At 69.0% G+C, this 46065-nt stretch carries 48 protein-coding genes (2 of these 48 only partly in view); 28 read left to right on the top strand and 20 right to left on the bottom strand.

Annotated elements, in window-relative coordinates; genetic code table 11:
- Both C1932_RS01720 and C1932_RS01715 read left to right on the top strand, forming a co-directional pair.
- Positions 1-980: the 3' portion of a peptidoglycan DD-metalloendopeptidase family protein gene (locus C1932_RS01720; protein ID WP_108761014.1), read on the top strand. It extends 493 nt beyond the left edge of the window; the window shows 980 of its 1473 coding nt (coding positions 494-1473); its start codon lies off the left edge, out of view; the stop codon is at positions 978-980.
- Between the two features lie 65 nt (positions 981-1045).
- Positions 1046-2173: an anhydro-N-acetylmuramic acid kinase gene (locus tag C1932_RS01715; protein ID WP_108763318.1), complete on the top strand. Its 1128-nt coding sequence runs from the start codon at positions 1046-1048 to the stop codon at positions 2171-2173.
- Between the two features lie 53 nt (positions 2174-2226).
- Here C1932_RS01715 and C1932_RS01710 read toward each other — a convergent pair whose 3' ends face one another.
- From C1932_RS01710 to C1932_RS01700, 3 genes are all read right to left on the bottom strand, one after another.
- Positions 2227-2457, bottom strand: coding sequence for a hypothetical protein (locus C1932_RS01710; RefSeq protein ID WP_108761013.1), 231 nt, complete (start codon positions 2455-2457; stop codon positions 2227-2229).
- A 75-nt stretch (positions 2458-2532) separates the two neighbouring features.
- Positions 2533-3837: an MFS transporter gene (locus C1932_RS01705; RefSeq protein ID WP_108748221.1), complete on the bottom strand. Its 1305-nt coding sequence runs from the start codon at positions 3835-3837 to the stop codon at positions 2533-2535.
- Entirely contained in the window at positions 3834-4634 is an 801-nt protein-coding gene (locus C1932_RS01700) for an exodeoxyribonuclease III (RefSeq protein WP_108761012.1), read from the bottom strand. The genes C1932_RS01705 and C1932_RS01700 overlap by 4 nt, the downstream gene beginning before the upstream one ends.
- Positions 4635-4797: 163 nt before the next feature.
- Here C1932_RS01700 and pyrE point away from each other — a divergent pair, with 163 nt between their 5' ends.
- From pyrE to C1932_RS01680, 4 genes are read left to right on the top strand one after another with little or no spacing between them, the layout of a single operon-like run.
- Positions 4798-5457 (top strand): orotate phosphoribosyltransferase, encoded by a 660-nt coding sequence (gene pyrE / locus C1932_RS01695; RefSeq protein WP_108755187.1) that lies wholly within the window; start codon positions 4798-4800, stop codon positions 5455-5457.
- A 16-nt stretch (positions 5458-5473) separates the two neighbouring features.
- Positions 5474-6121: a hypothetical protein gene (locus tag C1932_RS01690; RefSeq protein ID WP_108748218.1), complete on the top strand. Its 648-nt coding sequence runs from the start codon at positions 5474-5476 to the stop codon at positions 6119-6121.
- Positions 6122-6162: 41 nt separating this feature from the next.
- Positions 6163-8832 carry a sensor histidine kinase KdpD gene (locus tag C1932_RS01685; protein WP_108761011.1) on the top strand — a complete coding sequence of 890 codons (2670 nt, stop codon included), beginning with the start codon at positions 6163-6165 and terminating at the stop codon, positions 8830-8832.
- The gene (locus C1932_RS01680) at positions 8822-9526 is read left to right on the top strand and encodes a response regulator transcription factor (protein WP_199911996.1); all 705 of its coding nucleotides are present in this window, start codon (positions 8822-8824) and stop codon (positions 9524-9526) included. The genes C1932_RS01685 and C1932_RS01680 overlap by 11 nt, the downstream gene beginning before the upstream one ends.
- 73 nt (positions 9527-9599) lie before the next feature.
- Here the strand turns inward: C1932_RS01680 and C1932_RS01675 are convergent, their stop codons facing one another.
- The 3 genes from C1932_RS01675 to coaBC are packed head-to-tail and all read right to left on the bottom strand — an operon-like array spanning position 9600 to position 13687.
- Positions 9600-11942, bottom strand: coding sequence for a phosphomannomutase/phosphoglucomutase (locus tag C1932_RS01675; protein WP_108761010.1), 2343 nt, complete (start codon positions 11940-11942; stop codon positions 9600-9602).
- 12 nt (positions 11943-11954) lie between these two features.
- Positions 11955-12428, bottom strand: coding sequence for a dUTP diphosphatase (gene dut / locus C1932_RS01670; RefSeq protein ID WP_108748215.1), 474 nt, complete (start codon positions 12426-12428; stop codon positions 11955-11957).
- Positions 12425-13687: a bifunctional phosphopantothenoylcysteine decarboxylase/phosphopantothenate--cysteine ligase CoaBC gene (gene coaBC, locus C1932_RS01665; protein ID WP_108761009.1), complete on the bottom strand. Its 1263-nt coding sequence runs from the start codon at positions 13685-13687 to the stop codon at positions 12425-12427. Before coaBC ends, dut begins: the two co-directional genes overlap by 4 nt.
- 226 nt (positions 13688-13913) lie before the next feature.
- Between coaBC and C1932_RS01660 the strand changes: the two genes are divergently transcribed.
- The 4 genes from C1932_RS01660 to C1932_RS01645 all read left to right on the top strand — a co-directional run bounded on the left by C1932_RS01660 (position 13914) and on the right by C1932_RS01645 (position 18003).
- Positions 13914-14540, top strand: coding sequence for a response regulator transcription factor (locus C1932_RS01660; protein ID WP_108763317.1), 627 nt, complete (start codon positions 13914-13916; stop codon positions 14538-14540).
- A 69-nt stretch (positions 14541-14609) separates the two neighbouring features.
- Positions 14610-15314 carry a DNA repair protein RadC gene (radC, locus tag C1932_RS01655; RefSeq protein WP_108761008.1) on the top strand — a complete coding sequence of 235 codons (705 nt, stop codon included), beginning with the start codon at positions 14610-14612 and terminating at the stop codon, positions 15312-15314.
- Positions 15315-15417: 103 nt separating this feature from the next.
- Positions 15418-17106: an arginine--tRNA ligase gene (gene argS / locus C1932_RS01650; protein WP_108761007.1), complete on the top strand. Its 1689-nt coding sequence runs from the start codon at positions 15418-15420 to the stop codon at positions 17104-17106.
- Positions 17107-17127: 21 nt separating this feature from the next.
- On the top strand, positions 17128-18003 hold the full coding sequence (locus C1932_RS01645) for an SPOR domain-containing protein (RefSeq protein ID WP_108761006.1): 876 nt from the start codon (positions 17128-17130) through the stop codon (positions 18001-18003).
- 258 nt (positions 18004-18261) lie between these two features.
- Here the strand turns inward: C1932_RS01645 and C1932_RS01640 are convergent, their stop codons facing one another.
- Positions 18262-19011, bottom strand: a complete 750-nt coding sequence (locus C1932_RS01640; RefSeq protein ID WP_108761005.1) for an SDR family NAD(P)-dependent oxidoreductase — start codon at positions 19009-19011, stop codon at positions 18262-18264.
- A 150-nt stretch (positions 19012-19161) separates the two neighbouring features.
- Complete coding sequence (locus C1932_RS01635; protein ID WP_108761004.1) at positions 19162-19638, bottom strand: hypothetical protein; 477 nt, start codon at positions 19636-19638, stop codon at positions 19162-19164.
- Between the two features lie 84 nt (positions 19639-19722).
- Between C1932_RS01635 and C1932_RS01630 the strand changes: the two genes are divergently transcribed.
- The gene (locus C1932_RS01630; RefSeq protein ID WP_108761003.1) at positions 19723-20190 is read left to right on the top strand and encodes a DUF1456 family protein; all 468 of its coding nucleotides are present in this window, start codon (positions 19723-19725) and stop codon (positions 20188-20190) included.
- On the opposite strand, the gene C1932_RS01625 is transcribed toward C1932_RS01630, so the two are convergent.
- Positions 20159-21046: a LysR family transcriptional regulator gene (locus C1932_RS01625; RefSeq protein ID WP_108751915.1), complete on the bottom strand. Its 888-nt coding sequence runs from the start codon at positions 21044-21046 to the stop codon at positions 20159-20161. The two genes, C1932_RS01630 and C1932_RS01625, sit on opposite strands and share 32 nt — an antisense overlap.
- 144 nt (positions 21047-21190) lie before the next feature.
- Between C1932_RS01625 and C1932_RS01620 the strand changes: the two genes are divergently transcribed.
- Both C1932_RS01620 and C1932_RS01615 read left to right on the top strand, forming a co-directional pair.
- Positions 21191-22327: an MFS transporter gene (locus tag C1932_RS01620; RefSeq protein WP_343125665.1), complete on the top strand. Its 1137-nt coding sequence runs from the start codon at positions 21191-21193 to the stop codon at positions 22325-22327.
- 69 nt (positions 22328-22396) lie between these two features.
- Positions 22397-22786: a DUF6165 family protein gene (locus C1932_RS01615; protein ID WP_108761001.1), complete on the top strand. Its 390-nt coding sequence runs from the start codon at positions 22397-22399 to the stop codon at positions 22784-22786.
- A 7-nt stretch (positions 22787-22793) separates the two neighbouring features.
- On the opposite strand, the gene C1932_RS01610 is transcribed toward C1932_RS01615, so the two are convergent.
- Together C1932_RS01610 and C1932_RS01605 are read right to left on the bottom strand one after the other, a co-directional pair.
- Complete coding sequence (locus C1932_RS01610) at positions 22794-23468, bottom strand: response regulator transcription factor (RefSeq protein ID WP_108761000.1); 675 nt, start codon at positions 23466-23468, stop codon at positions 22794-22796.
- 188 nt (positions 23469-23656) lie between these two features.
- Positions 23657-24229: an Ax21 family protein gene (locus C1932_RS01605; protein ID WP_108748202.1), complete on the bottom strand. Its 573-nt coding sequence runs from the start codon at positions 24227-24229 to the stop codon at positions 23657-23659.
- A 276-nt stretch (positions 24230-24505) separates the two neighbouring features.
- Between C1932_RS01605 and C1932_RS01600 the strand changes: the two genes are divergently transcribed.
- Positions 24506-24865, top strand: coding sequence for a DUF1428 domain-containing protein (locus C1932_RS01600; RefSeq protein ID WP_108751912.1), 360 nt, complete (start codon positions 24506-24508; stop codon positions 24863-24865).
- A gap of 20 nt (positions 24866-24885) precedes the next feature.
- On the opposite strand, the gene C1932_RS01595 is transcribed toward C1932_RS01600, so the two are convergent.
- Genes C1932_RS01595 through C1932_RS01580 form a run of 4 tightly spaced genes read right to left on the bottom strand, consistent with a single transcriptional unit; the run spans position 24886 to position 27936 of the window.
- Positions 24886-25575 (bottom strand): hypothetical protein, encoded by a 690-nt coding sequence (locus C1932_RS01595; RefSeq protein ID WP_108763316.1) that lies wholly within the window; start codon positions 25573-25575, stop codon positions 24886-24888.
- A 39-nt stretch (positions 25576-25614) separates the two neighbouring features.
- Complete coding sequence (locus tag C1932_RS01590; protein WP_108760999.1) at positions 25615-26664, bottom strand: cupin domain-containing protein; 1050 nt, start codon at positions 26662-26664, stop codon at positions 25615-25617.
- Positions 26665-26681: 17 nt separating this feature from the next.
- Positions 26682-27398: an ATP-binding protein gene (locus C1932_RS01585; protein ID WP_159094477.1), complete on the bottom strand. Its 717-nt coding sequence runs from the start codon at positions 27396-27398 to the stop codon at positions 26682-26684.
- Between the two features lie 34 nt (positions 27399-27432).
- Positions 27433-27936 (bottom strand): DNA starvation/stationary phase protection protein, encoded by a 504-nt coding sequence (locus tag C1932_RS01580; RefSeq protein ID WP_108760997.1) that lies wholly within the window; start codon positions 27934-27936, stop codon positions 27433-27435.
- 225 nt (positions 27937-28161) lie between these two features.
- Here C1932_RS01580 and C1932_RS01575 point away from each other — a divergent pair, with 225 nt between their 5' ends.
- The 5 genes from C1932_RS01575 to C1932_RS01555 all read left to right on the top strand — a co-directional run bounded on the left by C1932_RS01575 (position 28162) and on the right by C1932_RS01555 (position 33432).
- Complete coding sequence (locus C1932_RS01575) at positions 28162-30108, top strand: ATP-binding protein (RefSeq protein ID WP_199911995.1); 1947 nt, start codon at positions 28162-28164, stop codon at positions 30106-30108.
- Position 30109: 1 nt separating this feature from the next.
- Positions 30110-30745 carry a response regulator transcription factor gene (locus C1932_RS01570; RefSeq protein WP_108748196.1) on the top strand — a complete coding sequence of 212 codons (636 nt, stop codon included), beginning with the start codon at positions 30110-30112 and terminating at the stop codon, positions 30743-30745.
- 125 nt (positions 30746-30870) lie between these two features.
- Positions 30871-31278, top strand: coding sequence for a response regulator (locus tag C1932_RS01565; protein WP_108760995.1), 408 nt, complete (start codon positions 30871-30873; stop codon positions 31276-31278).
- A 66-nt stretch (positions 31279-31344) separates the two neighbouring features.
- Entirely contained in the window at positions 31345-32181 is an 837-nt protein-coding gene (locus tag C1932_RS01560) for an alpha/beta hydrolase (protein ID WP_108755169.1), read from the top strand.
- Positions 32182-32241: 60 nt separating this feature from the next.
- Positions 32242-33432 carry an MFS transporter gene (locus tag C1932_RS01555; protein WP_108760994.1) on the top strand — a complete coding sequence of 397 codons (1191 nt, stop codon included), beginning with the start codon at positions 32242-32244 and terminating at the stop codon, positions 33430-33432.
- Between the two features lie 59 nt (positions 33433-33491).
- On the opposite strand, the gene C1932_RS01550 is transcribed toward C1932_RS01555, so the two are convergent.
- The gene (locus C1932_RS01550; RefSeq protein WP_108760993.1) at positions 33492-34382 is read right to left on the bottom strand and encodes a histone; all 891 of its coding nucleotides are present in this window, start codon (positions 34380-34382) and stop codon (positions 33492-33494) included.
- Between the two features lie 456 nt (positions 34383-34838).
- Between C1932_RS01550 and C1932_RS01545 the strand changes: the two genes are divergently transcribed.
- The 9 genes from C1932_RS01545 (at position 34839) to C1932_RS01505 (ending at position 42915) form a co-directional block, all read left to right on the top strand.
- Positions 34839-36272: a Do family serine endopeptidase gene (locus C1932_RS01545; RefSeq protein WP_108748191.1), complete on the top strand. Its 1434-nt coding sequence runs from the start codon at positions 34839-34841 to the stop codon at positions 36270-36272.
- Positions 36273-36372: 100 nt separating this feature from the next.
- Positions 36373-36735 (top strand): hypothetical protein, encoded by a 363-nt coding sequence (locus C1932_RS01540; RefSeq protein WP_108760992.1) that lies wholly within the window; start codon positions 36373-36375, stop codon positions 36733-36735.
- An 8-nt stretch (positions 36736-36743) separates the two neighbouring features.
- On the top strand, positions 36744-37214 hold the full coding sequence (locus C1932_RS01535; protein WP_108751902.1) for a phage holin family protein: 471 nt from the start codon (positions 36744-36746) through the stop codon (positions 37212-37214).
- Complete coding sequence (locus tag C1932_RS01530; RefSeq protein ID WP_108760991.1) at positions 37211-37672, top strand: protein sip-5; 462 nt, start codon at positions 37211-37213, stop codon at positions 37670-37672. Before C1932_RS01535 ends, C1932_RS01530 begins: the two co-directional genes overlap by 4 nt.
- Positions 37673-37739: 67 nt before the next feature.
- A complete protein-coding gene (locus C1932_RS01525) occupies positions 37740-38840 on the top strand; it encodes an AI-2E family transporter (protein WP_108760990.1) in 1101 nt (366 codons plus the stop codon).
- A gap of 31 nt (positions 38841-38871) precedes the next feature.
- Positions 38872-39591 carry an HAD family hydrolase gene (locus tag C1932_RS01520; protein WP_108751899.1) on the top strand — a complete coding sequence of 240 codons (720 nt, stop codon included), beginning with the start codon at positions 38872-38874 and terminating at the stop codon, positions 39589-39591.
- A gap of 3 nt (positions 39592-39594) precedes the next feature.
- Positions 39595-40962 (top strand): M17 family metallopeptidase, encoded by a 1368-nt coding sequence (locus C1932_RS01515; protein WP_108760989.1) that lies wholly within the window; start codon positions 39595-39597, stop codon positions 40960-40962.
- A gap of 316 nt (positions 40963-41278) precedes the next feature.
- Positions 41279-42382 (top strand): catalase family peroxidase, encoded by a 1104-nt coding sequence (locus C1932_RS01510; RefSeq protein WP_108760988.1) that lies wholly within the window; start codon positions 41279-41281, stop codon positions 42380-42382.
- Positions 42379-42915 carry a cytochrome b gene (locus tag C1932_RS01505; protein ID WP_108760987.1) on the top strand — a complete coding sequence of 179 codons (537 nt, stop codon included), beginning with the start codon at positions 42379-42381 and terminating at the stop codon, positions 42913-42915. Before C1932_RS01510 ends, C1932_RS01505 begins: the two co-directional genes overlap by 4 nt.
- A 290-nt stretch (positions 42916-43205) precedes the next feature.
- Here C1932_RS01505 and C1932_RS01500 read toward each other — a convergent pair whose 3' ends face one another.
- The 4 genes in view from C1932_RS01500 to C1932_RS01485 are tightly spaced (at most 6 nt apart) and all read right to left on the bottom strand, a layout consistent with a single transcriptional unit that may run on beyond the window.
- The gene (locus C1932_RS01500; protein WP_108748182.1) at positions 43206-43808 is read right to left on the bottom strand and encodes a response regulator transcription factor; all 603 of its coding nucleotides are present in this window, start codon (positions 43806-43808) and stop codon (positions 43206-43208) included.
- Positions 43805-45019 (bottom strand): sensor histidine kinase, encoded by a 1215-nt coding sequence (locus C1932_RS01495; protein ID WP_108760986.1) that lies wholly within the window; start codon positions 45017-45019, stop codon positions 43805-43807. The genes C1932_RS01500 and C1932_RS01495 overlap by 4 nt, the downstream gene beginning before the upstream one ends.
- Positions 45020-45025: 6 nt before the next feature.
- Positions 45026-45802, bottom strand: coding sequence for an ABC transporter permease (locus C1932_RS01490; protein ID WP_108760985.1), 777 nt, complete (start codon positions 45800-45802; stop codon positions 45026-45028).
- A protein-coding gene (locus C1932_RS01485) for an ABC transporter ATP-binding protein (RefSeq protein ID WP_108760984.1) crosses the window boundary here: on the bottom strand, positions 45799-46065 show its final stretch. Its footprint extends 630 nt past the window's final position; the window shows 267 of its 897 coding nt (coding positions 631-897); its start codon lies beyond the right edge, outside the window; its stop codon occupies positions 45799-45801. The genes C1932_RS01490 and C1932_RS01485 overlap by 4 nt, the downstream gene beginning before the upstream one ends.

Below are 46065 nucleotides of genomic sequence, written 5' to 3'. Positions count from 1 at the left end.
ACCGCGATGGCGAGCACCGGGTGGAGCTGAGCCTGGCCGGCAATGACATCAAGGAAAAGGTGACCCAGCGCGAGACGTCCACGCGCACGGTGGTCACCAGTGGCGAGATCACCAGTTCGCTGTATGCCGCGGCACGCCGTGCCGGGCTGTCGCCGTCGGCGATCGCGACGATGACCGACGACATCTTCAAGTACGACATCGATTTCTCGAAGGACCTGCAGCCGGGCGACCGCTTCAGCGTGGTGATGGACGAGACCTGGCGCGAAGGCGAGAAGGTCGACACCAGCAAGATCCTGGCGGCCACCTTCACCACCGGCGGCAAGACCTATTCGGGCTTCCGCTTCGAGCGCAACGGCAAGTCGGAGTACTACGACCTCAACGGCCGTTCGCTGAAGAAGAGCTTCATCCGCATGCCGATTCCCTTCGCGCGCCTGAGCTCGACCTTCGGGGCGCGCAAGCACCCGGTGCTGGGCAAGATGCGCATGCACAAGGGCGTGGACTACGCCGCCCGTACCGGTACGCCGATCATGGCCGCCGGTGATGCACGCGTGCAGTTCGTGGGCGTGCAGCGTGGCTACGGCAACGTGGTGATCCTGGACCATGGCCGCGGCCACACCACCCTGTACGGACACATGTCGCGCTTTGCCGGCATCAAGAACGGCCAGCGCGTGGCCCAGGGCACGGTGATCGGCTACGTGGGCTCCACCGGCCTGGCCACCGGCCCGCACCTGCACTACGAATTCCGCGTGAATGGCCAGCACCGCAACCCGCTGACGGTGACCATGCCGCCGCCGGAACCGCTGAAGGGTGCCGAACTGGTCGCTTTCCGCGCGCAGACCGCACCGGCCATGGCGCGTATCCAGGGCATGGAGAAGCTGATCTATGCCGAGGCCAGCCCGGCCCCCGCCAGCCGCGAGGCCGATGCCACCGAGGTGGCCAGCGCCAAGGACGCCAAGGCGCCGGCCCGCAAGCGCGGCTGAGCCCCTGCGTTGACGAACAAGGACGTGGCAGCACAAGCTTGCCACGTCCTTTTTTTATGCCCGCCATGAACGCCGCCGCCGACCCGAACGCCCCCCTGTACCTTGGCCTGATGTCGGGCACCAGCGCCGATGGCATCGACGCCGCCCTGGTGCAGTTCCCCGCTGCCGGCGGCTGCCACTTCGTACATGGACTGACCGCCCGGTGGGAACCGGTGCTGCGTGCCCGGCTGGTGGCGCTGGGCGAAGGCGGTCCGCTGCAGTCGCTGGAAGCGCTGGGCGAGCTGGATGCGCGGATCGCGATCGCCTTCGCCGCCGCGGCCAACCAACTGCTGGACGAGGCTGGGGTGGATCGCGCGCAGGTGCGGGCGATCGGCTCGCACGGGCAGACCGTGCGCCACCGGCCGCTGGCCGACCCGGCCTTCACGGTGCAGCTGGGCGATGGCAACCGGATTGCCGAGCTGACCGGCATCACCACCGTGTGCGACTTCCGCCGCCGCGACGTGGCGGCCGGCGGCCATGGCGCACCGCTGATGCCCGCCTTCCACCTGGCCATGCTGGGCGCTGCCGATGAAGACCGCGCGGTGCTGAACCTGGGCGGGATCGGCAACCTGACCCTGATTCCCCAGCAGGGGGCGGTGCGCGGCTTCGACACCGGCCCGGCCAATGCACTGATGGATGCGTGGTGCCAGCGCCATACCGGCCGCAGCTTCGATGCCGATGGCGCGTTTGCCGCCAGCGGTGCGGTGGATGACAGCCTGCTGGCTGCCTGGCGGGCCGAACCGTGGTTCGATCTGCCGCCGCCCAAGAGCACCGGGCGTGAACAGTTCCACCTGGCCTGGGCTGAAGCGCACTTGGGCGAGGGCCAGTTCAGTGCCGCCGATGTTCAGGCCACCCTGTTGGAGCTGACCGCGATGACCGTGGCCGATGCGCTGCTGGCACAGCAGCCGGGCACGCGGCGGGTGCTGGTCTGCGGTGGCGGTGTACACAACGCGCAGCTGATGCGGCGGTTGGCGGCGCGCCTGCCGGGCGTGCAGGTTGAATCCAGCGCGCGGCATGGGCTGGACCCGGAGTACGTGGAAGCGATGGGCTTTGCCTGGCTGGCCCAGCGCACGATGGACGGGTTGCCGGGCAACCTGCCGGCGGTGACCGGGGCGCAGGGGTCGCGGATCCTGGGAGCGATCCACCTGGCGTGACGCCGGCGGCATCCGGCGACGGCAGTCGAACATGGCTCGACTCTACAAGGACGCTAATCGAACCCCTGGCCGGCCGGCATGGCCTGCAGCGCGGCGATGGCCGCCGCCAGCGCATCCACTTCGGGATCGCCAAAGCCCGAGCGCACTTCCAGTTCACTGCTCAACAGCCCCTGCTCCAGCACCGCGTGGCAGGTCTGTTCGTGGGTCCAGCCGCGCGCGACCGCCACCCGCCGGATACGTTCCAGCAGCAGCGGATCGACGTCGCGCAGCACTATGTCGGCCATGCTCACTCCCCGTTCGCAAGGCACCGCCCCCCCGGCGCACGTAGCGATCATCCCGCAGCCGGGGCCTGCAGGCAATCAGGGGGCGGCCGGCGGCCCGCGATCCAGGATGCGCGGCCACAGCCAGGCCAGCAGCAGCAGGGTCGGCACCACGGTGACCGCGCTGAGCATGAAGAAGGTGCTGTATGAGCTGGCTTCGACGATGTAACCAGACACGCCACCGACGAACTTGCCCGGCAGGTTGGCCAGCGACACCAGCAGCGCGTACTGCGTAGCGGTGAAATTGCGGTCGGTGAGCGAGGACATGAAGGCCACCAGCACGGTGCCGGCGAAGCCCTGGAACAGGTTGTCGGCGCTGAGCGCGGCATAGAACGCCCACAGCTGGCCGGGGTTGTGCGCCATCAGCAGGAAGGCCAGGTTGGACAGGGCCACGCCCAGCGCGGCGACCAGCAGCATGCGCCGGAAACCGAACGCGGCCACCGCGATACCGCCGAGGAAGGCGCCGCCAATGCCCATCCACACACCGAACAGCTTGGACACGGTGGCGATGTCGGCCTTGTCGAAGCCCGAATCCAGATAGAACGGGCCGGCCATGACCCCGATCACCTGGTCGGGGAACTTGAACAGACCCACGAAGGCCAGCAGCCCCAGGGCCAGGGCGATGCCGTTGCGGCTGAAGAAGCTGGTGATCGGCTGTACGAAGGCTTCGGCCACGTCGATGCGGCGCTGCACCGCGTTGGCCGGGCGATCGGGCTCGCGGCAGAACAGGGTGGCCAGGATCGGCAGCAGCATCAGCGCGGCCATGGCCAGGTAGGCCACGATCCAGCCTTCGAACTGGGCCAGGTACAGCGCGCCGGCGCCGGCCAGGATCAGGCCGATGCGGTAGCCCAGCGTATAGGTGGCCGCCAGGGCCGCCTGCGCGGTCTGCGGGGCGATCTCGATGCGGTAGGCATCGACCACCGAATCCTGAGTGGCGCCGGCAAAGGACGCGGCCAGCACCCAGCCCACCAGCGGCCACACGCCCTGTTCGGGGCGCACGAAGGCCAGCGCCACCAGGCCGACCAGCACCGCTACCTGCGACACCAGCAGCCAGGAGCGGCGACGGCCGAGCCGGCCCAGCAGCGGGAAGGCGTACCGGTCCAGCAGCGGCGCCCACACGAACTTCAGCAGGTAGAAGAAGCTGGCCAGGCTGATCAGGCCGATGCTGCCCAAATCCAGGCCGACATCGCGCAGGCGGGTGGACAGGGTCTGCGAGGCGATCAGCAGGAACGGCAGGCCGCTGCCGAAGCCCAGCAGGGCCATGGTCAGCGCCGACGGCGTGCCGAAGGCGCGCTTGATGCCGGCCCAACCCTTGTAGCTGGGCGCCGCAGCGGCCTCGGTCACAGGTCGTAGTCCACGGTGAACGGGGCGTGGTCGGAGAAGCGCTCGTCGCGGTAGATCGAGCAGCTGCGCAGGCGGTCACGCAGGCCCGGGGTGATGAACTGGTAATCGATGCGCCAACCGACGTTGTTGGCCCGGGCCGCGCCGCGGTTGCTCCACCAGGTGTAATCCTCGCCGGTGGGGTTGAGCAGGCGGTAGGCATCGGCCCAGCCGCGGCCGGAAGCGACATCGGTAGCCTGGCCGTGGTCGGCGCACAGGGCATTCAGCCAGTCGCGCTCTTCGGGCAGGCAGCCGGAATTCTTCTGGTTGGATTTCCAGTTCTTGATGTCCAGCGCCGAACGCACGATGTTCCAGTCGCCACACAGCACGTAGTCGCGGCCACTGCGCGCCCACTCTTCCAGGATCGGCCGCAGCCACTCCATCACTTCGAACTTGAAGCCCTGGCGCAGGTCGCCCGAACTGCCGGAGGGAATATAGAAGGAGACCACGCTGAGATTGCCGAAGCGGGCCTCGATGTAGCGGCCTTCGTCGTCGAACGGGGCCCAGCCCAGCGAGGTGATGACCTGGTCGGGCTCGCGCTTGCTGTAGATGGCCACGCCGCTGTAGCCCCTCTTGGTGATGGCATCGCGGTAGAAGCAGTGGTGGCCATCGGGGCGGAACATCGGGTCAGTCAGCTGGTCCTCCTGCGCCTTGGTTTCCTGGATGCACAGAACGTCGGCGTCCTGGGCGCGGAACCAGTCGAGGAAGCCCTTGGTGGCGGCCGAGCGGATGCCATTGGCGTTGAAGCTGATGATGCGCATGCAGAAGAACCTACGGCGGGAAACCGGGCAAGCATACCGGTTGCCCATGGGGCTGCGCAGTCCGCCGGCGCGCCCCGGGCGGGCCTTCACGGCGGACCGGACGAGCGCGAAAGGCCCAGCTGGATTAGGATTTATGCTCCAAATGATGATGAACAGAGTTTTGATGAGCGACCATCGCCACCGTTTCCTGCAGCTGGCCCTGACCGCCGACGCCCTGCGCTTCGGCCAGTTCACCCTGAAGTCCGGCCGCCTGAGCCCCTATTTCTTCAATGCCGGCCGGTTCGATTCCGGTTCGCTGCTGGCCCAGCTGGGCGCCTGCTACGCCGATGCCATCGACGCCAGCGGGATCAAGTACGACGTGGTCTTCGGCCCGGCCTACAAGGGCATTCCGCTGGCCACCGCGATGGCCTGCGAACTGGCCCAGCGCGGCCGCGACCTGCCGCTGTCGTTCAACCGCAAGGAAGTGAAGGACCACGGTGAAGGCGGTCAGCTGATCGGCGCCGACCTGACCGGCAAGCGCGTGCTGATCGTGGACGATGTGATTACCGCCGGCACCGCGATCCGCGAAGCCATGGCCATCATCCGCGCCGCCGGTGGCACCCCGGCCGGCATCGTGGTGGCCCTGGACCGCCAGGAGATCGCCTCGGAAAGCGACCACCGTTCGGCCGCACAGGCCGTGGCCGAAGAAGCCGGCATTCCGGTGATCGCCGTGGCCACCCTGGCCGATCTGCTTGATTTCGCCTCCGGAAACCCGGAACTTGTGGGCTACCGGCAGCCGCTGGAAGCCTATCGGGCCCAGTACGGCGTCCGCTCCGCACGCTGACCCAGGGGAAGGTCGCATGTTCCGAGTTCCTGCCATTGTTGCCGCCAGCCTGCTGCTGGCGGTTCCGGCCACCGCCCTGGCGCAGTCCAGCGGCAAGGCGGAAAAGAAGCTGTACTGCTGGAACCAGGGCAAGGAACGGATCTGCAGCGATGCGCTGCCGGCCGACGCGGTGAACAACGCGCGCGAGGAATTCAACGTGAACAGCGGCCTGCGCAATGCCCAGGTCGAGCGCGCGTTGAACGATGAGGAACGTGCCGCCGCGTCCACGGCGGCGGCGCAGACCCAGCTGGACAAGATGGCCGAGCTGACCCGCCAGCGCACCGAGCAGGCCATGCTGGTGACCTATTCCGACGAAGACGCGCTGCGGCGCGTGTTCAGCGAACGCCAGGAAGTGCTGGACAACAACCTGAAGACCGCCCGCTACAACGTGGCCAGCCTGCGTGATTCGCTTGTGGCGCTGTTGGGCGCGGCCGGTGATCGCGAACTGGCCGGCGCTGCGGTGGCTGACAAGCAGGCCGACCTGATCCGCCAGCGGCATGCGCAGCTGCGCTCGCAGCAGCGCCTGCAGGCCAGTTTCGAACAGCAGCAGGTGGCACTGAAGGCCGAGATCGAAACCACCCTGCAGCGCTACCGTGAACTGAAAGGGCTGGCGCCCGCAGGCTGAAGCGCGTGGCGGCCCCGACGGCCGCGCGCCCAGCGGTGACCATGACAGCGGCCCGAACCCCTGATGCGCGTACCCGCCAGGCCGATGCGCTGGTGCACGGCCTGCAGCGCGAAGCCGGCGGAAAGCTGACCGTTTTCCTCGGCGCAGCGCCGGGCGTGGGCAAGACCTACGCCATGCTGGCCCGTGCACAGGAACAGCGCCGCCGTGGCGTGGACCTGGTGGTGGGGCTGGTGGAAACCCACGGCCGCGCCGAAACCCAGGCCCTGCTGGACGGCCTGCCGCAGCTGCCGCTGAAGGACGTGGACTACCGCGGCCACGCCTTGCACGAGATGGACCTGGATGCGCTGCTGGCACGCCGGCCGGCGCTGGCGCTGGTGGATGAACTGGCGCATCGCAACGTGCCCGGCAGCCGCCACGAACGGCGCTGGCAGGATGTGATGGAACTGCTGGATGCCGGCATCGACGTCTGGACCACGGTGAACATCCAGCACCTGGAAAGCCTGAACGATGTGGTGATGCGGATCACCGGTGTGCGGGTGAGCGAGACCGTGCCCGACGTGGTGCTGGACCGCCTGCACGACATCGTGCTGGTGGACCTGCCGCCGCGCGAACTGATCGCGCGCCTGCAGCAGGGCAAGGTGTACGTACCCGAGCAGGCCGCGCAGGCACTGCAGGCGTTCTTTTCACCGGCCAACTTGACCGCGCTGCGCGAACTGGCCATGCAGGAAGCCGCCGACCGCGTGGACAGCAGCCTGCGCGAGACCCGGGCCGCGCGTGGCGAGGTGAACCTGCCGTTGCGCCGCGGCGTGCTGGTGGCCATTGATGGCGGTGGCCAGAGCGAATACCTGGTGCGGGTGGCGCGGCGCATTGCCGAACGCCGCGACGCACCGTGGACGGTGGTGACCGTGCAGGGCCGGCGCCAGGACGATGCCACCCGCCGCGAGATCGATGCGGCATTCGCGCTGGCACGGCGCCTGGGTGGCGAGGCCGAGCTGCTGCACGGGTCCAGCATTGCCGATGCCCTGCTGGACCATGCCGCGCACAATGGCATTTCGACGCTGGTGCTGGGCCGTACCCGCGAACGTCCCTTGGCCCGCATGTTCAACCGCACCCTGACCCAACAGCTGATCCAGCGCGGGGCGCATTACGAGATCACCATCATCAGCACGCCGCAGGCCCGCGCCCGTTCGCGCCGCGAAGGCCTGCTGCCGCCGATGCGCGGCATCAGCTACGAGCCGGTGCAGGCGCTGGTTGCCACCGCGCTGGCCTGCGCGGTGGCGTGGCTGGGCGAACGCTGGGTGGGCATGGCCGACCTGTCGATGGTGTTCATCGTGGCGGTGGTGCTGGTGGCCGCGCGTACCCGCGCCAGCGTGGCCGCAATGGCCGCGATCCTGTGCTTCCTGGCCTACAACTTCCTGTTCATCGCGCCGCGCTTCACCTTCGCCATCAGCGCGCGGCAAGGGGTGATCACCGTCTTCCTGTTCCTGGCCGCAGCGCTGGTGGCCGGGCGCCTGGCATCGCGGCTGCGCATGCAGGTGATTGCCCTGCGCGCGGCCAACCGCCATGCGCGCGCGCGCCAGCAGCTGGGCCGGCAGCTGGCCTGCGCGGCCGGGCCGGGCGAGGTGGCGCAGGCCGGGCGCCAGGCCCTGCAGCAGGCCCTGGATGTGCCGGCATGGCTGCGCATCGGCAGCGACACGGCCACCGGCGGCCGCGTGCTGCCCGGCGACACCGACCTGGCGGCGGCCGACTGGGCGCAGCGCCACGGCCAGCCCGGTGGACGCTTCACCGATACGCTGGCCGGTGCGCAGTGGTGGTTCCTGCCGCTGCTGGATGGCGATGCCCGCGCCCTTGGCGTGGCCGGCCTGTACCTGCCCGACGCCCGGCTGTTGCCCGAGCAGCGGCAACTGGCCGAAGCCATGGTGGATGACATCGCCCAGGCCGTGCTGCGCACGCGCCTGGTGGCCGAGCTGGAACAGGCCCACGTGAGCAACGAGACCGAACGCCTGCGCTCTGCCCTGCTGTCTTCGGTATCGCACGACCTGCGCTCGCCGCTGGCGGCGATGATCGGCTCGGCCGACAGCTTGGCCAGCTATGGCGATGCGATGGACGGCACCGACCGGCGTGCCCTGCTGGACACCATCCAGGTGGAGGGCGAACGGCTGGACCGCTACATCCAGAACCTGCTGGACATGACCCGCCTGGGCCATGAAGGGCTGCAGATCAACCGCGACTGGATCGGCGTGGACGAGCTGGTCGGTTCGGCGGCACGGCGCCTGCAGCGGTATCAGCCGCAGGTGCGCCTGGAGCTGGACATCCCGGCCACGCTGGCGCCGATCTGGGTACACCCGGCGCTGGTGGAACAGGCCGTGTTCAACGTGATGGAGAACGCGGCGAAGTTCTCGCCCCCCGGCGCCGCCGTGCAGGTGCAGGCACGGTTGGCCGACGGCCAGCTGCAGATCGATGTGATCGATGCCGGCCCGGGCATTCCCGATGACGAACGCGCGCGCATCTTCGACATGTTCTACAGCGTGGAACGCGGCGACCGCGGCCGCCATGGCACCGGCCTGGGCCTGACCATCTGCCAAGGCATGATCGGCGCCCACGGCGGCAGCGTGCAGGCGCTGCCCGGGCGCGACGGCCGCGGTACCCTGATCCGCATCACCCTGCCCTTGCTGAGACCTGCTGACCACGATGAGCCCGATGCCGACTGACGCCAGCGTGCCGGCCGCACGCGTGCTGGTGATCGACGATGAAACCCAGATCCGCCGTTTCCTGGACATCAGCCTGCGTGCGCAGGGCTATCAGGTGCGTCAGGCCGCCAGTGGCGAGGAAGGCCTGCAACTGGCGGCCAGCGAGGACATGGACCTGGTGATCCTGGATATCGGCCTGCCGGACATGGAAGGGCACGAGGTGCTGCAGCAGCTGCGGCAGTGGAGCCAGGTGCCGGTGATCATGCTGACCGTGCGCGCCGGCGAGGCCGAGAAGGTGCGGGCGCTGGACAACGGCGCCAACGACTACGTGACCAAGCCGTTCGGCACCCAGGAACTGATGGCGCGGGTCCGCGCGCTGCTGCGCACGCGCAGCGTGCCCAGCGATGGCGCGCCGCCCGTGTTCGACGATGGCCACCTGCATGTGGACCTGGTGCGCCGCGAAGTGGCGCTGGACGGCGAGCCGGTGGCCTTGACCCGCAAGGAGTACGCACTGCTGTCACTGCTGCTGCGCAACGCCGGGCGGGTGGTGACCCAGCCGCAGATCCTGCAGGAGATCTGGGGGCCGACGCACCAGCACGACACCCACTACCTGCGCATCCTGGTGGGCAAGCTGCGGCACAAGCTGGGCGATTCGGCGCTGGATTCGCGTTACCTGTTCACCGAACCGGGCGTGGGGCTGAGGTTCAAGGGGTGAAGCGTGCCGACCAAGGTCGGCACCTACCAGGTAGATCCACGCCATGCGTGGATGGGCCGGTCCCCAGGTTCGGTCAGAACCCCAGCGGGGTGTCGCCCAGTACCGTCTGCAGCTGGCTGCGGAACAGCGCCTGGATGCGCTCCAGGGCGGCTTCATCGTTGCCTTCAAAGCGCAGCACCAGCACCGGGGTGGTGTTGGATGCCCGTACCAGGCCCCAGCCGTCGGGGAAGTCCACGCGCAGGCCATCGATGGTCGACAGGCGCCCGCCCGTATACGGCGACTCCGCCGACTGTGCCGCATCGACCAGCATCGCCACCAGTGCGTGCGGCGTGCCATCGGCCACCGGCACCTTCAGTTCCGGCGTGGCCACGGTCTCGGGCAGCTCGGCCAGCACTTCGTCCGGGGTTTCCTCGCGCTGGGCCAGGATTTCCAGCAGGCGCGCGGCGGCGTACAGGCCATCGTCGAAACCGAACCAGCGTTCCTTGAAGAAGAAGTGGCCGCTCATCTCGCCGGCCAGTTCGGCGTCGGTCTCGCGCATCTTGGCCTTCATCAGCGAATGCCCGGTTTTCCACATCAACGGGCTGCCGCCATTGCGCAGCACGTGATCGGACAGCTTGCCGGTGCATTTCACGTCGTAGATGACCATCGCGCCGGGGTTGCGCATCAGCACATCGGCGGCAAACAGCATCAGCAGGCGGTCGGCGTAGATGATGCGCCCTTCGCCGGTGACCACGCCCAGGCGGTCGCCATCGCCATCGAAGGCCACGCCCAGGTCGGCACCGAAGCGCTTGACCGTCTGCACCAGGTCTTCCAGGTTGGCCGGTTCGCTCGGATCGGGATGATGGTTGGGGAAGGTGCCATCGACATCGCAGTACAGCGGAATGACCTCGGCGCCGATGGCTTCCAGCAACTGCGGGGCGAACGCACCGGCCACGCCGTTGCCGGCATCGGCGACGACCTTCAGCGGGCGGTCCAGCTGCACGTCGTCGGCGATGCGCTGGATGTAGTCGGCCGCAACGTCGCGCTGCTGGTAGTCGCCCGGGGTGGCGGCCTGCTGCAGGCGGCCTTCGCTGATGCGCTGGCAGAGGTCGGTGATCGCATCGCCGGACAGGGTTTCACCGCCGATGACGATCTTGAAGCCGTTGTACTCGGGCGGGTTGTGGCTGCCGGTCACGGCCACGCAGGTACCGGTGCGCAGGTGGAAGGCGGCGAAGTAGACCACTGGCGTGGCGGCCAGGCCGATATCGATGACCGAGCAGCCGGCGCGGCGCAGGCCCTCGGCCAGGGCGGCGGCCAGTTCCGGGCCGGACAGGCGCCCATCCCGGCCGATCACCACCTCGCGCAGGCCCTGTTCCAGCGCCACGGTACCGATGGCCTGGCCGATCAGGGCCGCGGTCTTCGGGTTCAGTTCGCTGCCGACCACGCCACGGATGTCGTAGGCGCGGAAGATGCCCGGGGCCAGCGCCACCGGCGGGACCGGCGGCGGCGCGACGGCGTCACCTTCATCGCCGCTGGCCAGCAACGGCGGCGGGGTGGACATCTGCAGGCTCTCGCGCAGGGTCGGGCCCTGGTCGCCCTCGCTGGCGGCGGTGCGGCGCAGCGGCAGCGACTTCGGCAGGCGGTTGCGACCGACCACCAGCAATACGGCGATGAACAACAGCAGCAGCGCGACGATGGCGCTGCCCAGCGCGCCCAGGCCCAGTGGGCCGGCCTCGATGTTGGGCACCGCCGCGGCCAACCGCAGGGGGGTACCGGCCACCGGGCGCGCCAGCGCTTCGGCGCTCTCGCGCAGGCCGGCATCGCCCTGCGCCACGATGTCATGGCCGCCCTGGCGCAGGGCCAGGAAGCCGTCGGCGGGGGTACGCACCTGGTCCAGCGGCGCGGTCAGGCGCAGCAGCGGCTGGCGCACATAGGCCACGGCCGGGCCGGCGCTGCCCAGCTCGACGGCGGCGGCCAGGCCCAGGCGGTTGCCGCCCGCATCGCGCACCACGCGCAGGGCCGGCTTGCCGTCGGCCAGCGCCGATTCCAGCAGGGCCAGCCGCGAGTAACCGAACGCCGGCATGTCGGCATAGGCGGCGGCAAGGTCGGCGCCGAGCACGTCCACCTGCTCCACGCCGGTCCAGCTTTCACGCAGGGCCAGAGCCGCGGCGGCGGCATCGCCGGCACGCAGCGCCTGCTGCACGCGATCGCTCTGCAGATGCTTCTGCAACTGCTGCAACTGGCCGGCAGCGGCCTGCTGAAGCCCTTGCACGGCCTGGTCGCGAGCTGCTTCCAGTGCCTCGCCGTTGGCCGCCTGTCGCCACTGCTGCACCGCGCTCCAGCCGAACCACCCGGCCAGCAGTACCAGCAGCACACCCAGCAGCGGTGCCCCCCGACCCAACGACTTCGCCTGCTTCGCTTCCCCGTTGCCGCTCATTGATCTCCCCCGTCAACGCACCCCGGTATGGCCGAATCCACCCGTTCCCCGCACGCTGTCGGTGAAAGTATCCACCACCTGCAGGCTGACGCGGGCAATCGGAACGACGACCAGCTGGGCGATGCGATCGCCCGGTTCGATAGTGAAGGCTTCGCGGCCGCGGTTCCAGACGCTGATCAGCAGCGGGCCCTGGTAATCGGCATCGATCAGGCCGGTGCCGTTGCCCAGCACGATGCCGTGGCGGTGGCCCAGGCCCGAGCGGGGCAGGATGACCGCGCACAGGCCGGGATCGGCGATGTGGATGGCCAGGCCGCTGGGCACCAGCGCGGTATCGCCGGGCTGCAGGGTCAATGCGGTTTCCAGCGCCGCGCGCAGGTCCATGCCGGCGCTGGCTTCGGTGGCGTAGGCCGGCAGCGGCCAGCTGTCACCGAAACGCGGGTCGAGCAGCTTCACCTGCAGCGGCTGCGGGGAAAACGTCTGGGTCATGCCGTAAGCCTCCGCGCGATCAGCGCCAGCAGTTGTTCGGCCAGTTCGCGCTTGCTGGTGGCCGGGAATACCTGTTCGCCGTCCTGCCAGAAGGCGGTGGCCGCATTGTTGTCACTTTCGAAGCCGCCGCCGCTGATGCCCACCTGATTGGCGATCACCAGGTCCAGCCGCTTGTCGACCAGCTTGCCGCGCGCGTACTTCTCCACATCGTGGGTTTCGGCAGCGAAGCCGACCACCAGCTTCAGGGCCTGGGTCTGCGCGGCCACCTCGGCCAGGATGTCCGGGGTGCGCACCAGCTCGATCACCAGCGACTGGCTGTCGGCGGTCTTCTTCAGCTTCTGCGCGGCCACCTGGCGCGGGGTGTAGTCGGACACGGCGGCGGCACCGATGTAGATGTCTGCCGGCAACGCGTCCAGCACGGCCTGGCGCATCTGCGCGGCCGAGCGCACATCCACGCGCTGCACGCCGGCCGGCGTGGGCAGCTGCACCGGCCCGCTGACCAGCACCACCTGCGCGCCCATCGTGGCGGCCGCTGCGGCCAGGGCGAAGCCCATCTTGCCGCTGCTGCGGTTGCCGACATAGCGCACCGGGTCGATGTCTTCATAGGTCGGGCCGGCACTGATGAGCAGGCGCAGGCCCTGCAGCGCGCGGGTTTCCGGCGCGGCCTCGGCCACCGGCGGAGCACCCACGGCGGCCAGCGCGGCCACGATGTCGCCCGGTTCGGCCAGCCGGCCGGGGCCCGATTCGCCTTCGGCCAGCGGGCCATCCACCGGGCCGATCACCTGCGCACCGCGCTGGCGCAGCAGGGCGATGTTGGCCTGGGTGGCCGGGTGCAGCCACATGCGGTGGTTCATGGCCGGGCACACGGTCAGCGGCGCGGTGCTGGCCAGGCACAGCGTGCTGACCAGGTCGTCGGCGTGGCCGTGGGCCAGGCGGGCAAGCAGATCGGCGGTGCCGGGGGCGACCACGATACGGTCGGCCCAGCGCGCCAGTTCGATATGGCCCATGGCCTGCTCGGCCGCGCTGTCCCACAGCGTGGTGCGGGTCGGCTGGCCGGACAGCGCCTGGAAGCTGAGCGGGGTGACGAACTGCTGCGCACCGGCGGTCATGGCCACCTGCACCAGGGCGCCGGCATCACGCAGGCGCCGCACCAGTTCCAGGGCCTTGTACGCAGCGATGCCACCGCCCACGCACAACAGCAGTTTCTGGCCCGCCAGCGCGCGGGCCGGCGCGGGGGAGGCGTTGGGAGAATCAGCCACCTGGAATTCCTGTGCAAACGAGGGCGCTAGCTTACCCGAAGGGCGGTGGCGTCCCGGTGCATGGCGCACATAGCGGGCCGCTATCAGCACATAGGGTTATGACCACATGAAGTTCCGCATGGACCATTGTTCGATTCGGAACTTTCCTATACCTGTGCGGCCGCGCTGTTTGCAGAATCATAGGTGGCCACGCCGCGTGTGCCGTCTGTTTTCCCAGGAGCATGCCGTGCACCCGCGCATCATCATTGCCGACGACCACCCGGTGGTCCTGCACGGCATACGCATCGTGCTCGAACGCCACCGTCTGGATGTCGCCGGTGCCGCCTGCGATGGCGCCGGCCTGCTGCGCCTGGTGGACGAGCGCCGCTGCCATGCGGTGCTGACCGACCTGGCCATGCCCGGCCCCGGTCCGGATGGCCCGGAACTGGTGGCGACCCTGCGCGAACGGCACCCACAGCTGCCCGTGGTGGTGCTGACCGGCGCGCGCCATCCCGGCCTGCTGGATGGGCTGCTGCGTGATGGCGTGCATGGCCTGGTCGACAAGGCCGCCGATTTCGCCGAGCTGCCGCAGGCGCTGCATGCGGCCATGGGCGGGCAGGTGTTCGTTTCCCAGCAGCTCCGCCGGCACCTGCAGTCACGCGACCTGATGTTCCAGCGCGAGCCCTCGCCGCTGTCGGCGCGCGAACAGGAAGTGATGCAGCTGCTGGCCGAGGGTCTGAGCGTGAACGCGATCGCCGACCACAGCGGCCGCAGCGCCAAGACCATCAGCCGGCAGAAGGCCGAAGCCAAGCGCAAGCTGGGCCTGCACAGCAACCAGGAACTGTACGAGTACCTGAAGCGCCAGCGCGATTGAGGGCTTGCCCCACCGCAGGGCGCGGCAAGCGCCGATGCCTGCGACGATCGCGGGCGGTCACGATGGGCCATGACCATCCTCGACTGGCCCGAAAACGAACGCCCCCGCGAGAAGCTGCTGGCCCGCGGCCCGGCCGCACTGTCCGATGCCGAACTGCTCGCCCTGTTCCTGGGCTCGGGCTTCGGCGGGCGCGACGCCGTGCAGACCGCGCGCGATCTGCTGCAGGCCCACGGCCCGTTACGGGTGCTGCTGGACCGCCCACCCGCCGAACTGACCCGCCTGCCCGGGCTGGGCCCGGCGCGCAGTTGTACCCTGGCCGCGGGTCTGGAGCTGGCCCAGCGCTACCTGGCCGCCGAGCTGCAGCAGGGCGACTGCGTGGGCGAAAACCCCAGCGCCGTGGGCCGCTACCTGCAGCACCGGCTGCGCGGCCAGCCCCGGGAAATCTTCATGGCCCTGTTCCTGGACAACCGCCACCGCCTGCTGGCCTGCGAGGAGCTGTTCCACGGCACGATCAACGCCGCCCCGGTCTACCCGCGCGAAGTGGTGCGCCGGGCCCTGCTGCACAACGCCGCCGCGGTCATCCTCAGCCACAACCACCCTTCCGGCGATCCTGAACCGTCGGCCGCCGATACCCGCATCACCCGCGAGCTGCAGCAGGCCCTGGCCATGGTGGATGTGCGCCTGCTGGACCACTTCGTCGTAGGCGAAGGGCGCCCGGTGTCGTTTGCTGAACGGGGTCTGCTGCCGAAGGTGGGCGCGCGCCTGCCCGGCTGAACCGGCCACGGGGCGGGCCCCGGCCGCAGGCGCCCGGTCAGCGGGTTGACCGGTATCTGCGCTAAAATGGGCGATTCCGCCGCTCATTCTCACAGCAGGCCTCGTGAAAAATCTCCTCCGCGCCCTGATCAACCAAGGCATCGAAGCCTTGCGCGCCAATGGCACCCTGCCCGCCGACACCCTGACGCCGGACTTCGTGGTCGAACGCCCGAAGACCCGCGAGCATGGCGACTTCGCCACCAACGCCGCCATGCTGCTGGCCAAGGCCGCGCGCAGCAACCCGCGTGCCGTGGCGCAGGCGCTCGTGGACGCACTGCCGCGCAGCGAGGACGTCAGCAAGGTCGAGATCGCCGGCCCGGGCTTCATCAATTTCCACCTGGCCCCGGCCGCCTACCAGCGCGAAGCCGCGCTGGTGCTGAAGGAAGCCCACGACTACGGCCGCAACCTGTCCGGCAATGGCCGCACGGTGGGCGTGGAGTATGTGTCGGCCAACCCGACCGGCCCGCTGCATGTCGGCCACGGCCGCGCGGCGGCCATCGGCGACTGCATTGCCCGCGTGCTGGATGCCAACGGCTGGAACGCCAAGCGCGAGTTCTACTACAACGACGCCGGCGTGCAGATCGAAAACCTGGCGCTGTCCACCCAGGCCCGCGTGAAGGGTATCGCTCCCGACCAGGACGGTTGGCCCGAAGGCGGCTACCGCGGTGAATACATTGCCGATGTGGGCCGTGCCTACATGGCCGGCGCCAGCGTGGACCTGGAAGGCACCACCGTGGTCGGCGCCAAGGACCCGGACGACCTGCAGGCCATCCGTCGCTTCGCCGTGGCCTACCTGCGCAACGAGCAGAACCTGGATCTGGCCGCGTTCGGCGTGGATTTCGACATCTACTTCCTGGAAAGCTCGCTGTACGCCGACGGCAAGGTAGCCGAAGCAGTAGCCAAGCTGCAGGCCTCGGGCCACACCTACGAGGAAGGCGGCGCACTGTGGCTGCGCAGCACCGACTTCGGTGACGACAAGGACCGCGTGATGCGCAAGTCCGACGGCACCTTCACCTACTTCGTGCCGGACGTGGCCTACCACCTGTCCAAGTGGCAGCGTGGCTACGAGCGCGCGATCACCGAACTGGGTGCCGACCACCACGGTTCGCTCGCCCGCGTGCGCGCCGGCCTGCAGGCCATGGAAGTGGGTATCCCGCAGGGCTGGCCCGAATACGTGCTGCACCAGATGGTGACGGTGATGCGTGGCGGCGAAGAAGTGAAGCTGTCCAAGCGTGCCGGCAGCTACTTCACCCTGCGCGACCTGATCGACGAAGCCGGCCGTGATGCCACCCGTTGGTTCCTGATCGCGCGCAAGCCCGATTCGCAGCTGACCTTCGACATCGACCTGGCCCGCCAGCAGAGCAACGACAACCCGGTGTTCTACGTGCAGTACGCGCATGCACGCGTGTGCAGCCTGCTGCGCCAGGCCCAGGAAAAGGGCATCACCCATTCGCCCAGCGCCGGTCTGGCCGGTCTGACCACGCTGGACGACGAAGCCTCGCTGTGGCTGATGGTGGAAATGTCGCGCTACCCGGAAGTGGTGGAATCGGCCGGCATGCTGATGGAACCGCACCTGGTGGCGCAGTACCTGCGCGAACTGGCACACGCCTTCCACACGTGGTATCAGAGCAAGAAGATCCTCGAACTGGATCAGTCCGAGCTGGATGCACGCCTGGCCCTGGCCAACGCGGCACGGCAGGTGCTGGCCAACGGCCTCGACCTCCTGGGCGTCAGCGCCCCGGAAAAAATGTAATTCCCCGGAGAAGCAGTAGACATGGCAGCACGACGCGGCAAGACACAGGCCAGGCGCAACAGCAGCAGCCAGGGCACGCCCGGATGGGTGTGGCTGGTGGCCGGTGTGGCCATTGCCGCCGTGGTGTTTCTGGCGGCGCCCAATCTGTTCAAGGGCGAAGGCGATGGTTTCCTGCGTGCCGGGCCGCAGCCGAATCCGAACGCGCAGCCGGCCCCGGTGGCCGACGCCGATGCCGATGTCGGCAGCCAGCCGGCCACGCCGGCCGCTGCCGCCAAGCCGGCTGAACCGGAAAAGCCGGCCGCCACCCAGTACGACTTCTACACCCTGCTGCCGGGCAAGGAAGTGGAGATGTCCGACGCCGAACTGGCCGCCAGCGCGCGCGCAGAGGAACTGCGCCGGGCCAAGGCCGAGGCGCAGCGCGCGCAGGCGGCACTGGAAGGCAAGCCGGTTCCGGCTGCGCCGGCTGCAACGCCGGCTGCCGCCCCGGCAGCAACGGCCAGCGTGGCCAGCACCGCTGCGGTGACCGCCAGCGAACGCCCGTTGCCGGCGCCGTTGAGTGAACGCCCCGCGGCGGCAGCGGCGACCCCGCCGGCCACCGCACCGGTACGCACCGAAACCGCGGCGGCGCCGCAGGCTTCGGCGGCACCGGCGGCCGCCGCTGACAACACGCGCTACATCCTGCAGGCCGGCGCCTTTGGTGCGTCTGGCGATGCCGAAGCGACCAAGGCCAAGCTGGCCATGATGGGGCTGGCCGCACGCGTGGAATCGGCGCAGATCAATGGCAAGACCGTCTACCGCGTGCGCATGGGGCCCTACGGCAGTGCCGGTGAGCTGGCCGAAGCCAAGCAGAAGCTGGATGGCACCGGCTTGCAGGCGATGGCGATCAAGGCGCAGTAAATGAAAAAGCCGGGCAATGCCCGGCTTTTTGCTTTCGTAGCGTCGAGCTTGCTCGACTGCCGTTGAAATCAGTCGAGCAAGCTCGACTCTACATGGCACCGGCTTGCAGGCGATGGCGATCAAGGCGCAGTAAATGAAAAAGCCGGGCAATGCCCGGCTTTCTGCTTTCGTAGCGTCGAGCTTGCTCGACTGCCGTTGAAATCAGTCGAGCAAGCTCGACTCTACGACGGCAATGGCGCAGTCGAGCATGGCTCGACTCTACCCGCGGGCGACCTGGAAGCCGGCGAACGACTGGCTGACCGGCATCAGCTCCAGGCGATTGATGTTCAGGTGCGGCGGCAGCGTGGCCACCCAGAAGATCTGTTCGGCGATGTCTTCGGCGGTCATCGGGTTGGCGCCGGTGTACAGCTTGTCCGAGGCGGCCTGGTCGCCATGGGTGCGCACCACGGTGAACTCGGTTTCGGCCATGCCCGGCTCGATGGTGGTCACGCGCACGCCGGTGCCGTGCAGGTCCGAACGCAGGCCCAGCGAGAACTGGCTGACGAAGGCCTTGGTGCCGCCGTAGGCGTTGCCGCCCGGGTACGGGTAGACGCCGGCCACCGAGGAAATGTTGATGATCGCGCCCTTGCGCTCCACCAGCAGCGGCAGCAGGCGGTGGGTCAGCGTGACCAGCGCGGTGATGTTGGTGTCGATCATGGTGGTCCAGTCCTGCAAGCTGGCGCTCTGTGCCGGCGCGGTGCCCTGCGCCAGGCCGGCGTTGTTCACCAGCAGATCGATATCGCCAAAGGCCGGCGGCAGGGCCAGCAGCGCGGCCTCCATCGCCACCGGATCGCGCACGTCGAACACCGCCGCGTGCACCACGTCCTTGCCGTAGCGGTCAACCAGCGGCTGCAGGCGCTCACCACGGCGGCCGGTGGCGATCACCTTCCACCCGGCCTGGGCGAAGCGATGGACGGCGGCGGCGCCGAAGCCGGACGTGGCGCCGGTAATCAGGACGGTGCGGGTCATGCAGACAACTCCGTGGGGAACCAGACCCCCATTCTGGCACCGTCGGCCGCCGCCTGCGTTTGCCATATCGGGCCGGGGTGTCCTGCCAGGGTGCACGGGCTGGGGTCAGAGCCCGGTGCCGGTGGCACCGGGATCCGACCCCGGGGTCGTTCAGCGCAGGCGGAACACCCGCGCCTTGGGCAGGTCTTCATCGACCTGCAGGAACCAGCGCCCTGCAATGCCCGGTATCACTTCGATCTGCGGCGCCTGCAGCGGTGCGCGCAACGTCATCTGGCCCTTCATGACCTGCCACTGCTGTCCGTTGTCCAGGGTGAACACGGTGCCCGGCGCCCAGCCGGCCACCTCGCCCACCAGCCGCGCACTCACCGGGCCCTCTTCCAGCCCCAGGTGCATGGCGGCCGGCGCGGGGACGCCCGCCGGCACCGGCGCGGCGGCGGTGCGGGTTTCCGGCCCCGGCCCTTCGGCCTGGCGCAGCGCGCGGTTCAGCGCCTGCAGCTGTGCCGGGCTGAGCCCGACCTCGGCCAGCTGCGCCGCGCTCAGCCGCTGTTCCAGCGGTACGTACGGGGCCTGCGCACTGGCGCTGAAGCTGCTGGCCAGCAGCAGGGCGGAAAAGACGAACCGGCGCATCGCGAGGACCTGAGCGGGAGAGCGCCCACGATGCTGCAATCCGGTGACAGTCCGGTGACAGCGGCCGGGCCGGTACAATGGGCCATGATCAACAACGATGTCCTGCGCAGCGTGCGCTATTCCCTGGATCTGGGTGACCACCACGTGGTGACCCTGTGCCAGATGGCCGACCCGGCATTCGCCGTGGATAACGAGCAGGTGAAAGCCTGGCTGCTGCGCGAGGATGAGCCCGGCTTCCAGGCGATGAGCGACGGTGCCCTGGCGCATTTCCTGGATGGCCTGATCGTGCACCTGCGCGGTCGCGACGAAAGCCAGCCGCTGCGCCCGGTGGAAACCCGCATCGACAACAACCTGGTGCTGAAGAAGCTGCGCGTGGCCTTCCAGCTGCGCGATGTGGACCTGATGGAGATCTTCGCCAGTGCCGGCTTCCGTGTGTCCAAGTCGGAAGTGGGCGCGCTGTTCCGCCAGCCCGGCCACACCAACTACCGGCGCTGCCTGGACCAGATGCTGCGCAACTTCCTCAAGGGCCTGAGCCTGCGCCTGCGCGGCTGAGCACGGCCTGCACGAAGGCACGCGCGGCCGGCGTCGGCAGGCGCTGCCAGACCAGGTGCACGCGGCGCGTGGGCGTGGGCTGCAGCGGCACCTGCTGCACGTGCTGGAAGCCGGCGGCGATCGACACCGGCACGATGCCGATCGCCAGGCCCTGGCGCACGAAGCGTTCCACCAGTTCCATGAGGTTGACCTCGAAGCGCACCGCATGCGGCAGCCCGGCCGCAGCGAAGGCATCGTCGGTCTGGCGCCGCGCACCGGTGCCGCGCGGGAAATCCACCAGCGCTTCGTCCTGCAGATCGGCCAGGGCCAACCGCCGCCGGCCTGCCAGCCGATGGCCCGGCGCCAGCACCGCCACCAGGTCCTCTTCCAGCAGCACCTGCTGGCACACCCCATCGAGCTGCGCTGACGGGGCCAACCCGACCAGGGCCACGTCCAGCACGCGCGCCTGCACCTGCTCGATCAGGGTCTCGCTCTTGTCCACCCGCAGCTGGAATTCCACCTGCGGGTGCGCCTGCTGGAACGCGGCCAGCAGCGCGACCACGTCGATATCGGTGAGTGAGGAGATCTGGCCGATGGCCAGCATGCCGCGCACTTCACCGCTGACCGCCGCAACATCGGCGCGCAGGTGGCGCAGGCTGGCCAGCACCTGCCGCGCATGCACCAGCAGCGCTTCACCGGCCGCAGTGGTGCGCACCTGGCGCGGCAGGCGCTCGAACAGCGGCGTGCCCAGTTCCTGTTCCAGATGCGCGATCTGGTGGCTCAGCGCCGACTGCACCACGTGGCAGCGCGCGGCGGCACGGGTGAAGTTGCCTTCTTCGGCCAGGGCCACGGCAAACTCAAGCTGCTTCAGGTTCACCCATGTATCTCGATTTCAGATGACAGGGATGATGATGATTCATTTCCATCATGGGCGCAGCAGGCGGACACTGTGCGCCCCTGCACTACGGAACAACGCGTGAGCCCTGCCCTTCCCCCCCTGCACCGCTGGCAGGTGCTGCTGATGTCGGTGGCAACCGGCGTAGCGGTGGCCAGCAACTATTACGCCCAGCCGCTGCTGCATACCATCGCCGATGCCTTCGGCGTGCCGTTCGGGCAGGTGGGCATGGTGGTGACCGCCGCGCAGCTGAGCTATGCCGCCGGCCTGATCCTGCTGGTGCCGCTGGGCGATCTGTTCGAGCGGCGGCGCCTGATCGTGGTGATGAGCCTGCTGTCGGCCGGCGGCCTGGTGATCAGCGCCTGCGCGCCCAGCCTGACCTGGCTGCTGGTGGGCACGGCCATCACCGGTCTGTTCTCGGTGGTGGCGCAGGTGCTGGTGCCCTTCGCCGCCACCCTGGCCGCGCCGGAACACCGCGGTCGCGTGGTGGGCACGCTGATGAGCGGCCTGCTGCTGGGCATCCTGCTGGCACGCACGGTGGCCGGGCTGCTGTCCAGCCTGGGCGACTGGCGCCTGGTCTATGCCATCGCCGCCGGCGTGCTGGTGCTGACCGCCGCCGCGCTGCAGCGCGGCCTGCCCCGCTTCCATCACTCGGCCGGGCTGGGCTACTTCGCCCTGCTGCGTTCGATCGGCACGCTGTTCGTGCAGGAACCGGTGCTGCGCCAGCGCACCCTGCTGGGGGCCTGCAGCTTTGCCATGTTCGCCATCTTCTGGACGCCGCTGGCGTTCCTGCTGGCGCAGCCGCCGTACGCCTACAGCGACGCCACCATCGGTCTGTTCGGCCTGGTCGGCGCCGCCGGTACGCTGGCGGCGGGTCTGGCCGGGCGCATGGCTGACCGCGGCCAGGCCGGCCGCGCAACCGCCATCGCACTGCTGATGCTGCTGCTGTCCTGGCTGCCGCTGGGGTTGTCGGCGCATTCTCTGCTGGCGCTGCTGGTGGGCGTGGTGGTGCTGGACCTGGCCGCACAGCTGCTGCATGTCAGCAACCAGAACCTGATCTACGCCCTGCAGCCAGAAGCGCGCAACCGCCTCAACGCCGGTTACATGACCGGCTACTTCATCGGCGGCTCGCTGGGCTCGCTGCTGTCTGCGCAGGTGTACCAGCACTTTGGCTGGACCGGCGTGTGCGTGGCCGGTGCCAGCGTGGCAGTGCTGGCCCTGCTGCTGTGGCTGCCGGGCGCCCTGCGCGCCCGCCCGGCCTAGCGGCGGTGCGTGGGCGATGACAGGGAACAGGCGCGCTATCATGGCCGCCTGTTTCCAGGAAGTAGTCGCGTGGACGCCATTCTCACCCCGGTATCGATCGGCGAGCTGATCGACAAGATCACCATTCTCGAGATCAAGGCCGAACGCATCACCGATGCGGCCAAGGTCGCCAACGTGCGCACCGAACTGGAAGGCCTGCTGCCGCTGCTGCAGCAACAATTGCAGGCCCAGCCGGCGCTGCAGGCACTGAAGGTGCAGCTGAAGGAGATCAACGAGCGCATGTGGGACATCCAGGACCAGCTGCGCGACAAGGAAGCGGCACAGGTGTTCGACGATGCCTTCGTGCAGTTGGCACGCGGCGTGTACGGCACCAACGGCGAACGCATCGTGGTGAAGAACGAGATCAACCGCGTGGCCGGTTCGGCGCTGGTGGAAGAGAAGCAGTACCAGGGGCAGTAAGCCAGCCTCAGCTGCATTCCAGCAGGTGGCGGATGCGGAACAGTTCGCCATCGCTGCGGATGCCCAGCTTCTGGTAGGCGGTTTTCTTCTGGGTACTGATGGTGCTGGCCGCACGCTGGAAGCGCTGGGCCATTTCGCCGGTGCTGCAGCCCTGCAGCACCAGCCGCAGGACTTCGCGTTCGCGGCGGCTGAGCGGCGCCAGGCTGGGCGCGACCGCAAGCAGGGTGCGCGACCGGCTGAGCTGGGCGCGCAGGTCGGGCGGCACGAAGCGCCCGCCGCGAGATACCACATCCACCGCGCGCAGCAGCACGTCGGGCGGGGTGGCCTTGGACAGGAAACCACGCGCGCCGGCCTGCATGGCCGTGGTGACCGTGCTGGCGTTGCAGTGCGCCGACAGCACCAGCACCGGCAGCTGCGGCCACTGGCGGGACAACCGGCGCAGCAGCGCCATCCCATCCCCCAGATCGCCCAGTGGCAGTGCATCGATCAACAGCAGATCGATACCGCCGGGCTCGCGACGCAGCCGCTGCAGCAGTTCGCCCTCATCGGCGTAGCTGCCACAGACTTCCACGCCGCTGTGCTGCCGCAACAGCACTTCCACGCCCAGCCGCAGCACCGGGTGCGGATCCAACAGTGCCAGCCGGCGTGGCCGGTCGGGTAGCAGGGGCGGAAGGACGGGCATCGCTGCATATCCGGCATTTCGGGAATGCCACCGTAGGCCGCCGCCGCCCGCTGCGGAATCCAATTCGTTGCAATGCAATACACGTGTCGCGCCGCGGTCATGCGCGGTTTCGATAGCTGAAACAGAACAGGCCCGGTCAAGACCGGGCCTGTTGGTGCGTTGCCGGCGCGATGCGCGCGGCGCGGCGATTACCAGCTGAAGCGCGGGCCGACGGTGTATTCCTTGTCGCCGTGGCGGTTCATCTTCAGTTCGCCGTTCACGCCCCAATTCTGGTTCAGCTTCACCTGACCACCCAGGCGGCCGTACCACTGACCGTCGATATCGACGCCGTGCTTCTTCGAATAATCTTCGTAGCCGACCAGGCCATAGACTTCAGCGTGGGCGCCGAAGGCAGTGCGGATACCGGCTTCAGCGCTGTAGCCGTTGAAGTCCAGGCCGTGCTTCTGGTCGAACTTCTGGTAGGCCACGCGGGCGACGAAATCGCTGGACGGTGCGATTTCAACGTTGTAACCGGCACCGACCTTCCACTGGTCGACCTTGATGTTGGTGTGGTCCACTTCCTGGCGGCTGTATTCACCGAAGGCATGGAAGTTCGGCAGGAAGCCGTAGGAACCCTTGACGCCGTAACCGTCGGCCTTCACGCCATCAACGTCGGTCTTGGCGTAGTCAGCCTCGGCGTAGTTGTAGGACAGGTTTTCAGCGGCCGAAGCGGTGAACGGCAGGGCAGCGGCCAGCGCCAGGGCAATCAGCGAATTCTTCATGGGGGTACACCTTTACTTTCTTATGGTGTGCAGCAGCGCCAGGGCGCCATCGCATCGGGAATGTAAATTCTCCGTTATTCGACACAACGCTCCCTGAAAACCGCGGTCTTCGCATTGCTGAATTTTCTGGCTTGATTCAGGCAGTTTCTGGCATACGCGCGCGCTGCGTGCACATGCACTGCATTCCAATGGGCGCCTGCGTGTCGATTGCACGCGCACTGATTCGTCGAACCAGCAAGACCGTGCATCCGCCACGGTCCACCACGGAGGCAAGTGATGAGCTACATCGATGGTTTCGTCCTGGCGGTGCCCACCGCCAACAAGGAAAAATTCCTGGCCCACGCCCGCATGGGCGACGTCGTGTTCATCGAATACGGCGCGCTGCGCGTGGTTGAGTGCTGGGGCGATGATGTACCGCCAGGCAAGACCACCGACTTCTTCGGCGCGGTGAAGGCCACGCCGGATGAGACGGTGGTGTTTTCCTGGATTGAATGGCCCGACAAGGCCACCCGCGATGCGGGCATGCAGAAGATGATGGAAGACCCGCGCATGGATCCGTCGAAGAATCCGATGCCCTTCGATGGCGCACGGATGATCTATGGCGGCTTCGTGCCGATCCTCGATCTGTTGCCCTGACTGACCCGACGCGAAGCGCCTCAGCGCGCGCTGGGGTCGTCTTCGCTGGCATGGCCGGCGCCCAGCGCGGCGCCGGCCCCCAGGCCCAGGCCGCCCATGCCGGCGCCCGCTCCACCGCCGCCGCCACCACCGCGACCGCCCTTGGTCTCGCCCTCGCCGCCTCGCGCTTTGTTGCCGCCGGCGCCGCCACTGGCCGGACGGGTCGGGCCCTGCGGTGGAATCTGCAGGTCGGCCGGCACCGGTGCCAGGTCCAGGGCCTGCCGCACGAAGTCACGCAGCGACACCACCAGGTCATGGGTATGCACCGGCCGGCCCTGCGCCAGTTCGGTGGCGGCACGCGCGGCCAGCCGCACCTGTTCGTCGGTGCCCAGCAGCAGGATGTCCGACAACGCCGCCTCCACCGCATCGCGGATGCGCCGCGCACGCTCCGAGCCGGGCTCGGCGCTGCCGCTTTCATGGGCGCGCTGGCGCAGTTCGCGCAGATGGGTGGGGTCCACGCCCAGATCGCCGGTGAATGACCCGCCCAACGTTTTGTAGGCGGCCATCAGCGTGCGCAGGCGTTCGTTGATCTGCCGGTTCTCGCGCTCGCGGCGCTGCTGCAGGGTCTGCATCACCAGCAGGCGGATGCCCACGCCCAGCAGGGTGATCAGCACCAACCCGGCCAGCGTGGACAGCACCCCCTGCCAGGAACTGAAGTCGATACCGCGCATGCGCAGGCCTCCCATGGAAGACCTGCATGGTGGCCTACTTCAGGTGCAGGGATCGAGAGGATTGCCGCGGGCCACGATCAGCGGGTCGCGCGCGGTGGCCGGCAGCACCGGCATGCGCTCCACCGGTACGCCGAAGGTCGCGGCCAGGGTGGCCGGTGGCAGCGCCGCGCCACACAGGCGGTAGCCGATATCGGCGGGCATCGGCCGGTCGAAGAACACCAGGAAATGGATGTCCTGCCCCAGTGCTTCAATCTGGTGTGGGTAGGCCGGGGGAATGAAGTACACATCGCCCGGTGACAACAGGTAGGTGTCGGTGCTGCCGTCGGGGTCGAGCACGGTCATGCGCGCATGGCCGCGGTGCACGTAGCCCATTTCGGCGGTATCGGGGTGCCAGTGCGGTTCGCGCATGCCGTCTTCGCCGATCTGCAGCGAGTACATGGCCAGATGGCGCAGGGCGGGCCAGAACTGGCTGCGGGCGACCCGTGCGTGGCCATACGGGAAAGTCACCGGTGCCGACTGCGCTTCCACGTCGAAGCGCAGCGGCTGCGCGTGATCGGGCGACGCAGGCGGCAGACCCCGCGGGCGCGGTACCAGGTAGCGGGTGCGGGTATCGCGTGGCAGCGCCGCGAAGGCGCTGGCGGGCAGGTCGAAGGTGTTGCCCAGCACCGCGTCACTCATCGCACCGAAGGCCGCCTGCAGCGAGAAATCCTGCGGATGGGCATGGCTGAAGGCGATGATCAGTTCGGCGCGGCCGGGGCCCAGGTTTTCAATCAGATGCAGGGCACCGCTGGGAACATGGAACATCTGCCCTTCTGACACGACAAACGCACTCACCTGGTCACCGTTGTCGATCACCTGCACGCGCACCTGGCCCTGGCAGACGTAGGCCAGTTCATCGGCATTGGCATGCCAGTGCGCTTCGCGCATGGCGTCGGCTTCCAGCCGCAGGCGCTTGATCGACAGCCCCTGCAGCAGCGGGAACGCGGTTCCGTCCAGGCGGCGGACTTCGCCCAGCGCACTGGCATGGGCCAGTTCTGCGTGGGCCAGCGAACGGACGTGACGGGACAGGGGCATGGCAGAAACAGACATGACGTTCTCCGCAGGGATCAGGCGATCGTGCTGGGCAGGGCCAGCAGGAAGCAGGTGCCGCGGCGTGGCGAGGACTGCACATCCACGAAGCCACCGCTGGCTTCCACCGCGGCGCGCACCTGGGCCAGGCCGAGGCCGCGCCCCGGGCCGCGGCTGCTGGCGCCGGGCTCGAACATGCGCGCGGACACCGCCGGATCGATGCCCGGGCCGTTGTCGGCCACGCGCACGATGCCGTAGCGGCCCGGTGTCCGCCCGGGGCCGGCGACCACCAGGGTGCAGGTGTCGGTGCTGATGCGCATGCGCGCGCCTGGCGCGCAGGCCTCGCGCGCGTTCAGGGCCAGGTTCACCAGCGCACGCTGCAGGGCACTGCGGTCCACCTGCACGCGTCCGGACAGCGCGCACGCATCCAGTTCCAGCTGCATGGCCGGGGCGATGGCGTGCTGGAGCAGCGGCGCCATTTCCTGCACCAGCTCGGCCAGATCCACGCCATCACTGCTGCACGGGCGCGGAATGTCCTGGCCCAGGAACAGCCGGGCCATGCCGGCGCCCTGTTGCAGGGCCTGCCCGGCCACGTCCAGCAGCGCGCTGTCGGCCGGGCCCAGGCGGCCGCCCTGCAGCGCCAGCCCGATCGCGGCGGCGGCCGCCTGCAGCACGTTGTTCAGATCATGGCCCAGCATGGCCAGGCGGCTGGCGGGGGACGGTTCGGCGGGGGCCACTGCCAATGGGGTGTGCATTACCGCTCTCCTTGCAATGCGGACGGGTCGGTGATCAGCGGGTTTCGCGGCAGGCGCCCAGGAACCAGCTGCGGCGTTCGGCCTCGTCGATCCAGGTTTCGATCAGGCTGGTGCTGGCCACGTCGCCGTACTCGCTGCACACGCCATGGGTGGCACGCAGGAAGCCGGCCAGGCGGCGGTTGTCGTCGGCCAGTTCGGCCAGCATGTCCTGCGCGGTGACATAGTCGGCATCGTTGTCCAGCAGGCGCTGGATGCGCTGGATGTGGCCGATTGAACGCAGGGTGGTGCCGCCGACCTTGCGCGCGCGCTCGGCAATGGCATCGGTGGTGGCCAGCACCTGCGCGGACTGCTCGTCCAGCATCAGGTGGTAATCGCGGAAGTGCGGACCGCTCATGTGCCAATGGAAGTTCTTGGTCTTCAGGTACAGGGCGAACATGTCGGCCAGCAGCGCGGTCAGCGCCGGGGCCAGATCGGCGGCGGCCTGCGCGCCCAGGTCGTTGCGTACGCGCAGGGCGCTGGAAAAGGTGGGAGCGGTCATGGCGGCGGTTCCAGTGGGGGACGGATCCAGCGTAGGCAGCGCGCGGGCCGGCGCCCATTGCACCTGGGTATCGTCCGGGGCATACCTTGGTTTGCCCGGCCGGCTGCGCACATCCGTGCAAGACGCCGCGCCGGTTCCTTGCCCAGCATGGGCGGGCAAGGGACCGTAGCAGCGGTCTTTCGGCGTGGCCGACAGGCGGCGCCCCACCCTGGCACAGGAGGCCCGATGCCAACGCCGCGCACCCCATCCCCCTGGACCCCGGCACCGCACCCCAGTGGCGGCGGCGACGTGGTGTTCCCACACCGGATCATCCCCCCGATGGCGCTGCGTGCGGTGGCCTGCGTGGTGGTGCTGGCCATCGCCCTGTTCGATACGCTGTCCACGCTGGAAGGTGCGGTGGCGGTGCTGTACGTGCTGCCGGTGCTGCTGGTGGCGCGCACCGGCCGCCGCGGCGACATCATCGCCGTGGCCGTGGCCGGCGCCGGGCTGACCCTGTGCGCCTACCTGGATACCCACGGCATCGACCACGTGGGGCCGCAGACCGTGCGCGCACTGGTCAGCCTGGTGGCGATCGCGATCGCGGCCGTGCTGGCCCTGCAGAACCAGCGTTCCATGCGCACCCTGGCCGACCAGGCCGTGCTGCTGGACCTGTCGCACGACATGATCTTCGTGCGCGACCCGGCGGGGGTGATCGGCTTCTGGAACCTGACCGCCGAGCAGGTCTACGGCTGGAGCCGCGAAGAAGCCGCCGGCCAACCCGCCGACCGCCTGCTGCAGACCCGCTACCCGGCGCCGCGCTCGCAGATTGAAGCGGACCTGCTGCAGCACGACCGCTGGGAAGGCCTGCTGGCGCAGCGCACCCGCGACGGCCGCACGCTGTGGCTGGAAAGCCGCTGGGTGTTGCAGCGTGATCGCCAGGGGCGGCCGCTGCGGGTGCTGGAAACGCATACCGATGTAAGCGAACGGCAGGCCGCACACGCGGCGCTGGTGCGCAGCGAACAGCGCTACCGCCGCATGTTCGACGGCAGCCGCATCGGCGTGGTGGAACAGGACTGGAGCGAGGTGCAGGCCGAACTGTCGCGGCATGGGGTGGGTGACCGCACGCAGCTGCAGGCCTATCTGCAGGCGTCCCCGCAGGCGCTCACCCGCTTCCGGCAACGGGCGCGCCTGGTGGGCCTGAACCCGGCCTTCCGCCGCCTGATCGGCGAAGGCGCACCACCGGCGACGGTCGATGCGGTGCTGGCCGACGACGACCGCACCTTCGCCGCATCGCTGGCCGCCTTCGTTGCCGGCGCGCCGCACTGCGAAGGCGAGACATCCATCGTGCGCGCCGACGGCAGCACGGTGCCGGTGCTGTTCACCATCACCTTCCCCGACCGCCGCGAAGGCGATGGCACGGTGCTGGTGTTCGTGGTCGACATCCACGAGCGCAAGCAGGCCGAGGCCCGCGCCTTGGCCGCGCAGGCCGAACTGGCCCATGCCAGCCGCGTGGCCACCCTGGGTGAACTGACCGCATCGCTGGCGCACGAGGTGAACCAGCCGCTGATGGCCGTGGTGACCAATGGCGAGGCCGGGCTGCGCTGGCTGCGCCGGCCGCAGCCAGAACTGCACGAAGTGGAACTGGCGATCGAACGCACCATTGCCGAAGGGCGCCGTGCCAGCGGCATCGTCAAGAACGTGCGCGACTTCCTGGGCAAGACGCCGCCCGCGCACGAAGTGCTGGCCCCGGCCGTGCTGGTGGACGATGCCCTGCGCCTGCTGCAGCATGAGCTGCAGCGCGAGCAGGTGCAGGTACAGGTGGATCAGGTGGCCGCGCTGCCGGACGTGCCGGGCCAACGCATCCAGCTGCAGCAGGTGCTGGTGAACCTGCTGTTGAATGCCTGCCAGGCCATGAGCGGCCAGCCCGGCGTGCGCGCCCTGCACATCGAACTGCAGGCGATCGACGGCCATGTGCGCATCGACGTGAGCGACACCGGCCCGGGCATCGCCGCCGAACACGTGGCGCGCCTGTTCGAGCCCTTCTTCACCACCAAGCCGCAGGGCATGGGCATGGGCCTGCCGATCTGCCGCACCACCGTGGAAGCCCACGGCGGCCAGCTGCAGGTGCGCAGCACGCCCGGCACCGGCACCTGCTTTACCCTGCTGCTGGCCACTGCACCGGAGACCGCCTGACATGCATCGTTCCGCGCCCCCACCCGCTGCGCCGCCATTGGTGGTGATCGTGGATGACGATCCGTCCGTGCGCACCTCGCTGGACAGCCTGCTGCGCTCGGTCGGGCTGCAGACGCGCTTGTACGCGGCCCCTGGCGAACTGGGCGCGCAGCCGCTGCCCGATGTGCCCGGCTGTATCGTGCTGGACGTGCGCCTGCAGGGCGTGAGCGGTCTGGATGTGCAGGCCCAGCTGGCCGCCCAGGGCGTGGCCCTGCCGGTGGTGTTCATGACCGGCCATGGCGACATTCCGATGACGGTGAAGGCGATGAAGGCCGGCGCGGTGGATTTCCTGGCCAAGCCCTTCCGCGACCAGGACATGCTGGACGCGGTGACCGCGGCCATCGAGCGCGACCGCCAGCGCCGCCAGAGCGATGGCGCGCTGGACGGCGTGCGCGCGCACTACGCCACCCTGACCAGCCGCGAGCGCGAGGTGATGGCGCTGGTGGTGTCGGGCCTGATGAACAAGCAGGTGGCCGCCGAACTGCAGTTGAGCGAGATCACGGTGAAGATCCACCGCGGCAACGTGATGCGCAAGATGGGCGTGCGCTCGCTGGCCGAGCTGGTGCGCCAGGCCGAAGCCCTGGGCATCGGCCACTGAGCACAGGCCGCGCCCGGGCCGCTACCCACACCTGCGTATGATGGTGGCGGCCGCGCGACTGCGGCATAAAGGACACCAGCCAAGCCCGGACCCGTTGCGTCCGGGGTGGCATGAAGGAGTCCCACATGTTTCCGCCCCCCCTCATCGCGATCGTGGACGACGATGCCGGCGTCCGCGCGTCGCTGTCCAGCCTGATGCGCGCGCTGGGCTATGCCGTGCGTGCCTACGCCCACGGCCAGGCGCTGCTGGATGACAGCACGCTGCCCACGCCGGCCTGCATCATCAGCGATGTGCAGATGCCCGTACTCGATGGCGAACAACTGCAGGCGCGCCTGCACGCGCGCGGCGCGGTACCGCCGATGATCTTCCTGACCGCCTTCCCCACCGCGGCCGTGGAACAGCGCGTGCGGGCGTCCGGCGCGGCGGCGTTCCTGCGCAAGCCGGTGGACGCCGATGCCCTGGCCGACTGCCTGCAGCGGCTGTTCGACGAAGGCGATCACACCAAGGTATGCCCCGGCGAACCGAGCGTGTGATGTTGCGCCGAGCACCCCAGGCGTAGCGTGGACCTCGTTCCCACCCACCCCTGAGGAGTTACCCGGATGAGCACTGTCACCACCCCCGATGGCGTCGAGATCTTCTACAAGGACTGGGGCCCGAAGGAGGCCCAACCGATCGTCTTCCACCATGGCTGGCCGCTGTCCAGCGATGACTGGGACACGCAGATGCTGTTCTTCCTGGCCAAGGGCTTCCGCGTGATCGCCCATGACCGCCGCGGCCACGGCCGTTCGGCGCAGGTGAGCGAAGGCCACGACGTGGACCACTACGCCGCCGATGCCGCGGTGGTCATGCAGCACCTGGACCTGCGCAACGCGGTGCATATCGGCCATTCCACCGGCGGTGGCGAAGTGGCGCGCTACGTGGCCCGCTACGGCCAGCCGCAGGGCCGCGTGGCCAAGGCCGTGCTGGTCAGCGCGGTGCCGCCGATCATGCTGCGCACCGCGGCCTACCCCAAGGGCCTGCCGATCGATGTGTTCGACGGTTTGCGTGCAGCACTGGCGGCCAACCGCTCGCAGTTCTTCCTGGACCTGCCCGGCGGCCCGTTCTACGGCTTCAACCGCGAAGGCGCACAGATCGTTCCCGGTGCCATCCAGAACTGGTGGCGGCAGGGCATGGCCGGCAGCGCCAAGGCCCATTACGAAGGCATCAAGGCCTTCTCCGAAACCGACTTCACCGAAGATCTGAAGGCGATCACCGTACCGACCCTGGTGCTGCATGGTGACGACGACCAGATCGTGCCGATCGATGCGGCCGCGCGTGAGTCGATCAAGCTGCTGGCCAACGGCACGCTGAAGGTCTACCCGGGGTATCCGCACGGCATGCTGACCACCCACGCCGACGTGATCAATCCGGACCTGCTGGCCTTCGTGCAAGGCTGAGGTCTGCCCGCGCGCGGGCACTGCAGCACGCCCGCGCGTTTTTCCGCCAGGAGCCGTGTCATGTCTTCCTCCCCCACTGCGGTCGGCGCCACGCGCGCCGCACCGTTGTTCGCCATGGCCGTGGCCGCCGGCCTGGGCGTGGCCAACATCTACTACAACCAGCCGATGCTGGCGGCCATGGCCCATGACCTGGGCGATGTGCGGGTAAGCAGCTGGATACCTGCGCTGACCCAGCTCGGCTACGCCGCCGGCCTGCTCCTGCTGCTGCCGCTGGGCGACCGCCACGAACGGCGGCGGCTGATCGTGCTGCAGTTCCTGGCGGTGGCGGTGGCTCTGGTGGTGTCGGCACTGGCGCCAGGGCTGGCCACCTTGGCGATCGGCGCGATCCTGCTGGGGGCGGCCGCCACCGTCGCCCAGCAGATCGTGCCGTTCACTGCGCTGCTGGTGGCGCCGGAGCGCCGCGGTGCGGCCATCGGCACGGTGATGAGCGGCCTGCTGGCCGGCATCCTGCTCAGCCGTACGCTGGCCGGGCTGGTGTCGAGCGCCAGCAGTTGGCGCGCCATGTTCTGGCTGGGCGTGCCGCTGGCGCTGGGCGCGGCGCTGCTGATGGCGCGTTCACTGCCACGGCACGCACCGCCGGGCCACCCGCCCGGTTACGGCGCCCTGCTGGGGTCGTTGCGCACGCTATGGCGCGACCATCCGCTGCTGCGCCGGGCCACCTGGGCGCAGGCGCTGCTGTTCGCTTCGTTCTCGGTGTTCTGGACCACGCTGTCACTGCACCTGGCCGCGCCGCCGCTGCAGCTGGGTGCTGCCACGGCCGGGCTGTTCGGCATCATCGGCGTGGTGGGCGTGGCGATCGCACCGATGGCCGGGCGCCTGGCCGACCGCCGTGGGCCGGCACCGGTGGTGCGGCTGGGTGTGCTGGCCACGCTGGCATCGTGGCTGCTGCTGGGCCTGTGGCCAGGCCTGGCCGGCCTGGTGCTGGGCGTGGTGGTGCTCGACTTCGGCGTGCAGGTGGCGCTGGTCAGCCACCAGCACCAGGTGTACGGCCTGCACCCGGAGTTCAAGAGCCGGCTCAACACCGTCTTCATGACGGGCATGTTCCTGGGCGGGGCGTTCGGCTCGTGGGCCGGCGCGCTGGCCTGGCATCACTTCGGCTGGACCGGCGTGGCGATGTTCGGCGGTGCCTTGCCGCTGGCCGCGCTGGCGGTGCTGCAGTGGCGGCCGACGGTGCAGCTGGCGCGCCACTGACAGGCAAAAAAAACCCTTCCGCCCGGACCGGGCGGAAGGGTTGATGGCGCCGGCGCGGATTACTTGCGCTTGGCAGCCTTGCGCACTGCCTTTTTGGCCGGCGCCTTCTTGGCGACAACCTTCTTGGCCGGTGCCTTCTTGGCAGCGACCTTCTTCAGCGGTGCAGCCTTCTTGGCCACGGTCTTGCGGGTGGCGGCGACCTTCTTGCCGACAACCTTCTTGGCGGCCGCAGTCTTCTTGGTGGCGACCTTCTTGGTGGCGGCAACCTTCTTGCCGACGGCCTTCTTGGCCACGGCGGTCTTCTTGGTGGCGACCTTCTTGCCGGCCGCAACCTTCTTGCCGACAACCTTCTTCGCAGCCACGGCCTTCTTGCCGGCAACCTTCTTGGCAGCAACGGTCTTCTTGGCCACAGCCTTCTTGGCGGTCGCGACCTTCTTGCCGACAACCTTCTTGGCAGCGGCGGTCTTCTTGGTGACGGTCTTCTTGGCCACGGCAGCCTTCTTGGTGGCGGCCTTCTTCACGGTGGCGACCTTCTTGCCGGCAGCCTTGGTGGCAGCCTTGGTGGTCTTCTTGGCAGCGGCGGCCTTCTTGGTCACGGCCTTGCCGGCAGCCGCCTTCTTCTTGGCCACTTCCTTCTTCAGGGCAGCGGCTTCGGCCTTGGCATTCTTCTTGGCGGTTTCCAGCTTCTTCTTCGCCTTGGCAACGGTCTTGCCAACCGACTTGGCAGCCTTCTCGGCCTTCTTGGCAACGGTCTTTTCGACCTTGGCCACGGCCTTCTTGGCCTTGGCAACGCGGGTACCGGCAGCCTTGGTGGCGCGCTTGACGGTCTTCTTGACCGACTTCACGGCGTCTTCGGCGGCGTGGGCGATGGTCTCGCCGACGTTGGTGGCGGTTTCTTTCACGTTCTCGACGGCGTCGGTCACGACCGACACACCATTACCGTTGCTCATGTTGCCCTCCTGGGGGCCTGGATTGTCAAAACGGGGCGATGCTATACCGACAATCGCCATCGTGGAACGGGTCACGCTTCTGCAATCGCATCCTGTGCGACGGTACTAAGGTAAGCGAACCGGGTCGTTACGCCGTGCAGGATCCGGCAAACCCCTTTTTTTCAGCGGTGCGCGAACATTGCAGGCAAGTGGCTGCATACGCTGGAACGTGCGCCGGTCGCGCGTTGCGGCGGTTGCGGCCAAGCGGCATCGTGCTGCCCATATGCGCGGAACTGCGCAAGTATCGCGCTGTGTCCATGTGTCGCCTGCTGCCTGCATACGTGCCGGCGCGGGGCGCGTGGACGCCGCCGGCGCCCTGGTTTTTCATGGGCCATTTATCCGGATCGCGACACACTCATTCAGCTTGTTCTACCGTATAGGCCTACGGCCCCCACCCACGCCAACAATTTGACTGCCATGCGACCGCTACCCACCCTGCTCACGCTCGCCATTGCCGCAGCCTTCGGCGGCTTCGTTGCCACCGGCCTCAACGCGCACCTGGACAACCGTGCCGATGCAGCACCGTTGCCGGCCGCACTGCCCACCACTGCGGCACTGCCGGCATCGGTGGCCGGACAGGCGGTGCCCTCGCTGGCGCCGATGCTGGAAAAGGCCATGCCTGCGGTGGTCAGCGTCAACACCAAGCAGGTGGTGCGCGTACGCAACCCCTTCTTCAACGACCCGTTCTTCCGCCGCCTGTTCCCGGATATTCCGCAGGAACGCATCAATGAATCGCTGGGCTCGGGCGTGATCATCGATGCCAGCGAGGGGCTGGTGCTGACCAACCACCACGTGATCGACAACGCCGACGACGTGCAGGTCACCCTGGCCGACGGGCGCACGGTGAAGGCCGAATTCCTCGGCTCGGACCGCGACACCGATATCGCACTGATCCGCATTCCGGCGCAGAACCTGACCGACATCAAGCTGGCCGACAGCAACCAGCTGCGCGTGGGTGACTTCGTGGTGGCCATCGGCAACCCGTTCGGTTTCAGCCAGACGGTCACCTCGGGCATCGTCTCGGCGGTCGGCCGCAGCGGCATCCGCGGGCTGGGCTACCAGAACTTCATCCAGACCGATGCGTCCATCAACCCCGGCAATTCCGGTGGCGCGCTGGTCAACCTGCAGGGCCAGCTGGTGGGCATCAACACCGCCAGCTACAACCCGCAGGGCAGCATGGCCGGCAACATCGGCCTGGGCCTGGCCATTCCATCCAACCTGGCCCGCAGCGTGGTGGACCAGCTGGTGAAGCATGGCGTGGTGGTGCGCGGCACGCTGGGCATCGAAAGCCAGAACCTGAGTGCGCAGATCGCCCAGGGGCTGGGTCTTGGTGAAACGCGCGGCGCGCTGGTCACCCGCGTGCTGGCCGGTTCGGCCGGCGCCAGCGCCGGGCTGAAGCCGGGCGATGTGGTGGTGTCGGCCAACGGCCAGCGGGTGGACAGTGCCGAAGCGCTGCACAACGTGGAAGGCCTGGCCGCGGTGGGCAGCGTGCTGACCCTGGATGTGCGCCGCGAAGGCAAGCCGCTGCAGATCAAGGCCACGCTGAAAGAGCAGGCGCGTGCGGTGACCGGTGACAGCCTGGACCCGCGCCTGGGCGGGGCCACCTTCGTCGATCTGCCCGAATCGCTGCGCCAGTCCGGCGTGGGCGGCGTGCTGGTCAGCGAGGTCAAGCGCGGCAGCCGCGCGGCCAGCAACGGCCTGCAGCAGGGCGACATCATCGCCGAGGCCACGGTGGGTGAATTCGCCGATCTGGCCAGCTGGCGCGCCAATTTCCAGCAGCGCCCGCCCACCCTGGTGCTGCGCATCCTGCGCAACAATGGCCAGCAGCAGGGCCAGTTGGTGATGCGCTGATCGCCCCGCCGTAACACCCCCTATACCCGGCCGATGCTATTGCTACCCGTCCCATCGGCCGAACATCCGTTCGTCCCCCCATCGCAACAGGAGTGATTCGATGAGCCCCACCAATACCGAGAACCTGAAGGAACACCTGGGTGAAGCCGGTTCCCACCTGAAGCAGGCCGCCAGCGCTGCCGGCGGTGCGATCAAGGGTGCGACCGGTGCAGCGACCGACGAGCTGCGCATCGGCAAGGCCAACGTGAAGGCCGAACTGTCCGACAGCGCGCTGTCCGGCCTGGCCGCTGCCGAATTCGGCGGTGCCGCCGCCAAGGAACAGGTCGATGCGCTGATGGACAAGGGCAAGGATCTGGTGGACAGCGCCGCCGAGCTGATCCGTGAACGTCCGCTGGCCTCGTTCGGCGTTGCCTTCGCCGCCGGCTGGCTGATTGCCAAGCTGGCCAGCAGCAACAACAAGTAAGCCGCGGCGTGAGCGAGGACACCACGCAGGCTCCCGATCCGGCGGCGACCCCGCCGCTGGACGAGAGCATCCGCCAGGTCGGCGCGGCCGGCAAAGCCGCCGCCGATTCGGCCAAGCATTCGCTGCGTTCGCTGCGGCGCCTGGCCTCGGCCGACTTCGCCCTGGCCCGCAGTGCGTTCGGCCGTGCGCTGGCGTGGGCCGGGGTCGGCATCGTGTTCGGTGCCTCGGCCTGGCTGCTGATGGCGGCCACCCTCATCGCCCTGCTGCAGAGCTGGGGCCTGAGCTGGCTGCAGGCACTGCTGATCACCTCCCTGCTCAGCCTGGCCGTTACCGGCTACGCGATCTGGCGGGTGTCCTACTTCTTCCACCACACCGGCATGCATGCCACCCGGCGTCAGTTGTCACGCCTGGGCCTGTTCGATGAGCCCAGCGAGGATGACCCGGACGCCGATGTGCAGATTCCGGAGGGCAAGCCATGAAATTCGGCGCACTGCAGCGGCGGGTGAAGCGCTGCGAACAGGTGGTGGCCGTGCGCATGGCCGAAACCCAGGACAACTGGGGCGTGCTCAGCCAGGTCTGGCGCCGCGGCTGGTCGCCGCTGCGCATCGTGGTGGTCGGCCTGGCCGGCGGCTTCGTGGCCGGCAAGCTGGAAGTGCCTGGAAAGGTGAATGGCGCGCGCTGGCTGCAGATGATCGGCTCGGTGTCCAACCTGATGGCCAGTGGCCAGGCGGCGTTCGCCGCGGCGATGGCGGCCCATGCCGCCGATACCGCCGACGAGGCCGCCGAGACCGCGGATGCCGCCGCCGACACCGCTGCGGATACGGCCGCCGGGCAGGCCACGCCGCCACCGGCTTCTGCGCCTGCGGCCCCGCGTGCGGCCGACGAGCTGCGCGTACCGCAGCCGGCCGAGGCCGCTACCGACGTCTCTGAACGTTGACACCGTGAACCCGCCGCGTTGATCGCGGCGGGACGATAATGCGCTTCCCTTCCCGGTCGGTGCGCCGATGAGCGAGCCCCTGTTGTCCCCCTCTTCGCCCGCGCCCGACGCGCCGCTGCCGCCGCCGTCACGCCCGCGCGGGCCGATGTCGCTGGTGATCCTGGCCACCCTGGCCGTGGCGTACACGCTGTGGGCGGCGCAGGACATCTTCCTGCCCATCCTGCTGGCCATGTTCTTCGCCCTGGTAGGCAACCCGATCCTGCGCCTGCTGCAGAAACTGTGGATTCCGCGCGCACTTGGCGCGCTGTTGATCCTGGGCGCCGGGCTGGGGGTGACCACCGCGCTGGCGGTGCAGCTGGTGGGCCCGGCCATGGACTGGGCGCAGGAAGCACCGCAGCAGCTGCGCAAGGTGGCGCGCCAGGTGCAGGACCTGACCAAGCCGGTGCAGCAGGCCAACCAGGCCGCGGAAAACTTCGCCCGCGTGGCCGGCGGTGAAAGCAGCCGCCGCGTGCAGGTCATCCGCACCCAGCTGGACGATCCCTACCGCATGCTGACCCGCGCCCCGCGCCTGGCCGCCTCGGTACTGGCGGTGGTGCTGCTCACCCTGTTCTTCATGATCTACGGGCAGAGCCTGCAGCGCGCGGCCATCGCCTTGTTCCCCAACCGCCAGCAGCAACGCTTCACCAGTGACATCCTGCGTTCGATCGAACGCGAAGTATCGCGCTACGTGTTGACCATCACCGTCATCAACACCCTGGTCGGCCTGCTGTTTGCCGGCGTGCTGATGCTGCTGGGCATCGGCCTGCAGGAAGCGCTGCTGTGGGGCACGGTGGCGGCGCTGCTGAATTTCGCACCGTACGTGGGCCCGCTGATCGGCGTGGCGCTGATGCTGCTGATGGGCTTTGTCGAATTCCGCGATCCGCTGCAGGCACTGCTGCCGGCCGCCGCCTACCTGGCCCTGCATACCCTGGAAGGCCAGATGGTGACCCCGATCGTGCTGGGCCGACGCATGAAGCTGTCGCCGCTGGTGCTGATCCTGGCGCTGATGGTGTTCGGCTGGGCCTGGGGCATGATCGGCCTGCTGCTGGCGGTGCCGCTGCTGGTCTGCATCAAATTGGTGCTGGCACGGCTGGAAGGCATGCAGGGCTGGGCGCGGCTGCTGGAATGAAAGCCCGGCCGCGCGGGCGTAGAATGGCGGGGTGAACTTCCCTGTCCTTGCCATCACCCTCGACCTCGACGACACGCTGTGGCCGTTTGCTCCCATCGGCGCCCGCATCGACCAGGTCCTGTACGACTGGATGCGTGAACACAGCCCCGCCACCGCCGCGATGTATCCGGTGGCGGCCATGCGCGAACTGCGCGAGCGCGCGTTCCGCGACAACCCGCAGCTGCATTTCGACCTGAGCGCGCTGCGCCGGCTGACCCTGCAGGAGGCGCTGCAGAACAGCGGTGCCAGCCTGGACCTGCTGGAGCCGGCCTACGAGGCGTTCTACGCCGCGCGCAACCAGGTGGAGTGCTATCCGGATGCGCTGGATGCGCTGGCCCGCATTGCCGCACGCGTACCGGTGGCCGCACTCAGCAACGGCAACGCCGATCTTGAGCGCATCGGCCTGGCCCATCATTTCGCCTTCCAGCTGGGTGCCCGCGAACACGGTGCGGCCAAGCCGGAACCGAGCATTTTCCATGCCGCCTGCGAACGCCTGGGCGTGGCCCCGGCGCAGGTGCTGCACGTGGGCGACCACATTGAAATGGACGTGGCCGGCGCGATTGCCGCAGGCCTGCGCGGTTGCTGGATCAACCGTGAAGCGGCCACCTGGAATCATCCGCAGCTGCAGCCTGACCTGCAGTTCGACACCCTTACCGGCCTGGCCGATTGGCTGGATGCCAACCTCGACGCCGCCGCACCCCGGAGTAGCTGACGCATGAGCGAGATCACTGGTTTCACCGCTTCCACCACCACCGCCCTGCCGCTGTACGTGCTCGACCGCAGCCAGTTCGAGGCGTGGAAGGCGACCCAGCCGGCGGCCACCCAGGCCTGGCTGGGCGCGCAGGGCTTCAATGCCGCCGCGCACAGCGTGGCCCTGCTGCCGGGCAGCGATGGCCTGGCCGGTGCGGTGATCGGCGTGGGCGACCGTGCCGATGCCTACAGCTATGCCCATGCCCCGCACGCCCTGCCCGAAGGCAGCGTGTGGCAGCTGGCCAGCGAACTGAGCGCCGACGAACAGGCCCTGCTGCAACTGGGCTGGGGCCTGGGCAGCTACCGCTTCGACCGCTACCGCAAGCGCAACCGCGCACCGGCACAGCTGGTGGCCGCGCCGCAGGGTGAAGTGGCCGACCTGATCGCCGCCAGCCTGCGCGTGCGCGACTGGGTGAACACCCCCACCGAAGACATGGGCCCGCAGCAGCTGGAAGATGTGGCGCGCGCGTTGGCCGACGCCCACGGTGCGCAGGTTGAAGCGATCACCGGCGATGCCCTGCTGCAGCAGAACTTCCCGGCCATCCACGCCGTCGGCCGTGCTTCGCACCGCGCACCGCGCCTGGTGGTGCTGCGCTGGGGCAAGGAAAGCGACCCGGCGCTGGTGGTGGTCGGCAAGGGCGTGTGCTTCGACACCGGCGGCCTGGACATCAAGCCCGCCGATGGCATGCGCAACATGAAGAAGGACATGGGCGGCGCCGCCCACGCCCTGGCCCTGGCCGGGCTGGTGATGGCGCAGCAGCTGCCGGTGCGGCTGACCCTGCTGGTACCGGCGGTGGAGAACGCGATCGGCCCCGATGCGTTCCGCCCCGGCGAAGTCATCGCCACCCGCAAGGGCCTGAGCGTGGAGATCGACAACACCGACGCCGAAGGCCGGGTGATCCTGTGCGATGCCCTCACCTACGCCAGCGAACAGCAGCCGGACCTGGTGCTGGATTTCGCCACCCTGACCGGTGCGGCGCGCATCGCGCTGGGCCCGGACCTGCCGGCGCTGTTCAGCAACGATGACAGCGTGGCCCAGCAGTGGCTGCAGGCCGGCGATGCCACCCGTGACCCGGTGTGGCGCATGCCGCTGTGGCGCCCGTACCTGCGCTATCTGTCCAGCGGCGTGGCCGACCTGGCCAACGCTGGTTCGCGCATGGCCGGTTCGGTCACCGCCGCGCTGTACCTGGAACGCTTCCTGGCCGAGGGCCAGCGCTGGGCGCATCTGGACGTGTACGCCTGGAACGACGGCGAACGCCCGGGCCGCCCGGCCGGTGGCGAAGCGCTGGCGCTGCGTTCGGCCTGGGCCATGCTGAAGGCGCGCTACGGCTGAGCCACGCAGGCGCACGCACGGGGACGGCTGCGGTCTGGGGTCTGGGGTCTGGGGTCTGGGGTCTGGGGTCGGCGGTCGGCGGTCGGCGGTCGGCGGTAGAGTCGACTGTTAGTCGACTGCTCTTCAACGGGCCGTGGAAAATCCCGCGCTGCGCGCGGTAGTCGACTAACAGTCGACTCTACCGGTCGGCCTTCCCGCTCGGCGGCATTGGCCAGCCTGGCAAATCTGACGAAAAATTGAATACCGGGCCTGGAAGGGTTCTGCGAGGATGTGCGGGTCGACCACCCACACGTCCAGTGAAGGCAGGAACCCGACCATGCCCTTGTTCCGCTTTACCCGCGCCGGCCAGGGGCCGCGCTCGCCCCGCCCGCACACGCCCCTGCCCTGGATCGCCCTGATCGCGCTGATATTGGGCGGCGTTGCGCTCCTCTTCGCCTGGCTGGCCGGCTGGATCGGCGACCGCCTCACCGCGCAGCGCTTCACCGACACCATCGAAGCCACTGGCCCGGCCCATCCCGGCTTCCGCCGTGCACACAGCAAGGGCATCTGCGTGAGCGGCTGGTTCGAACCCAGCGCACAGGCCCGCACCCTGTCCAGCGCACGGGTGTTCTCGCAGCCACGCGTGCCGGTGATGGGCCGCCTGTCGATCGGCGGTGGCGATCCCTATGGCGCCGACAACACCGCGCGCGTGCGCAGCCTGGCCGTGCAGATGGTGAGCGATGACGGCCAGGAATGGCGGATGGCGATGAACAGCTTCCCGTTCTTCGCCGTACCCAGCGCCGAGGCCTTCTTCGAACAGACCCGCGCCGGCATTCCCGACCCGGCCACCGGCAAGCCCGACCCGGCGAAGATGGCCGCCGTGCTGGCGAAGTACCCCAGCGCGCAGGCGTTCCAGCAGTGGGCCAAGACCGCCCCGTGGACCAGCAGCTGGGCCGATACCACCTACAACAGCGTGAACAGCTTCTGGTTCACCAACGCCCAGGGCCAGAAACGCGCGGTGCGCTGGCGCTGGCAGCCGCAGGCGCCGGTGGTGGTCATGGATGCCGAGGCGCGCAAGCAGGCCAGCGTCGATTTCCTCAGCCAGGAACTGCGCCAGCGCCTGGCCAGCGGCCCGGTGCGCTGGAACCTGGTGGTCAGCACCGCCGCCGCCGGCGATGCCATCGACGACCCGTCGGTGCCGTGGCCCGAATCCCGCGAACAGGTAGTGGCCGGCGTGCTCAGCCTGGACCGCATGCAATCGCAGGAAGAAGGCGCCTGCGGGCAGATCAACTTCGATCCGCTGATCCTGCCCAGCGGCGTGCGTGGCAGCGATGATCCGATCCTGGCCGCCCGTTCGGCGGTGTACTCGCAGTCCTTCAACCGCCGCGAACGCGAACGCGCCGCCGGCAACGTCGAACAACCGAAGGAGGCCGCACGATGAACACCGGCAACGGCCACTTCAACCTGCTGGCGCGGGTGCTGCACTGGACCATGGCGGTGATGATCGTGGCCATGCTGTTCATCGGCGTGACCATGGTCGCTTCGTTGCACCTGCGGCCAATGCTGATCGACCTGCACCGGCCGCTGGGCGTGGCGATCTTCGTGCTGGTGCTGCTGCGCCTGTACAACCGCCTGCGCCACCGGCCGCCACCGCTGCCGGCCGATCTGCCGGCCTGGCAGGTGCTGGCCGCCACGGCGTCGCACTGGCTGCTGTACGGGCTGATGCTGGCGATGCCGCTGATCGGCTGGGCGATGCTGTCGGCCGGTGGTTACCCGATCACCCTGTGGGGCGGCGTGCACCTGCCGGCCCTGGTGCCGCACAGCCCGGCGCTTTATGCCGCCCTGCGCAATGCGCACAGCCTGCTGGCCTACGTGCTGTTCGCTACGGTGCTGATGCACGTGGGCGCAGCGCTGTTCCACCTGTGGGTGCGCCGCGACGGCGTGTTCCAGGCCATGGCCCGCGGCAAGGATTGAAGGGGTAGCGCCGGGCCCTGCCCGGCGGATCGTTTCCGGTCCTGCGGGAAGGTGTCACTTTCTTTGCGCGCAAAGAAAGTAACCAAAGAAACGCTCCGCCATCCGCGAGCCGGCGCTGCGCGCCGGTACCCTGCGCTACAAGGCGGCAACATCAACAGCCACAGCCGCGAGTGCCGGCATGTAGCGGAAGCCGCGCAAAGCACTTCGCTTTCTGTAGAGCCGAGCCATGCTCGGCTGCTTTCCACCCCCGCAGAAGCCGGCGGCCGGGCATTGCCCGGCGCTACCGCTGCCTACAGCCAGCCCTTCTGCCGCGCCAGCCGGTACGCTTCGATGCGGTTGGCCACGCCCAGCTTGCCGATGCATTCGGACAGGTAGTTGCGCACGGTGCCGTGCGACAGGCCCAGCTGTTCGGCAATCTCGCTGGCGCTGCGGCCCTCGCCAGCCAGGCGCAGCACGCGGCGCTCGCGGTCGGTCAGCGGGTCGGCCTGCGACCAGGCATCCAGCGCCAGTTGCGGGTCGATCGCACGAACGCCCTGCTGCACCTTGCGCAGGGCCTCGGCCAGGTTCTCCGCCGGCGCGTCCTTCAACAGATAGCCCAGCACGCCCGCTTCCAGCGCGCGGCGCAGGAATCCGGCACGGGCGAAGGTGGTCACGATCACCACCTTGATCGGCAGCTCCTGCCGCGCGATGCGCTGGGCCAGTTCCAGGCCGGTCAGGCCCGGCATCTCGATGTCGGTCACCAGGATGTCCGGCTGCAACTGCTGCAGCATCCGCCACGCGGTTTCACCATCGGCCGCACTGCCCAGCACCTCGATATCCGGTTCCAGGCCCAGCAGCGCCGACAAGGCGCCGCGCACCATGGCCTGGTCTTCGGCCAGCAGGATGCGGATCATGCCGCGCCCTCCTGCGGCAGTGATGCCGGGGCCACCACCACCGTGGCCGCCGCCAGCGGCACGCGCACGGTCAGCACGGTGCCCTCCCCACGCGGCGACTGCACGGCCAGCACACCGGCCAGCGCAGCCACCCGTTCGCGCATGCCGCACAAGCCATTGCCTTCGGCCTGTACCCCGCCGCGGCCGTCATCGCGTATCTGCATCACCAGTTGTCGTCCTTCCAGCATGAAGTCCACCTGCGCCTGCGTGGCCTTCGCATGGCGCACGATATTGGTGGCCGCTTCGCGCAGCACCAGCGCCAGGCCGCGTTCCACGTCCACCGGCATCGGCGGCGGCACGCTGTACTGCAGATGCACCTGCTGGCATTCCAGCAGCAAGCGCGCCGAGGCCAGCTCACCGGCCAGGTCGCTGGCGCGGATGCCAGTCACCGCGCTGCGTACCTGCGCCAGCGCTTCGCGGGCAATCGCTTCGGCCTCGCCGATCTCCTGCCGCGCACGTTCGTCCTGGCGGTCGTACAGCTTGCGCGCCAGTTCCAGTTTCAGCGTGATCAGCGAAAGGGTGTGGCCCAGCAGATCGTGCAGGTCGCGGCCGATGCGCTCGCGCTCGGCGGTGGTGGCCAGCCGCCGTACTTCGTCCTGGGAAAGCTGCAGCGCCACGTCGCGCTGGTGGCTGAGCGATTCCACGTTCACCACCAGGCCGACGATGAAAGAGACCGCCGGCATCCACACCAGCGCCTGCCACGGGTAGCCGAAGTACAGCGCCACCGCGCCGAACAGCAGGTTCAGGCCGGTCAGCTGCAGCAGGTACACCCACCAGCCGCCGCGCCCGCTCATGCGCAGCAGCACGCAGCCGAACACGAAGTAGCTCAGGCCCGAGGGATACCAGGGCAGCAGCACCAGTGCCATGGCGATCATGGCCAGCGCGTAGCACCAGGCATGGTGGCGCGGCGCCAGCATCACCCGTGCGTACAGCAGCAGGAACAGCGGATAGCTGGCCAGGGTGATGAACAGCCAGCGCAGGGTGAAGCCATTGCCCAGCACCGGGGTCAGGAAGATCCAGACCGACCACAGCAGATGGATGGCGCCGCTCCACGGCGACTTGCCACGCCGCAGCAGATCGGCCACCGATGAATCCGGCGCAGGGCGCAGCAGCGACGCAAGCCAGTTCGATGGCACGGGTGAATCCAGGCGGGGATGATCGCTGTCGATCATGCCAGTTCAGCCGATCCGACGCAGGCGGCGGCGTGCCAGCAGCAAGGCTGCAGCAGCCACCAGCAGCAGCGCCAGCAGATGGCCCAGCGTACTGCCGTCCGCGGGCTGCCCCACGACCGGCAGCGCCAGCTGCGCCAGGTGCCAAGTCGGCCACAACGGCGCCACCGTGGAAAACACCTTCGGCAGGGCCGCCAACGGCAGCCACAGGCCGGACAGCAGGGCCAGCGGCAGGTACACCAGGTTCACCACCGCCGGCGCCGCGCTGGCGCTCACGTGGCTGCCGATCAGCAGACCGATGGCCCCCAGCGGCACCGCGGCCAGCGCCGCCACGGCCAGCAGCTGCAGAATCTGCAGCGGCTGCAGGCGCACGCCACCGAAGGCATGCGCCACGGCAACCAGCAGCGCGGCAACCAACGTGGCAAACAGCACCGCCATCGCCAGCCGTGCCAGCAACGGCGCCGCCGGGGGCAGCGGCAGCGCGCGCTTGAGGGTCAGCAGGCCGCCTTCGCGGTCGAGCGCCAGCTGCACACCGAAGCCGAACAGGGCCGGCGCCATCGCACCAAACACGCAGTAGGTGGCCAGCAGGTACAGCGGCGCATGGCCGCGCCCCAGCAGCACGCCAAACAGCAGGTAGAACAGCACCGGGAACAACAGCGACGGCAGCACGAAGGCCGGCGTCCGCCAGGCGCGGCGCAGCTCGGCCAGCAGTTCGGCGGCATAGGGGCGCAGCGCGGCACGGCAACGGCCTGCGCGGCTGGATTCAAGGTGGACGAGGGTGTTCATGCAGCCTCCCGGGTCAGGTCAAGGAACGCGTCAGCCAGGGCGGCGCCCTGCACTTCCAGTTCCTGCAGTTGCGCATCGGCGGCCAGCAGGCGTGCCACCACCGGTTCGGCAGGGCTGGCCAACACCTGCAGATGCGCGCCGTCGCGCTGCACCTGCTGCACGCCCGCCCAGTGCTGCACGTCCTCGACAGCCAGCGCGCTGCGGCAGCGTATGCGGCGCGGCCGGTCGGCCAGGCGCAGCTCGGCCAAGGGTGCGTCGGCCAG

The sequence above is a fragment of the Stenotrophomonas sp. YAU14D1_LEIMI4_1 genome (genome assembly GCF_003086815.1).
Classification (GTDB): domain Bacteria; phylum Pseudomonadota; class Gammaproteobacteria; order Xanthomonadales; family Xanthomonadaceae; genus Stenotrophomonas.
This window is presented reverse-complemented; position numbering and strand designations above follow the sequence as displayed.

What these genes read in the sequence shown, in the direction of transcription:
- pyrE (WP_108755187.1), top strand. Translation starts at nt 4,798, where the DNA reads ATGAGCGACCATCGCCACCGTTTCCTGCAGCTGGCCCTGACCGCCGAC.
- C1932_RS01640 (WP_108761005.1), bottom strand. Translation starts at nt 19,011, where the DNA reads ATGACCCGCACCGTCCTGATTACCGGCGCCACGTCCGGCTTCGGCGCC.
- C1932_RS01500 (WP_108748182.1), bottom strand. Translation starts at nt 43,808, where the DNA reads ATGATCCGCATCCTGCTGGCCGAAGACCAGGCCATGGTGCGCGGCGCC.
- C1932_RS01595 (WP_108763316.1), bottom strand. Translation starts at nt 25,575, where the DNA reads ATGCGCGGTATCGACTTCAGTTCCTGGCAGGGGGTGCTGTCCACGCTG.
- C1932_RS01550 (WP_108760993.1), bottom strand. Translation starts at nt 34,382, where the DNA reads ATGAGCAACGGTAATGGTGTGTCGGTCGTGACCGACGCCGTCGAGAAC.
- C1932_RS01585 (WP_159094477.1), bottom strand. Translation starts at nt 27,398, where the DNA reads ATGCACACCCCATTGGCAGTGGCCCCCGCCGAACCGTCCCCCGCCAGC.
- C1932_RS01685 (WP_108761011.1), top strand. Translation starts at nt 6,163, where the DNA reads ATGACAGCGGCCCGAACCCCTGATGCGCGTACCCGCCAGGCCGATGCG.
- C1932_RS01525 (WP_108760990.1), top strand. Translation starts at nt 37,740, where the DNA reads ATGAGCGAGCCCCTGTTGTCCCCCTCTTCGCCCGCGCCCGACGCGCCG.
- C1932_RS01710 (WP_108761013.1), bottom strand. Translation starts at nt 2,457, where the DNA reads ATGGCCGACATAGTGCTGCGCGACGTCGATCCGCTGCTGCTGGAACGT.
- C1932_RS01635 (WP_108761004.1), bottom strand. Translation starts at nt 19,638, where the DNA reads ATGCGCCGGTTCGTCTTTTCCGCCCTGCTGCTGGCCAGCAGCTTCAGC.
- C1932_RS01510 (WP_108760988.1), top strand. Translation starts at nt 41,279, where the DNA reads ATGCCCTTGTTCCGCTTTACCCGCGCCGGCCAGGGGCCGCGCTCGCCC.
- C1932_RS01545 (WP_108748191.1), top strand. Translation starts at nt 34,839, where the DNA reads ATGCGACCGCTACCCACCCTGCTCACGCTCGCCATTGCCGCAGCCTTC.
- radC (WP_108761008.1), top strand. Translation starts at nt 14,610, where the DNA reads ATGACCATCCTCGACTGGCCCGAAAACGAACGCCCCCGCGAGAAGCTG.
- C1932_RS01680 (WP_199911996.1), top strand. Translation starts at nt 8,822, where the DNA reads ATGCCGACTGACGCCAGCGTGCCGGCCGCACGCGTGCTGGTGATCGAC.
- C1932_RS01620 (WP_343125665.1), top strand. Translation starts at nt 21,191, where the DNA reads ATGTCGGTGGCAACCGGCGTAGCGGTGGCCAGCAACTATTACGCCCAG.
- C1932_RS01600 (WP_108751912.1), top strand. Translation starts at nt 24,506, where the DNA reads ATGAGCTACATCGATGGTTTCGTCCTGGCGGTGCCCACCGCCAACAAG.
- C1932_RS01495 (WP_108760986.1), bottom strand. Translation starts at nt 45,019, where the DNA reads ATGATCGACAGCGATCATCCCCGCCTGGATTCACCCGTGCCATCGAAC.
- C1932_RS01590 (WP_108760999.1), bottom strand. Translation starts at nt 26,664, where the DNA reads ATGTCTGTTTCTGCCATGCCCCTGTCCCGTCACGTCCGTTCGCTGGCC.
- C1932_RS01540 (WP_108760992.1), top strand. Translation starts at nt 36,373, where the DNA reads ATGAGCCCCACCAATACCGAGAACCTGAAGGAACACCTGGGTGAAGCC.
- C1932_RS01530 (WP_108760991.1), top strand. Translation starts at nt 37,211, where the DNA reads ATGAAATTCGGCGCACTGCAGCGGCGGGTGAAGCGCTGCGAACAGGTG.
- C1932_RS01575 (WP_199911995.1), top strand. Translation starts at nt 28,162, where the DNA reads ATGCCAACGCCGCGCACCCCATCCCCCTGGACCCCGGCACCGCACCCC.
- C1932_RS01700 (WP_108761012.1), bottom strand. Translation starts at nt 4,634, where the DNA reads ATGCGCATCATCAGCTTCAACGCCAATGGCATCCGCTCGGCCGCCACC.
- C1932_RS01630 (WP_108761003.1), top strand. Translation starts at nt 19,723, where the DNA reads ATGATCAACAACGATGTCCTGCGCAGCGTGCGCTATTCCCTGGATCTG.
- C1932_RS01570 (WP_108748196.1), top strand. Translation starts at nt 30,110, where the DNA reads ATGCATCGTTCCGCGCCCCCACCCGCTGCGCCGCCATTGGTGGTGATC.
- C1932_RS01555 (WP_108760994.1), top strand. Translation starts at nt 32,242, where the DNA reads ATGTCTTCCTCCCCCACTGCGGTCGGCGCCACGCGCGCCGCACCGTTG.
- C1932_RS01610 (WP_108761000.1), bottom strand. Translation starts at nt 23,468, where the DNA reads ATGCCCGTCCTTCCGCCCCTGCTACCCGACCGGCCACGCCGGCTGGCA.
- C1932_RS01690 (WP_108748218.1), top strand. Translation starts at nt 5,474, where the DNA reads ATGTTCCGAGTTCCTGCCATTGTTGCCGCCAGCCTGCTGCTGGCGGTT.
- dut (WP_108748215.1), bottom strand. Translation starts at nt 12,428, where the DNA reads ATGACCCAGACGTTTTCCCCGCAGCCGCTGCAGGTGAAGCTGCTCGAC.
- C1932_RS01515 (WP_108760989.1), top strand. Translation starts at nt 39,595, where the DNA reads ATGAGCGAGATCACTGGTTTCACCGCTTCCACCACCACCGCCCTGCCG.
- C1932_RS01560 (WP_108755169.1), top strand. Translation starts at nt 31,345, where the DNA reads ATGAGCACTGTCACCACCCCCGATGGCGTCGAGATCTTCTACAAGGAC.
- C1932_RS01565 (WP_108760995.1), top strand. Translation starts at nt 30,871, where the DNA reads ATGTTTCCGCCCCCCCTCATCGCGATCGTGGACGACGATGCCGGCGTC.
- C1932_RS01675 (WP_108761010.1), bottom strand. Translation starts at nt 11,942, where the DNA reads ATGAGCGGCAACGGGGAAGCGAAGCAGGCGAAGTCGTTGGGTCGGGGG.
- C1932_RS01505 (WP_108760987.1), top strand. Translation starts at nt 42,379, where the DNA reads ATGAACACCGGCAACGGCCACTTCAACCTGCTGGCGCGGGTGCTGCAC.
- C1932_RS01490 (WP_108760985.1), bottom strand. Translation starts at nt 45,802, where the DNA reads ATGAACACCCTCGTCCACCTTGAATCCAGCCGCGCAGGCCGTTGCCGT.
- C1932_RS01605 (WP_108748202.1), bottom strand. Translation starts at nt 24,229, where the DNA reads ATGAAGAATTCGCTGATTGCCCTGGCGCTGGCCGCTGCCCTGCCGTTC.
- C1932_RS01645 (WP_108761006.1), top strand. Translation starts at nt 17,128, where the DNA reads ATGGCAGCACGACGCGGCAAGACACAGGCCAGGCGCAACAGCAGCAGC.
- C1932_RS01580 (WP_108760997.1), bottom strand. Translation starts at nt 27,936, where the DNA reads ATGACCGCTCCCACCTTTTCCAGCGCCCTGCGCGTACGCAACGACCTG.
- C1932_RS01715 (WP_108763318.1), top strand. Translation starts at nt 1,046, where the DNA reads ATGAACGCCGCCGCCGACCCGAACGCCCCCCTGTACCTTGGCCTGATG.